At 69.2% G+C, this 57671-nt stretch carries 42 protein-coding genes and 6 pseudogenes; 29 read left to right on the top strand and 19 right to left on the bottom strand.

What is annotated here, in order from left to right; genetic code table 11:
- Positions 1–265 precede the first annotated feature (265 nt).
- Positions 266–7561, top strand: coding sequence for a polymorphic toxin-type HINT domain-containing protein (locus O3X23_RS07610; RefSeq protein WP_269270422.1), 7296 nt, complete (start codon positions 266–268; stop codon positions 7559–7561).
- 455 nt (positions 7562–8016) lie between these two features.
- Here the strand turns inward: O3X23_RS07610 and O3X23_RS07605 are convergent.
- The 3 pseudogenes from O3X23_RS07605 to O3X23_RS07595 form a co-directional block, all read right to left on the bottom strand.
- Positions 8017–9294 (bottom strand): annotated as a pseudogene (locus tag O3X23_RS07605) (tyrosine-type recombinase/integrase).
- Positions 9294–9517, bottom strand: a pseudogene (locus O3X23_RS07600) (helix-turn-helix domain-containing protein). The pseudogenes O3X23_RS07605 and O3X23_RS07600 overlap by 1 nt, the downstream one beginning before the upstream one ends.
- Positions 9457–10328: pseudogene (locus O3X23_RS07595) on the bottom strand (replication initiator). Before O3X23_RS07595 ends, O3X23_RS07600 begins: the two co-directional pseudogenes overlap by 61 nt.
- A gap of 1597 nt (positions 10329–11925) precedes the next feature.
- Between O3X23_RS07595 and O3X23_RS07585 the strand changes: the two are divergent.
- Positions 11926–12117 (top strand): transposase, encoded by a 192-nt coding sequence (locus tag O3X23_RS07585; protein ID WP_269270419.1) that lies wholly within the window; start codon positions 11926–11928, stop codon positions 12115–12117.
- 3 nt (positions 12118–12120) lie between these two features.
- The gene (locus O3X23_RS07580; protein WP_331283890.1) at positions 12121–12339 is read left to right on the top strand and encodes a transposase; all 219 of its coding nucleotides are present in this window, start codon (positions 12121–12123) and stop codon (positions 12337–12339) included.
- Positions 12340–12395: 56 nt separating this feature from the next.
- On the opposite strand, the gene O3X23_RS07575 is transcribed toward O3X23_RS07580, so the two are convergent.
- Positions 12396–12959, bottom strand: coding sequence for a nitroreductase family deazaflavin-dependent oxidoreductase (locus O3X23_RS07575; protein ID WP_269270418.1), 564 nt, complete (start codon positions 12957–12959; stop codon positions 12396–12398).
- A gap of 513 nt (positions 12960–13472) precedes the next feature.
- On the opposite strand from O3X23_RS07575, the gene O3X23_RS07570 reads away from it, so the two are divergent.
- The gene (locus tag O3X23_RS07570; protein ID WP_269270417.1) at positions 13473–14867 is read left to right on the top strand and encodes an amino acid permease; all 1395 of its coding nucleotides are present in this window, start codon (positions 13473–13475) and stop codon (positions 14865–14867) included.
- A 199-nt stretch (positions 14868–15066) separates the two neighbouring features.
- Positions 15067–16980, top strand: a complete 1914-nt coding sequence (locus tag O3X23_RS07565; RefSeq protein WP_269270560.1) for an NAD-binding protein — start codon at positions 15067–15069, stop codon at positions 16978–16980.
- Here O3X23_RS07565 and O3X23_RS43930 read toward each other — a convergent pair.
- Complete coding sequence (locus tag O3X23_RS43930) at positions 16960–17397, bottom strand: MauE/DoxX family redox-associated membrane protein (RefSeq protein WP_331283887.1); 438 nt, start codon at positions 17395–17397, stop codon at positions 16960–16962. The genes O3X23_RS07565 and O3X23_RS43930 overlap by 21 nt on opposite strands.
- 188 nt (positions 17398–17585) lie before the next feature.
- Between O3X23_RS43930 and O3X23_RS07560 the strand changes: the two genes are divergently transcribed.
- Positions 17586–17882, top strand: coding sequence for a hypothetical protein (locus tag O3X23_RS07560; protein WP_269270416.1), 297 nt, complete (start codon positions 17586–17588; stop codon positions 17880–17882).
- Positions 17883–18175: 293 nt separating this feature from the next.
- Here O3X23_RS07560 and O3X23_RS07555 read toward each other — a convergent pair whose 3' ends face one another.
- The gene (locus tag O3X23_RS07555; RefSeq protein ID WP_269270415.1) at positions 18176–18613 is read right to left on the bottom strand and encodes a PRC-barrel domain-containing protein; all 438 of its coding nucleotides are present in this window, start codon (positions 18611–18613) and stop codon (positions 18176–18178) included.
- Complete coding sequence (locus tag O3X23_RS07550) at positions 18610–19254, bottom strand: PRC-barrel domain-containing protein (protein ID WP_269270414.1); 645 nt, start codon at positions 19252–19254, stop codon at positions 18610–18612. Before O3X23_RS07550 ends, O3X23_RS07555 begins: the two co-directional genes overlap by 4 nt.
- 294 nt (positions 19255–19548) lie before the next feature.
- Here O3X23_RS07550 and O3X23_RS07545 point away from each other — a divergent pair, with 294 nt between their 5' ends.
- Complete coding sequence (locus O3X23_RS07545) at positions 19549–20439, top strand: YihY/virulence factor BrkB family protein (RefSeq protein ID WP_269270413.1); 891 nt, start codon at positions 19549–19551, stop codon at positions 20437–20439.
- 128 nt (positions 20440–20567) lie between these two features.
- On the opposite strand, the pseudogene O3X23_RS07540 reads toward O3X23_RS07545, so the two are convergent.
- Positions 20568–21664: pseudogene (locus O3X23_RS07540) on the bottom strand (mechanosensitive ion channel family protein).
- A 384-nt stretch (positions 21665–22048) separates the two neighbouring features.
- On the opposite strand from O3X23_RS07540, the gene O3X23_RS07535 reads away from it, so the two are divergent.
- Positions 22049–23476, top strand: coding sequence for a GDSL-type esterase/lipase family protein (locus tag O3X23_RS07535; protein ID WP_269270412.1), 1428 nt, complete (start codon positions 22049–22051; stop codon positions 23474–23476).
- Positions 23477–24522: 1046 nt separating this feature from the next.
- On the opposite strand, the gene O3X23_RS07530 is transcribed toward O3X23_RS07535, so the two are convergent.
- The 4 genes from O3X23_RS07530 to O3X23_RS07515 all read right to left on the bottom strand — a co-directional run bounded on the left by O3X23_RS07530 (position 24523) and on the right by O3X23_RS07515 (position 27455).
- Positions 24523–25563 (bottom strand): SPFH domain-containing protein, encoded by a 1041-nt coding sequence (locus tag O3X23_RS07530; RefSeq protein ID WP_269270411.1) that lies wholly within the window; start codon positions 25561–25563, stop codon positions 24523–24525.
- A gap of 3 nt (positions 25564–25566) precedes the next feature.
- A complete protein-coding gene (locus tag O3X23_RS07525; RefSeq protein WP_269270410.1) occupies positions 25567–25998 on the bottom strand; it encodes an NfeD family protein in 432 nt (143 codons plus the stop codon).
- Positions 25999–26577: 579 nt separating this feature from the next.
- The gene (locus O3X23_RS07520; RefSeq protein ID WP_269270409.1) at positions 26578–26847 is read right to left on the bottom strand and encodes a zf-HC2 domain-containing protein; all 270 of its coding nucleotides are present in this window, start codon (positions 26845–26847) and stop codon (positions 26578–26580) included.
- Between the two features lie 50 nt (positions 26848–26897).
- Positions 26898–27455 (bottom strand): RNA polymerase sigma factor, encoded by a 558-nt coding sequence (locus tag O3X23_RS07515; protein ID WP_269270408.1) that lies wholly within the window; start codon positions 27453–27455, stop codon positions 26898–26900.
- 111 nt (positions 27456–27566) lie between these two features.
- Here O3X23_RS07515 and O3X23_RS07510 point away from each other — a divergent pair, with 111 nt between their 5' ends.
- Entirely contained in the window at positions 27567–27926 is a 360-nt protein-coding gene (locus O3X23_RS07510; protein WP_331283886.1) for an anti-sigma factor family protein, read from the top strand.
- Between the two features lie 59 nt (positions 27927–27985).
- Here the strand turns inward: O3X23_RS07510 and O3X23_RS07505 are convergent, their stop codons facing one another.
- The 3 genes from O3X23_RS07505 to O3X23_RS07495 all read right to left on the bottom strand — a co-directional run bounded on the left by O3X23_RS07505 (position 27986) and on the right by O3X23_RS07495 (position 30887).
- Positions 27986–29065 carry a methyltransferase domain-containing protein gene (locus O3X23_RS07505; RefSeq protein WP_269270406.1) on the bottom strand — a complete coding sequence of 360 codons (1080 nt, stop codon included), beginning with the start codon at positions 29063–29065 and terminating at the stop codon, positions 27986–27988.
- A 251-nt stretch (positions 29066–29316) separates the two neighbouring features.
- Complete coding sequence (locus tag O3X23_RS07500) at positions 29317–30084, bottom strand: TVP38/TMEM64 family protein (protein ID WP_269270405.1); 768 nt, start codon at positions 30082–30084, stop codon at positions 29317–29319.
- Positions 30081–30887 carry a class I SAM-dependent methyltransferase gene (locus O3X23_RS07495; protein WP_269270404.1) on the bottom strand — a complete coding sequence of 269 codons (807 nt, stop codon included), beginning with the start codon at positions 30885–30887 and terminating at the stop codon, positions 30081–30083. Before O3X23_RS07495 ends, O3X23_RS07500 begins: the two co-directional genes overlap by 4 nt.
- A 227-nt stretch (positions 30888–31114) precedes the next feature.
- On the opposite strand from O3X23_RS07495, the gene O3X23_RS07490 reads away from it, so the two are divergent.
- The 8 genes from O3X23_RS07490 (at position 31115) to mgtA (ending at position 41999) form a co-directional block, all read left to right on the top strand.
- Positions 31115–32524, top strand: a complete 1410-nt coding sequence (locus O3X23_RS07490) for a dihydrolipoyl dehydrogenase family protein (RefSeq protein WP_269270403.1) — start codon at positions 31115–31117, stop codon at positions 32522–32524.
- Complete coding sequence (locus O3X23_RS07485; RefSeq protein ID WP_269270402.1) at positions 32521–32985, top strand: MauE/DoxX family redox-associated membrane protein; 465 nt, start codon at positions 32521–32523, stop codon at positions 32983–32985. The genes O3X23_RS07490 and O3X23_RS07485 overlap by 4 nt, the downstream gene beginning before the upstream one ends.
- Entirely contained in the window at positions 32985–34418 is a 1434-nt protein-coding gene (locus O3X23_RS07480; protein WP_269270401.1) for a radical SAM domain-containing protein, read from the top strand. Before O3X23_RS07485 ends, O3X23_RS07480 begins: the two co-directional genes overlap by 1 nt.
- 4 nt (positions 34419–34422) lie before the next feature.
- A complete protein-coding gene (locus tag O3X23_RS07475; protein ID WP_269270400.1) occupies positions 34423–35211 on the top strand; it encodes an MTAP family purine nucleoside phosphorylase in 789 nt (262 codons plus the stop codon).
- The gene (locus tag O3X23_RS07470) at positions 35208–35882 is read left to right on the top strand and encodes a TIGR04282 family arsenosugar biosynthesis glycosyltransferase (protein WP_269270399.1); all 675 of its coding nucleotides are present in this window, start codon (positions 35208–35210) and stop codon (positions 35880–35882) included. Before O3X23_RS07475 ends, O3X23_RS07470 begins: the two co-directional genes overlap by 4 nt.
- Positions 35879–36583 carry a TIGR04283 family arsenosugar biosynthesis glycosyltransferase gene (locus O3X23_RS07465; RefSeq protein WP_269270398.1) on the top strand — a complete coding sequence of 235 codons (705 nt, stop codon included), beginning with the start codon at positions 35879–35881 and terminating at the stop codon, positions 36581–36583. Before O3X23_RS07470 ends, O3X23_RS07465 begins: the two co-directional genes overlap by 4 nt.
- Positions 36584–36659: 76 nt before the next feature.
- Entirely contained in the window at positions 36660–38336 is a 1677-nt protein-coding gene (locus tag O3X23_RS07460) for a radical SAM protein (protein ID WP_269270397.1), read from the top strand.
- 1035 nt (positions 38337–39371) lie between these two features.
- Entirely contained in the window at positions 39372–41999 is a 2628-nt protein-coding gene (gene mgtA, locus O3X23_RS07455; protein WP_269270396.1) for a magnesium-translocating P-type ATPase, read from the top strand.
- A 90-nt stretch (positions 42000–42089) separates the two neighbouring features.
- Here mgtA and O3X23_RS44110 read toward each other — a convergent pair whose 3' ends face one another.
- On the bottom strand, positions 42090–42272 hold the full coding sequence (locus tag O3X23_RS44110) for a hypothetical protein (RefSeq protein ID WP_443047788.1): 183 nt from the start codon (positions 42270–42272) through the stop codon (positions 42090–42092).
- A gap of 434 nt (positions 42273–42706) precedes the next feature.
- Between O3X23_RS44110 and tatA the strand changes: the two genes are divergently transcribed.
- Positions 42707–42991, top strand: coding sequence for a Sec-independent protein translocase subunit TatA (gene tatA / locus O3X23_RS07445; RefSeq protein WP_269270395.1), 285 nt, complete (start codon positions 42707–42709; stop codon positions 42989–42991).
- 14 nt (positions 42992–43005) lie between these two features.
- Here the strand turns inward: tatA and O3X23_RS07440 are convergent, their stop codons facing one another.
- Positions 43006–43248, bottom strand: a complete 243-nt coding sequence (locus tag O3X23_RS07440; protein WP_269270394.1) for a hypothetical protein — start codon at positions 43246–43248, stop codon at positions 43006–43008.
- A gap of 255 nt (positions 43249–43503) precedes the next feature.
- Positions 43504–44022, bottom strand: coding sequence for a MarR family winged helix-turn-helix transcriptional regulator (locus O3X23_RS07435; protein WP_269270393.1), 519 nt, complete (start codon positions 44020–44022; stop codon positions 43504–43506).
- Between the two features lie 87 nt (positions 44023–44109).
- Here O3X23_RS07435 and O3X23_RS07430 point away from each other — a divergent pair.
- The 6 genes and pseudogenes from O3X23_RS07430 to O3X23_RS07405 all read left to right on the top strand — a co-directional run bounded on the left by O3X23_RS07430 (position 44110) and on the right by O3X23_RS07405 (position 50405).
- Positions 44110–45916: pseudogene (locus O3X23_RS07430) on the top strand (chloride channel protein).
- A gap of 193 nt (positions 45917–46109) precedes the next feature.
- Positions 46110–47435 carry a cation:proton antiporter gene (locus tag O3X23_RS07425; RefSeq protein WP_269270392.1) on the top strand — a complete coding sequence of 442 codons (1326 nt, stop codon included), beginning with the start codon at positions 46110–46112 and terminating at the stop codon, positions 47433–47435.
- The gene (locus tag O3X23_RS07420; RefSeq protein ID WP_269270391.1) at positions 47422–47892 is read left to right on the top strand and encodes a CBS domain-containing protein; all 471 of its coding nucleotides are present in this window, start codon (positions 47422–47424) and stop codon (positions 47890–47892) included. Before O3X23_RS07425 ends, O3X23_RS07420 begins: the two co-directional genes overlap by 14 nt.
- Positions 47889–49187: an ArsB/NhaD family transporter gene (locus O3X23_RS07415; protein ID WP_269270390.1), complete on the top strand. Its 1299-nt coding sequence runs from the start codon at positions 47889–47891 to the stop codon at positions 49185–49187. Before O3X23_RS07420 ends, O3X23_RS07415 begins: the two co-directional genes overlap by 4 nt.
- Positions 49188–49618: 431 nt before the next feature.
- Complete coding sequence (locus O3X23_RS07410) at positions 49619–49987, top strand: STAS domain-containing protein (protein WP_269270389.1); 369 nt, start codon at positions 49619–49621, stop codon at positions 49985–49987.
- A gap of 103 nt (positions 49988–50090) precedes the next feature.
- A complete protein-coding gene (locus O3X23_RS07405; RefSeq protein WP_269270388.1) occupies positions 50091–50405 on the top strand; it encodes a hypothetical protein in 315 nt (104 codons plus the stop codon).
- A gap of 592 nt (positions 50406–50997) precedes the next feature.
- Here O3X23_RS07405 and O3X23_RS07400 read toward each other — a convergent pair.
- Positions 50998–51573 carry a TerD family protein gene (locus O3X23_RS07400; protein WP_443047787.1) on the bottom strand — a complete coding sequence of 192 codons (576 nt, stop codon included), beginning with the start codon at positions 51571–51573 and terminating at the stop codon, positions 50998–51000.
- A gap of 364 nt (positions 51574–51937) precedes the next feature.
- Between O3X23_RS07400 and O3X23_RS07395 the strand changes: the two are divergent.
- The 5 genes and pseudogenes from O3X23_RS07395 to O3X23_RS07375 all read left to right on the top strand — a co-directional run.
- A pseudogene (locus O3X23_RS07395) lies at positions 51938–52749 on the top strand (PucR family transcriptional regulator); the annotation flags it as partial.
- Between the two features lie 101 nt (positions 52750–52850).
- Positions 52851–54674 (top strand): NAD-binding protein, encoded by a 1824-nt coding sequence (locus O3X23_RS07390; RefSeq protein WP_269270559.1) that lies wholly within the window; start codon positions 52851–52853, stop codon positions 54672–54674.
- 442 nt (positions 54675–55116) lie between these two features.
- Positions 55117–56403: a molybdopterin-dependent oxidoreductase gene (locus O3X23_RS07385; RefSeq protein ID WP_443047797.1), complete on the top strand. Its 1287-nt coding sequence runs from the start codon at positions 55117–55119 to the stop codon at positions 56401–56403.
- Positions 56400–56981: a hypothetical protein gene (locus O3X23_RS07380; protein ID WP_331283885.1), complete on the top strand. Its 582-nt coding sequence runs from the start codon at positions 56400–56402 to the stop codon at positions 56979–56981. Before O3X23_RS07385 ends, O3X23_RS07380 begins: the two co-directional genes overlap by 4 nt.
- A gap of 365 nt (positions 56982–57346) precedes the next feature.
- A partial coding sequence (locus O3X23_RS07375; RefSeq protein WP_269270384.1) for a glycosyltransferase family 2 protein occupies positions 57347–57671 on the top strand: 325 nt, incomplete at its 3' end.

The raw sequence follows: 57671 nt of genomic DNA, 5'->3' as shown, positions 1-57671 counted from the left end.
CCAGCCTGTCACCAGCTCGCGCGGTACGGCCTCGCCTCCGGCACCCAAAGGCGCCCGGGTGCTGCAGGCTCACAAGCCGCTCGCCGCGGTCTGGCCTGCGGCCAGTACCAGCACCGTGAACCTTGCATCCCCTACGCCCGGCGGCACGGCGGCCAAGGGTGCATCGCCCAAGGGAACCACTGATCCGAGCGTCGTTGCGAAGGCGTTCCCGGTGCGAGCGGGTTCCTCGCCGGTATGGATTGCCCCCGCGACGGCTGCAGCGCCCTTGTCCCGTACAGCCGCCAAGGTAAGCGCCCCCACTTCCGTGCAGGCGCGGGTCGCCGACCATAAGCAGGCGCTGTCCGCGAACGTGGACGGACTCCTTGTCGGTCTTCGGCGGGCGGACGCGCGCGCGGAGGCCGGGCGGGTGACGGTGTCCCTCGACTATGCCGCGATCGCCCAGGCATACGGTGGCGGTTGGGGCTCACGCCTGCACCTGGTCACCATGCCCGGCTGCGTCCTGACCACCCCGCAGGTTGCCGCTTGTCTCGTGCAAGAACCCCTGGAGACCGTCAACGACGCGGCCGGCCAGACGCTCACCGCAGCTGTTGACCTGCCTGCGACCAGCACGGTGACACTGCGCTCGACAGCCGTTTTGGCTGCTCCTGCTGCGAGCCAGTCCACGGTGGCCGTTGCGGCCGTCTCGGGTTCCGGCGGCTCGCAGGGAGATTACACCTCGACCTCGTTGTCGTCGTCCGGTGCATGGGCCCAGACGTCAAGTGGGGGGTTCACTTACGGCTATCCGCTTGTAGTGCCGGCCTCGTTGAGCGGCAGCGCTCCGTCGGTGGCGCTGTCCTACAACTCGCAGGCTATCGACGGTGAGACCTCCGCCCGTAACTCCCAGTCGTCCTGGATCGGTGACGGGTGGTCGTACGAGCCAGGTTTCATCGAGCGGTCCTTCAAGGCGTGCAGCAGTAGCGGGATCAAGGACTCGGGAGACAAGTGCTGGGGTGGTTACAACGCCACGATGTCCCTCGGGTCACGCAGCGGCGAGCTGGTGCGTGACAGCAGCGGCGTCCTCCACCTGCAGTCCGATGACGGTACGAAGATCGAAAGATTGACGGGCGCGGCGAACGGCCTGTGGAGCGGGGAGTTCTACCGGGTTACCACGCCGGACGGCACGGCCTACTACTTCGGTGAGAACCACGCACCCGGTACGACGGCGGATGCGTCGACGGGCAGCGCTTGGGGCGTTCCGGTTTACCACCCCAAGTCCGGTGATCCCTGCTACAGCGCGGCCAAGGGTGCAGCGTCGCAGTGCGACAAGCCGGTCGGCTACCGCTTCAACCTCGACTTCGTCGTGGACCCGCACGGCAATGTGCAGCGCTACGACTACGCCACCGAGTCCAACTACTACAACATGGGCTTCGGCCAGGTGGCGGCGTCCGGTGACGGCGGCACCCTGACCTCCTACACGCGCGGTGGTTTCCTCAAGCGGATCTCCTACGGTTACAAGCTGGCCGACGCGGTGGCCGGGCGGGATCCCGCCGCCCGGGTCAACTTCGACACCTCACAGCGCTGCACGACCTCCGACACGGTCTGCACTCTCGACAACCTGTCGAAGACCACGTCCTCCAACTGGCCTGACTCCCCGTATGACCTGAACTGCCCCTCAAGCTACAAGACCTCCGGTGAAGGCGATGACGTCTGCCACGTCGGATCGCCGACCTTCTGGTCCACCTACCGCCTGAAGACGATCACTACCCAGGTGAAGGTGGGTACCGGCTTCCAGGACGTCGACTCCTACGCCCTCACCCACGTCTTCTCCGACGCGGGCGGGGTCATCGACCCGGTCACCGGTGCGGAGGGGGACACATCCGACGGCGCGGTGCAAGCAGTCATGTGGCTGTCGTCGATCCAGCACACCGGCCGCGACACCACCGCCGGCGGCGCCGACCAGATCACCCTGGACCCGGTGACGTTCACAGGTATCGAGACCGACAACCGGGTCGACGGGCTGACCCCGGCCGCGCCTCCGCTGTATCACCCGCGCATCTCCAGCATCCGGACCGAGACCGGTGAGTCCATCGCCGTCACGTACAGATCCGCAGAGTGCTCCCGCGTCAACCACAGCATGCCATCCTCGCCCGACAGCAACACCAAAGCCTGCTTCCCCGTGTACTGGTACCCGCCAGGTGCGGCCGAACCGATCTCCGATTGGTTCACCAAGACCGTGGTGTCCCAGGTCACCGACAGCGACCTGACCAAAGCCGGCTCCAAGGCGAAGGTCGTCAACTACGCCTATGCCGGTGCGGCGTGGCACCGTGACGACTCCGACCTGACGGACGACCAGTACCGCACCTGGAACGACTTCCGCGGCTACCGGACCGTCACCACCACGGGCGGTGCCAGCCCGGACCCGATCACCAAGTCCGTGGCCACATATCTGCAGGGTATGGACGGTGACTACAAGGCAGACGGGACCACCCGCAGCGTCACCGTGAACGGTGCCACCGACAGCAACTGGCTGGCCGGAGCACCGTCTGCGACGGAGAACGTCGACACCACCGCTGCCGGCGCACCGGTCACCGCTCGATCCATCATCGATCCTCCGGTGGTGGTCGAGACCGCCAACCGATCGCGCACCGCCTGGACCTCAAAAGAGCCTGCCCCGAACACCTTGTCGGATCTACCTGCTCTCACCACTCACCGCTTGAAGTCCGCCAGCAATCGCGGGCAGTCGCTTCTGGCGAGCGGCACGTGGCGCACCGTACAAGCGATCACCACCTATGACGATCTCGGCCGAGTGAAGCAGATCAACGACAAGGGGGACCTCTCCGACCCACGGCAGGAGACGTGCACCACCATCAGCTATGCCCCCGCGCCGGCCACCAACTTGATGATGCTCGTCTACCCGAGCGAGACCATCGCGGTGGCCGGCCCCTGCGGGACGGCCCCGGGAACCACCAAAACGCTGTCGGACCAGCGGGTCTTCTACGACGGTGACGGCAGTGTCACCAACCCTGGAACGTATGGCGTACTCGGCCAGTCCTGGCCGTCCGACGGAGCGACGCCGCAGGTCCACTCGCTCGGCTACATGACCGCCATGCAGTCGATCAAGTCCTATGACGGATCCGGCAACCCGATCTTCCAGACCACCGGTGCCCTCAGCTACGACAGCTATGGACGGATCGTCAAATCACTCGACGGCGCCGGATCGGCCACGACGACCACGTTCACGCCGCCGACAGCTGTCCTGCCCACAGCGACCACTACCACCAACCCGTTGGGTTGGGTCTCCACGGTCACTGCGGTTCCGACCCGCGGACTGGTCACCCACGCCGTGGACGCCAACGGCCGCGTTACCGACAGCACATTTGACGCCCTGGGTCGGCGTACCGCCGTCTGGCTACCGGGTCGTGACAAGACCGCCAATTCCGACAGTCCTGACAAGACGTTCCTGTACGCCATTCACGGTGCGGGTACCAGCCCGGACCCGTCCGCGGTCACGACGCGGACGTTGCGTGAGAACGGCAGTTACAGCACTGCGGTGACGTTGTACGACGGGATGCTGCAGGTGCGCCAGCAGCAGTCCACGACTGCGGATGACTCGGCCGGTCGGTTGATCAAGTCCAGCTCGTATGACAGCCATGGCTGGCCGGTTTCCACCATCGCGACCTATTCGGACCCCAACACCGCGCCGTCGACCACGATGTTCGCGGAGTTCGAGAACACCGTCCCCTCGCAGACCAAAACGGTTTACGACGGGCTGGGTCGCCCGACGGCCAAGCAATTGTGGTCGCGCGCCTCGCTGCAGTGGCAGTCCACCACCAGCTACCCCGGCGCGGACGAGACCGACACCATCCCGCCCAAGGGCGGGCAGGCCACCGCGACGTTCATCGACGCCAAGGGCCAGACCACCGCGAGCCGGGTCAAGGACACCACCCCGGACAGGACCCTGCCCGCGGGCACGGTCATCGCCTCGGGTAGCACGGTGGCGTCCAACAGTGTGCGGCTGACGATGCAGGCCGACGGGAACCTGGTCCTGACCGGCATCACCAGCGGCGCGGTGCTGTGGGCGTCGGGCACCTCCGGTAAACCCGGCGCCAGCGCCACCGTGCGCACCGACGGCAGCCTGGTGGTCACCAGCACCACCGGCACGGTGTTGTGGACCTCCACCGGCGGCACCGCGGGCACCACTGGCGGCTACGCGATGGTCCGCGACGACGCCAGCGTGCAGATGTACAACGCCGCGGGCAACAGCCGGTGGAGCACCGGCACTGCCGGCAAGGCAGCTGCGGCCGACATCACGACCCGCTACACCTACACCCCGGCCGGGCAGACCGCCTCGATCGCCGACACTATCGGCAATACCTGGACCTACCAGTACAACCTGCAGGGCCAGAAGATCTCGCAGACCGACCCCGACTCCGGCACTAGTACCTCTGGCTACGACGCTCTCGGCCGGCTGACCCAGACCACCGACGCCCGCCAGCAGACCCTCTCCTACACCTACGACATCCTCGGCCGCAAAACCGGCGAGTACGCGGGCACCAGTACCACCGATGCGACCAAGCAATTGGCGGGCTGGAGCTACGACACCCTGGCCAAGGGCCTGCCCGTCTCGTCCACCCGCTACGTCGGCGGCTCCACCACCAGCGGTAGCGCGTACGTCAAGAGCATCACCGGCTACACCACCGCGTACCAGCCCACCGGCACCACCGTCGTCATTCCCCCGGCCGAGGGGAAACTCGCCAACACCTACACGATGGCCGCTAAGTACACCCCGCGGGTCGGGCTTCTGGCGTCCACCGACTATGGCCCGGACGGTGGTCTGCCGACGGAGTCGGTCGGCTACGGCTACGACCTGCAAGGGCTGCTGCTGGAAACCGGGTCGGACGACAACCCCTACCTCGACACCGCCTTGTACAGCCCCCTCGGGCAGATCCAGCAGTCCACCTACGGCGTGTACGGCAAGCAACTGCGCACCGCGCAGACCTACGACGACGCCACCGGCCGCCTGGCCACCAACACGGTGAGTTTGCAGCCCAACGAGTTCGGGCCGATCGACGCCACCACCTACGGCTACGACCAGGCCGGCAACCTTAAAGCGGTCTCCGACACCCAGTCCAACGGCACCGCCATCACCGGAACCGACACACAATGCTTCTCCTACGACGGGATCAACCGCCTCTCCGAAGCCTGGACCGACACCAAGGGCACCAGCACCCCCACCACCGGACAGCTGTCCCACTGCACCACCAGTACCCCCACCCCTGGCACCATCGGCGGTCCGGCCTCGTACTGGCAGTCGTTCACATACAACCTGCTCGGCGACCGTACTCAGCAGGTCAAGCACGACATCACCGGCAACGCGCTGAAGAACACCACGCAGAGCAGCAGCTACCCCGGAAACGGCACTACCGCCGCGACGCAGCCCAACACCGCGATCAGCGTGACGACCACTGACGCGACCGGCACCACCACGCTGACCCCGCGCTACGACGCCGCCGGCAACACCAAGAGCCGCGACACCAAGGTCGGCACCGCCGCCGCCACGACGCAGACCTTCACCTACGACGCCGAGGGACGCACCCAAAGCGTCACCCCCAAGGCCGGCTCCGGCACCGTCGCTTCCAGCTACCTGTACGACGCCGACGGCGGCCTGCTGGTACAAAAAGGTCCGGGCAGCAACATCCTTTACCTGTTCGGCGGCGCCGAACAGCTCACCTTGGACACCGCCAAACAGACCGTCTCCGGGCTGCGGTACTACTCCCACCCCGACGGCACCACCATCACCCGCTCCTCCACCGGCACCCTCACCTACCAGCCGGCCAACCCCCAACACACCGCACAACTCCAGGTCAACCGCACCACCTTGGCCGTCACCCGCCGCGCCTACGACCCCTACGGAGCCCCCCGCGGAACCGCCCCCACCGGCTGGGCGGACAACCACGGGTACCTCGGCCAACCCGCCGACACCACCACCGGACTCAACCTCCTGGGCGCCCGCAACTACGACCCCGTCCTGGGCCGCTTCCTCACGGTCGACCCCATCTTCGAAGCCGGCGACCCCAACCAGATGGGCGGCTACACCTACGCCGGCAACGACCCCGTCAACGGCAGCGACCCCACCGGCCTCATGTGGCTCCGGGACGGCGGCGGTGGCGGTGGCGGTGGATCCGGTTCCAGCGGCGGCGATCCCGGCGGCAACGTCACCTTGGAGAGCGTGGGTAGAGGTGCCATCGGGGCGCTGGATTCCTTCGTCGGCCCCTTGTACAGCGCGGCAGCCAACGGGGTCGGGTACTTCAACAACGCCTTCGCCACGGTGGCCAGCCCGATGGCACCGCCGCCTCCCTACGTCGCGAAGGACTACAGCCACCCATTCGGGAGCCTCCTCGGCATCGACAAGAGTCTCGGCTACAAGACCGGCAATGTCTCCGGAACGATAGTGTCGTTGGCCATCGATGGCTTGGGGCTCGCCAAGGTACTCAAATTCGGGTACAAGGCATTCAAGGCTGCGAGGGTGGCCAAGGAAGCCAAAACTGCTGAGAAAACTGCCGAGGACCTCGTCAGCAGTAAGACTCCGTCGGATACCACTCCCAGTGCGGATCCTGCTCCCAAGGCACCAAAAAATGCCGACGAATCGAGCGCACCAGGAACCGGGACACAGGACAAGCCCGCCGCCACCGAAGCCACGCGCTGTAGTTTCTCCCCTGACACCCCGGTCCTGATGGATCAAGGCCAGACCAAACCCATCGGTGACATCACGGTCGGGGACAAGGTCGAAGCCGCCGACCCCGACACCGGCAAGCACGCCGGCCCTCACACCGTCACCGCCACCATCATCAACTACGACACCGACCTCCTCGATGTCACCGTCCGGGGCGAGGACGGCAAGCCGGCCACTCTCCACACCACCTCCAAACACCCCTTCTGGGATGACACCACCCACACTTGGGTCCCCGCCGGGAAACTCCAGCCCGGCCACGCCCTGAACACCGACGAGGACCAGCACGTTACGGTCCTGACCCTCCACATCACCCCCGGTGCCGCCAACCGCTACAACCTCACCGTCGCCGAACTCCACACGTACTATGTACTCGCTGGCCAGACGCCGGTCCTGGTGCATAACACCTGCCAGGATAGCGTCGTATTGGGAGTTGGAGATCATTCAAATGCTCTGGCATCCTCACGGCGGGCGGCTGGAGATTCAAGCGCCCACACATTCAATGACGGAAACTATGGCGATGTTTCAGAGAATGGCCTTCCTGGGTGGATGAACGGGGTTCAAGAAGCGGTGCGTAACTCAAACACTCGGCTAACGGTGTCGCTTGACGGACTCCCCGGGGCGACTCCTGCCGAAGCGTTCGCTAACGCCTATACTCGAGGAGTTCAGGGCGGGATGAAGATGGCGACGGAGTCGAGTTACGGAACATCCTGGGAGATGAGTGTCATCGGCAGAAATGTAGTGTTGGGCAATCGAAGCTGGGACTCGATCAACTGGTACTGGAATGGTATGCCAGCGACGATGCACGTGCCTGACTTTGCTGCTATACGAGCGGCGGCGGGGATCAAATGAAACTACTGTATGAATCCGGCAGGAAGTTCGAAGTGTGGAGCTTCAGTGCGTCGCATCGACAGCTGATCCTGCGCAGCAATCCCGACCGAATTGCTCGAACGGTGACGCGGGTCGAGATCTATTTCGGACATGTTGAATTCATGTCTACGAGGTCAGTTTATCGCGGTGTTAAAATCGCAGAAGCCGACCCGGGGGAGGCTTCGAGCGTATCCGGGAATCTCCCGCCTGGATTGAAACCCGGCGGGACCTATCTACTCGAAGGGGATATGCGGAGTTTCGTCATTTCAGCAAAGCCGGCGTGGCGTGAAGCAGAGTGCGATTTCGATTCACCATCGCTCTTCGAATTCCGCGCTTAGTCGGCTTCCTTGGGCTGGCCATTCGCTCCCTGGAGCCCCACCGGACATAATGTCCGGTGGGGCTCCAGGGGCTTCTGACGGCAGTACCTGTCGGCAACGTCAGCGGACGGGCGCTGCGCAAAGGGGTTGTTCGTCGCCGTCGCCGGGTCGTGTGGTGGGCTCGGCGGGGTCGCGGAGGGCGTTGCCGAGGAAATCAATGGCGTCGCGCTGGAGGCGAAGTCGTACGTGGGCGTACACGGTGGCGGTAACGCCGATGTGGGCATGCCCCAACAGCTCCTTGATCACGACGAGTTCGACACCTTGCTCCAGGAGGAGGGTCGCCGCCGAGTGGGGGAGGTCATGAAACCGGATGCGGCCGTTTCTGGCGTGGTGGAGCAGAGCGTTGAAGTGCCGGGTGAGGGTGGCGCCTTCGATCGGGGCGCCCTTGCGCCGCGTGAACACGTAGCCGCTGTCCTGCCAGTGCTTGCTCGCCGCTTCGCGTTCCTGGAGTTGTCGGCTGCGGTGTTGTTCGAGTGAGTGCAGGCACGGCGTCGGCAGAGCGATGCGCCCTTCGGAGCTCTGGGTCTTGGTGGGGAGGGCCGTCAAGCCGCTGGAGTTGGTGCGCTGGAGGGTGCGTCGGATGCTGGCCGTTCCGCCGACGAGGTCGAGGTCTTCCCAGCGCAGGCCGAGGAGTTCGCCCTTCCGGAGCCCCGTGTGCAGGGCGAGTTCGAACAGCGCCTGCAACCGGTGGCCGCTGGAGGCGGTCATGAACTCGCGCGCTTCCTTGGCGGTGAGGGGTTCGCGGCGGCGAGGTCGGGGTGTGCCGGTGCGGACGTTGCGGGCGACGTTGCGTGGGATTTCCTCTTCGCGTACCGCGTGCTCCAGAGCCGACTTGAGCACGGAGTGCACGTAGGCCAAGGTCAGCGGCGAGAGCCGCTTGGAGCAGCACTTCCCGACCGCGCAGCACAGGGGCTGATCTCGAGCGATGTCGAGGCCGCGCGCGCAGCACTGGCAGGTGGTGCGGAGCTGGTTGAGTCAGGTACAGACATCCTTGGCCGTGAGCTTTGCGAGCTTCTTCTTCCCCGGTCCGGGGATGAGATAGAGCCGGGCGACGGCGGTGTAGCGGGTGTGGGTGTTCTCGCGGAGCTGGTGGACGGCGACGTTCTGAAGCCAATACGTCAGATACGCGGCCAGGCCGCCCTGCGCGGAGGGGGCGGGGAGGCCGCGGTTGCTGGCGGCGATCTTTTCGGTGAGCTTGGCGAGGGCTTCCTTGCGGGTGTTGCCGGGGGCCAGGACGTATCCGGCGGCTTCCCAGCGGCTGTCCTTGTGCTGGTAGATGGTGCCGTCTCCGTTGGCGCGGACGCGGCGGGAGGCGGGGGTGTCGCGGGGTGTGGTCATCAGGCGGCTTCCTGTTCGAGGCGGGTGTGGGCGAAGTCGGCGAGGGCGTGGGTGGGGATGCGGCGGGCGCGGCCGAGGGTGATCGAGGCGAGTTGGCGGGTGCGGAGCAGGTCGTAGACGCGGAGCGGCCGAGCTGGAGGCGGGCCATGGCCTGGGGCACCGTCAGCAGATCCAGAACCGGGGCCGTCTCCGTGCGGAGGACGGTCGGCGGGAGCGAGGCCATCGACTGCCTCCTTCGGCCGCGAACTGCCGTTCCCGGGCCCTGCGGTGCCAGACGTGGGCGGCGAGGAGGCTCGCACCGGGGCTGTAGCCCGAGCCGAGGTAGTCCCAGTGGCCGACGACGAGAGTCGTGTCCGCATCGCGTTCAGGGAGGCCGGCGTGGGTGCGGGCCTGTTCGGTGCGCCAGGCGCGACGCGCGTCGCGCAGCGCGCCGAGCGTGACGGAGTAGCGGCGGGACTTGGTGGAGAAGTGGCCCCGGAAGCCGGGCATGTGCGCCCACTTCCAGAGCTCAAGGTCGGAGAACTCGGGCAGCTTGCCCAGCTCCCAGCAGGTGCGGATCATCTGCCTGACGTGGCGGGCGACGGCGAGGCGGGGGCAGTGGCCGGGCCTGTCCGGTGCCTTTGCAGGCAGTGCACGTAAGCGGGTCCCATGGGGCAGGAGGGTGGCTCCGCGTCCCTGGCCGGGGCGGCAGTACAGGGCGCGGTCGAGGGTGCCGGAGGCGTCGGCGGACTTCGTGGCGTACTTGGCCACGTAGGCGGCCACGGCTTGGTCGGTGAGTTCGCTGTCGGTGCCGAAGGCGGCGATCTCGGTGACGTCGAGTTGCTGGCCCCAGGAGAGTTCGCGTTCCCCGATCGCGTCCAGGTGACCGTGATGCGGGTGCGTGGTGCGGCGGAGCGGATGGCGGCGGTGAGTACGGCGGCGGTGGCGTAGGACGGTGGGGGCTGGGTGTTGCCGTCCTGGCCGTCGAGGCGGATCACAGCGTGGAAGTGGACCAGGCCATGCTTCTGGTACTCGGCAACCTTCGCGAAGGACACCCGGAACGACGCGCAGCGCGTCTGTGGGTGAGCGGCGGGTGCCGCAGCGGCAGGGCCGGGTGTCGGGGCGGTTGTGGTCGGTTCCGCAGTAGGGGGCGGTGAGGGTGGCGAAGACGCGGGGGTGGGTGCGGACGTTGTCGACGGTGGCGCTCTGGCCGCTCAGACGGACGGGCTCGGTGCAGCCGCCGAGGCGTTCGATCTGCTGCTGTGCGCGGTCCGGTCGAAGTCGGGGTCGTTGACGAGGTGGAGCAGGTGAGGGGGTCGCATAGCACACGTACTGTGTGGTCGCCGGAAATACGGCAGTGCTCGTGCACAACAGTTGTCCAACGACGGCTGCTCTTCGGGCGGCACCTCATCCTACGAATGTCACATTCGCTACGTCTGTAAACTTGGCTAGTAAAACGGCAGCGGAAGCCGGAGATATTCAGGCAGCTAGTTGTTTTGCTGCAGACATCCCCCCAGGCTTGTTCTTCGGGCTCTGGAAGCACCCTTGATGGTTCTCCGGCGGACCGGAATCCACCGCTGGCGGGTGGGTCGGCAGCGTCGAATTTCCAGACAGCTTGACAACCTGTCCGCGGCCCAGCCTTAGATCCGCGGGTCTCTGGTGACGTCCCCGCACGAGAGTTGCTTCCATGATTCGGGTGGAGCCTGACCGATGAGTTGGTTGATGCGGGGGCCATGGACCTTCCGGTGCTTGGGGACGGCTCTGACGTAGGACAGGCAGGCCCCTTCCGGCGTGATTGCTCCGCTGGAGGAGAGCACCCCGGTCGGGTCCCGTCTATGGGAGCCGTCCCGTGAGCACGGTTGTCACGCCCAGCGGAAATTCCATGCCTCCGAGGAGTTGGAGGCGGGAGAACCGGTCGTCTCCCTGGCCCAATAACCGGCCCAGTCAGGCCCGGAATTCACGTTGCTTAAGCACTCCTTCCCCCTCCTTCCTCGCGCAGGCGCACGGGGCACTACCACACCGACACGATCTTCGCGAGGCCCCGGCGTCGAACCAGGCCTGCGGCTCGTAGCGCCTGACTCCCGCCCGAAGTCCCAGGGAAGTCCCACAGATGCCGCCGCCCCCCTTGCTGATCTGAATTCGTCCAGTTCAAAAGGGGTGCGGCAATACGGCCCTCAGATGTCGCGGAAGGGACCTGCGAACACGGTGACCTGCCGCGATGAGGGGCTGATGCCAGCTGACCTGCGTGAATGACCTTTCAGCTGTTTCACGTTCGTGCCGGTTGATGGGGTCGGAAGTCCCAGGAAAGTCCCAGAGGATTCCCGGTGCTGACGGGACGCCTTTCGGCTCTATACGCCAATGCGGGCTCGGCGGGTCCCCGTTGTCGACGAGGGTGCTGGAACCTTGATGTCGGGTGACTGGTGCTCGGTGGATCTTTGCGGGATCGTAGGTTTCTGATGATCGACGATGACTCTGCGGTCGCCGGCGGGAGGGAGCTGGCGGTGCCCGCCAAGCCACGGGCGCCCCACAGCGAGCGGCCCGTCGCGCGGGCCCGGCGGGCGAAGGCGCAGGAGTTGGTCGAGCGGCTCGTCACCGAAGGGAGCATCCGGATCACCGCTCCCGATAACGACGAGGTCGCGGTACTGGGGACCCTTGAGGATCAGCGGGCACGACTACCTCCAGGCCCGGTTCGCCGAGGCGGACTGGCGGGTATGCCCCGACCGCACCACGTGCACATCCTCGGCCAGCCGCCCTCGGGCGATCTCCTTCCTGCCCCGCCCGCTCCACGAGATCCAGACCAGAAACCGGCTCGACCAGCAGACCGAGGACTGGCAACGGTGGTAAGCGATCCGGGCCGGCATCGAAGCCACGCTCTCCCAGAACGTCCGAGTCCATGGCCCGCGCCGGTCCCGCTACCGCGGCCTGGCCAAGACCCACGTACAGCATGTCTTCACCGGCATGGCCTGCAACATCACCCGTGTCGCCGACTGGATCAGCGACACACCACGGGCCCGCCGCCGAGCCACCTGCTTCCGGGCCCTCTGCACCGCCCTCGGCATCGCGTAGGGGCACGCGAAGATTACCAACAGAGTCACGGCCTTGAGTCAAGGCCAGCGGCTGGTTCACCCGTCAGAGCGCTCTGCGCGCTCTGTATCCCGTGCTGGTCCCCGCCCAGCGGGCATGGATTCCTCCAAGCGCACGAAGGGGATGTGCCCGCCCGCGGCCCGGTAACTGTCGGCGCTGCCGTTCGTCTCGAAGCCCATGTAGGAGCAGAGTAGGCGGGCGGCCCTGGGGTGCTTGGGGGCGTAGACGGCCATGACCCGGCCGCCTTCTTCCTCGCTCAGGAAGTGGGCGGTCACGGCATGGAAGCAGCGGCCGACCTGGATGGTGGCCTGTGGGGTGTGACGAAGGTTCCGGTACCACTGGGCCTTCGGGCCGAAGCCGGAGGCAACGGTCCAGGTGTGCTGCTGGGCGTCGTACGCCACCACTTCGATGACCACGTTGCGGGCCCGGCCGGAGGTGCGTCCGGTGTGGATGAGCAGCAGCATCCGTTTGCCGAAGAGCGGCCCGAGGCCCAGCCGGTAGAGGTGGACCGGAAGCCGAGCCACTGTGCGTCGCCAGCCGGTCGGCGGGTGGGGGCGGTGCGGTGCGTCGGGTTGGGGAGTCACAGCCTGCCTTTCGGGCATGCGGGGTCTGCTCCGGCGGGGAATTCGGGGACCAGAATGCTTTGCAAGACAACCTTTGCATAGTCCAAAGGTTGATGGAAGTCGGCGGTCGGCGCAGCAACAAAAACGGTCAACCGGCCGTCTTGCGCTTCGTGTAGCGGGAAAGTGCCGACGCCGGAGCGACTGCCCGCCTGTCGTAGGGAAAGGGAGGGGGTTCGCCCGGCATGAAGCGCCCTGTCGGCCACGCGCCCCTACTTTGTCCGGGCTGCCGTTCGCCGCCAGGACCCTCATCGTCGGCGTGGACATCGCGGCCGGGCCGGGCCGGCGACTGGCGCCGCACGGTGATCATCGGTGCTCTTTCGCTTCTCCTTGACCAGTATGGCGCAGTCCGGCGGTGCGGGATTCTTGACGATTTCCTGACGGTCCCTAGCGATTTCCTGACGTAGGCTCTGATCTGGTGTGCCGGGAAGCCTGGTCGGCAATGCGTTGCGCGTTTGTGCGTTCCGCATTTGGTCTGTCATGAAAGGCTCTCGCATGTCTCTCCGTGGGCAGGTTCGCCCTGCCGGCGCGCCCCTCGGCGCTTCCTGTGGCCCGCGCCGCTCGGTCCTCTTCTTCGCGTTCGCCTTCGCGGTCATCGCCGACCCGGTGTCATCCGTCGCGTACGCCATCGAGGCGGCTCTGCGGGCCCTGGACGGCGATCTGGCGCTGCTGTTGCCGACCATGTCGCTGGTGGTGGGCCTGGTCGTGGTGGTGACCGCCAACTACTGGCAGCTGGTACGCCGTTTCCCCAAGGGCGGGGGAGCGGCGGCTGCGGCCGGGCGGGCCTTCGGGCCCCGCTGGACCTTCCTGCCCATCGGCGCGCTGGTGGTGGACTTCGTCCTGACCATCGGCATCTCGATCTCGGCGGCGTCCAGCGCGGTGATCGCCCTGGTCCCCGAACTGGCGGGAGCCCGAGTCCCGTTGGCCCTCGGGCTGCTGGTGCTGGTGGCCGGGCTGACCTGGTTCGGGCACGGCGGCCGGCTGCTGTTCGCGGTGATGACCGTGCTGTTCGTCGTGGTCTCCGTCGTCGTGCTCGTGCTCGGCTTCGTCTCCCCGCACCAGACGGGGCACGCCGCGACCAGCACCGACCCGGGCCGGTCGGCGGTGCTCGCGGTGGTACTCGCCTTCCCCGTCGCGATGGCCCTGGCCACCGGCGTCGAGGCGCCGTCGACCGCGATCGCCCAGCTCGGCCAGCTGGATGACAACCACCGGCGCCGCTTCGGCCGGGGCACTCTCGCCCTGCTCGTGGTGATCGTCGGCGGGCTGACGATCGCGCTGACCGCTCTTGCCGTACGTCTGCACGTCGGTATCCCGGACGCCGACTCCACCCAGATCGCCGACATCGCGCACGCGGCGGCCGGCCCCGGCTGGCTGTATGGGGCGTTCCAGCTGACCAGTTCGCTGTTGCTGCTGGCGGCTGCCAGCTCGTCCTTCCAGGCCGGACCCGGTCTGCTGAAGGCCCTGGCGGGCACGGCGGGCGCGCCGGGCGTGCTGCCGCCGGTCCTGGGACGTACGAACAAGCACCACACCCCGTACTGGTCGGTGGTCGCCTACCTGGCCGCCGCTGCCGTGATCATCGTCGCGGCGGCCGGCCAGGAGCAGAAACTCGTGCTCTTCTATGCGGTCGCGGTCTTCGTCAGCTTCCTGGTCGGCCTGCTCGCCATGACCAGCTTCGCCCGCACCGAGAAGAAGCCGGCACTGGCCTGGGTCAACGCCCTGGCCGCGGCTGCTGTCGCCTTCACTCTCGCCGTGAACCTGTTGCGCGGCTGGCCGCTGCTGTCCCTTGCGGCCACTCTGCTCATCGCCGGCGGGCTGTACGCACGCTGGGTCCGGGCCGGGCGGCCCACCGGGATCGAGGACGTGGAGAGCAAGTCGGAGTCACTGGCCTGACCGGTGGCAGGGCCGTCTGGGTGCATCCAGCGCCCGGCCGGGCCGCGTCGTGGCTGAGACTCTTCCCCCCCGGACCGTCCACGCACCGCAGGCTTTCCCGAGTACCGGACCCCGGGCGAAGCCAGGCGACGGGGTGCGGGAGTCTAGGGGCGTGGTGTCACTTCCTCAGCAGGTCCAACGTCCCGGCCCCGTCGCCCACATGATCGTCTGCGGCGACGACGCACTCGCGCACCGGCTCGCGGCCGAACTGCGTCAGCTCTACGGGGAGCCGGTGACTCTCGTCGTGCCGCAGAGGACCGGGCACGGTGCCCGGCGGCCGGCGTCGCCGGGCCCACGCGGCCGCCGGACCTCCGCACTCCTCGGCCGTATGACACCCGCTGTGGCGCGCACCGCTGTCGTCTCCGACGAACCGGCCGTGGACGTTCCCCTGTTGGAGGCGGACGAGCCTGATGAAGAGGTGTTGCGGGAAGCCGGGGTGGAGCGGGCGGAGGCGCTGGCGCTGGTGTACGACGACGACGAGATCAACATCCGGGCGGCGTTGACGGCCCGGCGTCTCAACCCCCGTCTGCGGCTGGTGATCCGGCTCTACAACCGCAAGTTGGGCCAGCACCTGGAGGCTCTTCTCGACCAGGCGGCGGCAGTCGCCGATCCCGGGATCGATCCGCTGGTCCTCGACGCATCCACCACCGTGCTGTCGGATGCGGACACCGCGGCCCCGGCGCTGGCCGCCTCGGCCATCGCCGGTACCAGCAAGGTCGTACAGGCCGACGGCCTGCTGTTGCGGGCCGTCGAACGCACCCCGCCGGGCCGGGGCCAGGTCGCCGACGAGGGGCTGTGCACCCTGGCCCTGCTGTCCTCCACCGTCAACGACCCAGCGGGCAGCGAGGGTTCGGACGGCAGCGGAACCGTCGGCCCGCAACTGCTGCCCGACGCACGCACAGTGGCAGCGGCCACCGGGCGGGGAACCGTTGTCCTGGAAGCCATCGCCCCAGCATCAACCTCATCACCAGCGCGCCGTTGGCGAGCCCCCGGCGTCCCGCTCGGGTCGCTCTTCTCCCGTCGGCTCCTGTGGTCCGTCACCGGTATCGGAGCAGCCGCGCTCGGCCTTGCCGTGTCGTCCTGGCTCGCCACCGGCGGCAGCCCGCTGCACGCCGGCTATCTCACCCTCCTCGACCTGTTCGCCATCGACGACCCGGCGGTCGCCGAACCGGCCAGCCGCAAGGTGATCCAGCTGTTCACCGGGCTCATCGGTCTGCTGCTCCTGCCGGTCCTGGTCGCCGGGGTCCTGGAGGCACTCGGCGCCTTCCGCAGTGCCTCCGCCCTGCGCCGCCCGCCGCGCGGCCTGTCCGGCCATGTCGTCCTCCTGGGGCTGGGCAAGGTCGGAGCCCGGGTACTGGCGCGACTGCTCGAACTGGGCATCCCCGTCGTCTGCGTGGAGAACGATCCCCAGGCGCGAGGGCTCACGCTGGCCCGCCGTCTGCACGTTCCGGTCGTCCTTGGAGATGTCGCGCAGGAAGGCGTACTGGAGGCCGCCCGGATCCACCGGGCGCACGCCCTGCTCGCCCTGACCAGCTCCGACACCACCAACCTGGAGGCCGCCCTCTACGCCCGTTCGGTCAAGCCCGACGTACGGGTGTCGATGCGGCTGTACGACGACGACTTCGCGACCGCCGTCTACCGCACCCTGCGCGCCGCCCACCCGGACGCCGTCACCCGTAGTCGCAGCGTCTCCCACCTGGCCGCACCAGCCTTCGGCGGCGCCATGATGGGCCGCCAGATTCTGGGTGCCATACCTGTCGAGCGGAAGGTGCTGCTCTTCGCGGCGGTCGAGGTGGGGGGCCACCGGGAACTGGAAGGCCGCACCGTCGCCGAGGCGTTCCGGCCCGGCTCCTGGCGCGTCCTGGCCCTGGACACCTCCGCCCCGGACCATCGCACCCCGGATCTGGCCACCGCGCGATCCACCGGGTATCAGCCGGCCGACCGCCCGGCCGACCTCGTATGGGAGCTGCCCGACGGCTACACCTTGCAAGCCCAGGACCGCGTGGTCCTGGCTGCCACCCGCCGCGGCCTGGCCGAGCTCCTGGGACGGCGCTCACTGTCCCTGAGACCGTGAAATCCGGCCCCGGAGACCACGAACCCCGCAGGCTACGACTGGATCCGGCCGTCGCCGCCGTCCTCGCTGGATGGTCAGCGCGTCCTGGACCAGCACGATCCAGGGCAACGGCTGGGACAGGTGGCCCCCGAAGCAGCCACAGTTCACGACCGCAAGACCGCGGGCGTACGCCTGTACGGCCATTGCGGTCCACGTCACTGAGGCGGCCGTGTAGATGCACACCGGGGTGCGCGCTGTCGATCGCGGGCGGGCCAGGAACCACACGCCGCGCACCAGCTCGCCAGCGATCAGAACCACCGCGAGCGTGGTCGCGCCTGCGCCGTTCGCCGGACCGTACGCGGTCAGAATCCCGGGCATCCGTCCGAAGGAGACGAGCTGACCCAGAGCCATCGCCGTGTACACCACCCACGCGACCATGGGCAACGCGGCATCCCGCCGCCGAGGCGGCTGGCGGGATGCCGCGGAAACCGGGTCACGTGTGTCTGCTTGTTACCGGCGGTCGGTCCCCACCGAAGCTGTTCCGGCGGGTTGGTCCCACCGGGACTGGGAGAGCCCCGTACCGGCTGATCGCGCGTAGAATCGTCCTATATCCGCAGGGAGGCGTCATGCGACGCACCATCCGCATCGGACCGTTCAGATTCGGGACCGGCCGCAGCCGGGAGTGTGCGGTGCCCGGACGGGTGAGCCGTGAGCGTTTTGCCGTTGATGTGGCAGAGGGACTGATGGGTGTCGGCGTCCCGTTCAGGCGCGGGTGCAGCGCCCTGGGGTTCCGGGTGCTCGTCACCGACAAGGAAACCGGCCGACGCCAGTACGTCTCCGAAAGCTACACCCACGACCAGGCGTATGCCGACGGCGAAAAGTACATCACCAAACTGGTCACCGGCAGGAAGCGCGTGAAGTGACAGTCGGAGGTGCCCGGTGCGTGCGCGGCCGAGCCAACCGCTCGGTGGGCCGCGGCGGGGCTCGCCCGAGATAGGGCTGGGCGATCACATCGAAGACCACGTCCCTGGGCGCGCTGATGCGCTCCTGTTTTGGGACGGGCCCAGTGAGCGCGGCCCGGCATCATCGCCAGCGACCACCACGACCAGCCGCAGTCGGCGAACCCCTCACCTGTCCATACGGGTCACCGTACGAGCAGAACCGGCCGCGGGAAGTCCCGGTCGGCAAGAGCGTAACCAGGCCGCGGCCGCGTGGTTCATGGGGTGCGGACGACGGCGGCGTAGGAACCGATGCCGATGAGGCGCGTTCCGGGAATGTTGCCGCCGGAGGTGAGCAGGGCGGACACGCTGCCGGTCCGGGGGTCGAAGTCGATGTCCTGGACGATTCCGTCCTCCTCGCCGTGGTCGGTGAGGAGGCGTTTGCCGAGCAGGCCACTCGAGGCGGTGGCGAGCGGGGCGAGTTCGTCGTCGGCGTCCCGCAGGGCGCCCCCGTCGGGGGCCATGACCGCGTCCGGTCCGACCGCGTGAACGTCCGGCCAGGCCAGGAACTTTCCGGCGCCGCTGGTCTTCGCCAGGTGCAGAGCGATCACGCGGGATGCCGCGGGGTCGATGACGATGCCTGCGACGGTGCCGATGGCGACGGCGTCGGCCTTGCTCATCACGGTGAGCCCGGACAGTTCGCTGAGCAGCATCATGCCTCCGTCAGGCGGGCCCGGAATGCCTGCATCATCTCGGTGAAGCCGGGGAGGTCCTCGGCGACGAATTCGGCCGCGAGTGCCGGGACGACCAGGGCCTCGCCGGAGACCGCGATGGTCTGGGACAGCGGGATGAACACGATCCGTTCGTGGTGGCCGAGGACTTCGCTGGATGCGATGGCGTAGCCCACCGCGGTCGCGGAGGTTTCGTTCACCTCAATGACCACGTCGGTGATCCGGCCAAGGTCGGTGCCGGTATCGGTGAGGACGCGTGAGCCCAGCACGTTGCCGCCCCCGGTCTCGGACCGGTCGGCGACCTGAGCGCGGTCCTCGAATACGTTCTCGTCGCGGATCATCACGGCGTGGCTGCCCAGCCCCGTGACCCCAGCCCAGGGCAGTGCCCGCTTCAGCGGCCCCGAGAACAGTCCGCCACCGCTGAGGGTGAAACCGGCGACCCGTCCGCCGGGGCCATCGAAGACGGTGTCCTTGACCTGCGCGACGGCTTCCCCGGCAAGGGTCACCACCGGTCGTTTGGCGATCTCGGTCGCCAGCATCAGCGCGGTCATTTCGTGCCCGGCTTCCCCCGTCGCCCGCGATGCACCGCGACAGCGCCGCCCCGGCGCCGCCTCGCCTGCGTCCACAGCGCACAGGCGACCAGCACCACCATTGCCGCCATGACGACCATGACCCACACCCACCAGTCCACCGTGCACCTCCGCTCGAACCGTGCACAGCCAGGGGCTGTCTCAGTCAAGTGTCCTGCGGGCCTGGTCCCCTTGTCCATCGCTCCGGCCGGCGCATCCCCCCGAAGGCTCTGCTGACGCCCGTCGCCCGTACGCTGGCCTCCCTCAGCCCGCTTCCCACCGCCGTGCGTGCGCCGGCCCGACCCTGCGCCGGCCACGGGAGGTGAGGCGCGTTCACCGACGGGACACCGTGTGACCATCGACCAACCGGCACCACCCCCGCCTCGCCACCCGGGCCCGGCCGCAGTGCCGAGCCGCCGTGACTGGTGGGCGGCGCTGCGCAGGACACCGGCAGCTCTGTGGAACGAGGACGCGACGGACTGGGCCGCCGCGCTGACCTACTACGCGGTGCTCACCATCTTCCCCACCCTGCTGGTGACGCTCTCTCTGATCGGGATCGCCGACACCCCGGCGAGCGCGCACCTGGTCGATCAGGTGGCCGCGGTCGTCCCCGCTCCGTCGCGCCCCGCCATCCTGCGTGCCCTGAAGAGCATGGCCGACCAGCAGACACCCGCACGGCTGCTGGCTGCCTTTGGCACCGTGGGCGCTCTGTGGTCGGCCTCCAGTTACCTGAGCGTCTTCCGTCGCGCCCTGCACGCGATGATCGGGGTGAAGGACCGGCGTCCGCTGTGGAAGAAGGCCCCCCTCACCGTGATCACCGCGCTCGTCCTGCTGGCCCTGCTCGTCTCCAGTGTGCTCGCCCTGGTCCTGACCGGTGACGCGGCCCGCACCGCCGGCCGGATCATGGGGGTGGACGGCGCCGGGGTCACCGCGTGGAACGTCGGGAAATGGCCGCTGCTGGCGTGCCTGGTCACCGTCCTGGTCCTGGTGCTGTTCCGCTCCGGCCAGGCCACCGCCTACGGCCTGCGCCACCGCGCCGTCGGCGGGCTGCTCGCCGTCGTCCTGTGGCTGCTGGCCTCCGTGGGCTTCACCCTCTACACCACCTACGCGGGTACCTACGACCGCCTGTACGGATCACTCGCGGGCATCGTCGTCTTCCTCGTCTGGCTGTGGCTGTCCAACCTCGCCCTCCTGACCGGAGCACAGTTCAACGCCGAACTCGCCACCCTCCGCCGATCCTGACCAGCCCCTCCTGCGTTCCCGACGGTGTTCAGTCGTTCCCGCCTGGCTGTCGCAGCAGGCCGGGCGGCACGGCTGAACACCCAAGGCACAGAGCGAGGCGATGGGGCGGGGTGTCTGTCTCCGGCCTGCTACCCGGATGTCGGCGTGCCCGCTGCGGCTACCGGCATCTGGGCAGGACCGAAATCCGCCTTTCCGGACCGGCGCACGGGTATCTGGTCCTGGTGCGGTACGACCACGGTCCGCATCGGGAAGGGGACCTCGATGCCCTCAGCCTGGTAGCGCCGGTGCAGGCGTTTGATCAACTCGTGTTTGACCAGGTACTGGAAGCCGAACTCGCGGGCCGGCAGGATCACCGAAAAATCGATGCTGGATTCCCCGAACGTATGGAACCGGACGGTCGGCTCGTAGCCGGGGACTCCGCCGGGAACCTTGCGCCATCACCTCAACGGCCACCGCGGTAGTCACCCGCTCGACATGATCCAGGTCACTGCCATAGCCGACGCCCGCCTGCACCAGCACCGACATCTGCTGCTCCGGCTGATGGTAATTGGTCATGATCGCCCCGGCGAGCTGCGCGTTCGGAACGATCAACAGGTTGTTCGGCAGCTGACGCACCACGGTGTAGCGCCAGTTGATGTCGACGACATAGCCCTCCTCGCCACTGCCGAGCCGGATGTAGTCGCCGGGCTGCACCTTCTTCGACGCCAGGATGTGCACACCCGCGAACAGGTTGGCCAGCGTGTCCTGCAGCGCCACTGCCAGCCCGCCCACGCCCAACGCGGCGAGCAGCGGGGCGACCGAAACGCCCAGCGTCTGCAGCAGGACGAGGCCGATTACGGGTGATGTTGACGAATATGGTGGCCGAGCCGGCCACCCCGGACCGCGACAGCGCCAGCGCCCGGATCAGGCCCGCGGCGGTGCGAGCCGCGGTGAGCGTGGCCGCCAGGATGAGCATCGCGACCAACACCAGGTGGAGGCTGTGGCGAACGGCCGCAGTCGGCGGCAGGCTGCCCGCTCCGGCCGCCGACACCCCGGCTGCCAGGGCCGCCCAGGGCACCAGCGTCCGCAACCCGTCAACGGCGATCTCATCACCGCTCCACCGCGTCCGGCTCGCCCGCTCGCCCAGCCACCGCAGCACCACCCGTGCCACCAGGCCCGTTGCCGCGCCCACCGCCACCGCGATGCCCGCCACCATCACATCGTGCAAGGTCACAGCCCGGGTCACCAGCCATCACCGCCGCACAGGACACTGCCCCTGCCTCGCGCCCCCAGTCCGCAGGCGTCCCCGCCGCCCCCACCCTGGCCGTCAGCATCGGCGCCCACCTTCTCATCATCCTGGCACCTGCCATCTTCGGGATCACGGTCAAGCCGGGCCGCCTCCAGCCGCCCCGGCATGACCTGCCATCCTGCCCTACCCGGCTCCCAGCCCCTCCCAGGTATCCCTGCGCCGCCAGCCGATCACCGGGCCGCCGCCGAAGACCGCTCAACCGTGCAGACCCGGTAGGGTCGCACTCCTGCCGTGACAGCCTGGCACCGGCTGTTCGCAGCCCGCCCGGCGGACAGACAGGTCGAGCCGCCGACAACCGTTCCGGCCGAGCCAAGGACCCGTATGCGCCCGTGGCTCCGCCGGATACCGACCCTCCTCGGGTACGCTGCCGCCGTCCTGGCCGTGGCCGCACTGTCCGTGTGGCTGTCGGTACGCGTCACTCCCCTGCAGACCGTCTCCCCGGCCGGCCAGACCGTACAGGTGGGCGCCGCCACCCCGGACCTGAACATGTCCGGGCCAGGCGAACTCGAACTCTTCGGCCAGACCATCCCCACCCAGCCCCGGTTCGAAGGACCCATCCGCCCGCGCCTGAAGCTCACCCACATCTCCCTCAACGCCCAGGCCGGCGCCCTCACCAAGTCGGGAGGCGCGCAGGCCGCCGGGAAGGACCTGAGCGAGCAGCTCACCTCCGCCTGGACGCGCTACCTGCTGTGGGAAACGCTGATCGCCATAGGGTTCGCCGCGCTGATCGCCGTAGCCGTCGCGGGCATCCGCCGCTCCAGCCGGGCGTCGATGCTGTGGATGCTCGCCATCGCCGTCACGAGTGTGTTCGCGCTCAACGCCCTCGGCGTCTACCTCCTGGCCTCCGCCACCCCCGCCGCGCTACGGCAGGTCCGCGGCATCGAAGACCTGGTCGGACCCAGCACACCCACACCCGTGCAGGCCGTCGGCACACCCGCCCAACCGGGAGTAGAGGCCGTGGTCATCGGAGACTCCACCGCCGCCGCGATCGGCAACGCTCCCCTGGACCACCCCACCACCACGGACACGGCATGCGGACGCAGCAAGGACGCTTACGCGCTCTACCTCGCCGCCGCCAACAACTGGAACATTCTCAACCTGGCCTGCAGCAGCGCCACCATCCGCGACGGACTGCTCGGCCCCCAGCAACGCGGCACCACCCAGGTGCCGCCCCAGCTGTCGGCCGCGATGGGAGCCGGTAAAGCCTCGGTGATCATCGTCAGTATCGGCGCCAACGACATCCACTGGTCCACTATGGCCGCGCTCTGCGCCGCCGCGAACGCCTGCGACGACCGGGCTTCCACCGCCTACTTCCAGCAGCAGATCGCAGCTTTCACCACCGCCTACTACGACCTGCTCAGCAACGTCGCCGCTCTGCCCCAGCACCCCCGGGTACTGATCAACGAGTACTACAACCCCTTCGGCGAGAACATCGACTGCCTCAAGGACCAGAACATCACCACCGACAAAGCCAAGATCCTCAAATCCCGGCTGGACCAACTCAACTCCGTACTGCGCCAGGGCGCCCAGACGTTCGACTTCACCGCCGTACCCCAACACTTCGACGGCCACCGGCTCTGCAGCGACCAGCCCTTCGTCCAGGGACCCGACGCAGACGCACCCCTGCACCCCAACGCAGCCGGCGAACTCGCCATCGCCCTCGCCGACCAACAAGCACTCTCCCGCACCCGAACCCCCACCAGCACGCCCACCCCCAGCACCGGCGCCGCAGCCCAGAACACACCGTAGCTACCGCCGCACACGCCTCACGACCAACCACCGTCCGCCGCGCCCCTGAGTGCAGCCCGAGCCGCGGCGGCGGCGTCAACCCTCTCGCGCCGGTGGACGGACACCCGAACAAGCAGGCCAGAATCCCCAGCCTTGTCGTGGACGGATCAGACACAGTTGACCGAGCTGCGGGAGACCGCGCTGCGCCGCGATGTCGTGCGCCGGCGACGTTCACCGGTATGAACGAGGTGGCCGTGTTCGAGGCGAAGAACTCGAAGTGACCCCAGCCGCAGGTCTGCGAGGCCATCGTGGACCGACCTACTTCGGCGGGAACATCATCGATTCCTACCGCCTCGCGCAGGCCCGGGCCCGGGCTGGATAGGACGCCGCCGGGTGCAGGGAGCCGGATCGTGCGGGGCCCAACCACGGGCGTCCGATCCGTCTGGTTCGAGGTGACAGGGCAAGGGCGGACACTGCCGACTGTGACCGCCCCGGTCGTCTTCGGCGCGATGCCAGGGGGAATGCTGGCATCGCGCGGCGACTGCAGGTGTAGGTGAGGCGCGACGCGGCCTGCGAAGCTGACCGGAATGCTCGGGTCGTCCTGGATGCTCCGGCTGCTGCCGCCCAAGTCTCCGCACCAGCCGTGGATCGGCGGCATGCGCCGCGCTGCACGAGCCTGATGCTGCTTCTCAGAGGGCCGATCGGCCACATGACGGTCGCCCGTCTCTTGGGGAATCCACACTTTCGCAGCCATCTGGAGGCACTACTGGCTTTCGTGGATTCCGACCACATCGCCAGCGCCCCGGTCCACTCGTCCACGTCGTCAACGCGCGCCGGTCCCCATCGACTACGCCCGCCGCCGAGCTCTGTTCGCCGACGACACCGTCGAGTTGGCCCTCGACGAAGATCGCCACCGGCAGATCTGCCGGTGGCGTCAGGGTCCGCCAATTCAAGCCCGTCCACCTGGACAGGCCCGTCGGCGCCTACGGCGGTGATCGGCAGCGTGGGCGCATCTGACGGCTCCGCCTTGCGGGAATCGTGCTTCGCTGCGCTCGGTGTCCGGGTTCTCATCTGTCGTCGGTGAGCGGGTCGAACGGGAGGGTGGTGGTGTCGGCTTTGGCCGCGGCGGCGAGGGCCTCCGCGGCGGCATTTGCGGCCTGCGCCGCGTCGTCCGCGGCTTCCGCCGCTCTGGCGTCGGAGGAGGACGTCTCGCGGGTGGCCGGCGACGGGGGGAGCGCCTCGCTGAAGGCCCGGGATACGCCTTCGAGTGCGGAGGTGACCTCGCTGGGGATGACCCAGAAGGTGTTGCCCGGGCCCTGGGCGAGCTGGGGCAGCATCTGCAGGTACTGGTAGGCGAGCAGCTTGGGGTCGGGGTCGTTGCGGTGCACGGCCTGGAACACCTCGTCGACGGCTCGGGCCTGGCCCTCGGCCTTGAGGATCTCGGCGGTCCGGTTGCCCTCTGCGCGCAGGACGGCGGACTGTTTGTCGCCTTCGGCGGTGAGGATCTGCGACTGGCGTTGCCCTTCGGCCCCGAGAATCGCGGCCCGCTTGTCGCGCTCGGCCCGCATCTGCTTCTCCATCGCGTCCTTGATGGACTGCGGTGGGTCGATGGCTTTGATCTCGACCCGGTTGACTCTCAGTCCCCACTTGCCGGTGGCGTCATCCAGAACGCCGCGGAGCTGATTGTTGATGGTGTCGCGTGAAGTGAGGGTTTTTTCCAGATCCATGGATCCCACGACGTTGCGCAGGGTGGTCACGGTGAGTTGCTCGACACCGTGGAGGAAGTCCGCGATCTCGTAGGCGGCTGCTCGTGGATCGGTGACCTGGAAGTAGAGGACGGTGTCGATCTCGACAACCAGGTTGTCCTCGGTGATGACCGGCTGCGGCTTGAAGGACACGACCTGTTCTCGCAGATCGATCAGCGGATAGACCCGGTCGATGTACGGGATGACGAGGCTGAGGCCGGGCTTCAGCGTGCGGCGGTAGCGGCCGAGGCGTTCGACATTGCGAGCGCGCGCCTGTGGGACGATCCGCACCGCCCGCAGCACCGTGAAGACCGCGAGCAGAGCGACGATTACGCCGGCTATGAGAAGCGCCGAGACTTCCATGGCTCACTCCCGGGGGTAGACGAACGCGGTGGTGCCGCTGATCTCCATGACATCGACGGTCGTGCCAGGGGGGATGACCTGCGTATCGTCGAAGCAGCGGGCCGTCCATTCCTCGCCGCCGATGCGCACCCTGCCGTCCAGGTCCGTCACCTCCGAGAGGGTGCGGGCGGTCTGGCCCACCAGTGCGTCGATGCCGAAGCGCTCGGTCGGGGGTCCCGCCAGGCGGCGCACGGCGAAAGGCCGCACGAACAGCACACTGAGCGTCGCGACGACGGTGAACACGACGAACTGCAGGGGGGCAGAAAGCCCGAGTGCTGCGGCGCCCGCGGTGACCAGCGCAGCAACTCCCAGGATTCCCAGTGCGGCGGTGAGGGTGAAGATCTCCGCGACGCCCAGGACGGCTGCAGTGATCAGCCAGATCAGCCAAGGATCCATCGGGGGCCCTCCTCCTGCCGTGCACCGGCGCGCGACAGCGGCCGACGACCCCCACGGGCTGCCAGTCCACGGATATACGCCGCACAGTCCCTGTAAGGGATCTACCCGTAATTTTCGTCTGAAAACCGAACAATTCCTATGGGGGAAGAGTGGGAACGACCTCAGACGGGAGTGCTGCTTGTGCCCCTGTCGTGGGGCAGGCCGCAGGGTTGTCGGCGAAGCCGCATGAGGGGCCACGACTGCCACCTCCTGGGAGCGATCGACGCGCCCGCGTGGGACAACAGGCGACCGTCCCTGCCGCGCGTCTCGCGTGCTGTGCGCAGGCGGGGACGAGGATGTCGCCTTCTCCGTGAGTGAAGCTCATCGCTCGTGACGGTGCTCCCGCATGACTGGCGCAGGCTCACTTCAGGTTGCACTTGGGGAAGACGCCGTGGGTGCAACGACTGACCCAAGCCCCAAAAGGAACGCCGCTGGCCGGAGCTTCTGCCAAGTCCTCCGCCAGCTAGAGATCCTGCTCGCCGCCTGCCCGCACCTGTCACCACAGTATCCCCAAACCAGCACCAACCTGGCCAAGCACTGCTAGGCACCTGCCGGGCGCGTCGTGCCGTGTTCCGCGTCGTCGTCCCCGGCCGGTGGGTCGCTCAGAAGCGATGCGCCGAACGCCTGCAAGCGCCCCACCGCCCGGCTGTCGGGCTTCGTCCGGCGGGCGAGAGCGTTGTGGATCTCCTGGTAGACGGACGCTTCCAGGCCGCAGCGCCAGCAGTCCTCCAGGTGCGCTGCGACCCGGCGTGCGGTGACCTCGTCGGTTTCGCCGTCGAGGTAGCACTGCAGTACGCGGGCGACCTGCATGCAGTTCATTCGGCGTTCGGCCGCCGCACGCCGCCGCCATGGACGCCTCTTCACATCACACCTCGCTTCGGTGCCAGTCCTGCCGTGGCCAGCCGCGCCCGTATCCGCCTTCGCGCCCGGTGCAGCCGGCTCATCACGGTGCCTTCGGGCACGTCCAGCAGGTGGGCGGCCTCGGCATAGGTGAGGCCGTCGATGTCCACCAGCTGCACCACCTGGCGGTGCTTGTCCGGCAGCGCGCCCAGGGCCTCGTCCACCACCTCGTCGAACGCCTCACCCACCACGATCTCTTCCGCTGACCCGCTGGGGCCCGTGGTGCTGAGCCGGTCCAGATCGGTGTCCGGGTCGTCCAGGAGGTGGGGACGGCGGCGGCGGTGGCGGTTGATCTCGGCTCGCCGCATGATCGTCAGCAGCCACGCGCGTGGGTGCTTCCCGTCGAAGCGGTCCACGGCCCGGTAGGCGCGCAGAAGGGTGTCCTGCACGAGGTCCTCGGCATCCGCCGGCTGCGCGGTCAGCGTCATCGCCACCCGCAGCAGTACCTCCACCTCCGGCAGCACATAGGCGCCGAACGCCTGACCCCGAAGGTCCGCGGGGTCAGGCGGCGCTGACACTTCGTCTTCCACAGAGTGGAAACCCCCTCTCCCCGGACCCGCATTCCATCCTCTTCATCCTTCTGCTTTCCGCTCCCTGGCGCCACTGTGGTCAGCGGCGAGGTGAGGAGCATGTGCGGGGGCTGGAATGCTGCGTGCGGCGGGACGGGTTTCCGCGGTATGAGATGGCAGCGCGTTCCCGGGCCGGGGCGAGTGTGGGCGGAGTGCCGGGAGAAGGTACGGCATGTGCGGCTGCGGGGCAAGGTGGAGGCGTACGTCGACGGGCAGCTCACAGGTGCGCACCGCGTGCGGGTGGCCGCCCACATCGCCTGCTGCTGGGCATGCAGCGGCAGTCTGCAACTGCTGCGGCTGATCAAGGCGTCCCTCCGGCACCATCCCCAGCGGACGCCCCCGTCTCTCGCGTCAGCCCGGGTACGACGCTTCGCTCATCACCTCACCACGCCGCCGGGCCGGGACCAGCCCCGGCGTTGAAGGACACCGATCCCGCGCGAACCCTGCCGGCCGGGCGTCCCGGTGGCCCGGCGTCCCGGTCAGCAGCAGCCCGACGGTGCGCCCGTGGCCGACGCGGCTGCCCCGTCCACGGGATCGCAGGGGAACAGGCCGAAGTGGTGGCTCTTGTCTCCGGTGACGGTGAAGTGGGCCGCGTAGCGGGTGGCGGCGAGCATGTCGGCGGTGTTGCGGCAGATGAGCATCGGCTTGCCGGTGCGGAGGTGGTGGTGGTCGTCGAGGTCGAAGGCGTGCGGGTGTTCGGCGATGGTGCCGCGGTAGACGGCGACCTGGCCGTAGTCCTCGCAGCGGTCCTCCAGGGGGAGCTTGAAGGTGCGGACGGTGCGGGAGGTGAAGGCGGCGAAGCCGATCTTCTGCTCGATGTCCGGGTCGCTGATCTCCACCGGGGAGGTGGTGACGGTGCGGGCGTCCGGGCAGCCGGCGCGTTGAAGGATGCGGCGGAAGTCCTCGGTGTACAGGGCGCCGGCGAGGCATTCGCCGACGAGGACGGGGTCGTCGAGGAGGGGGGTGGGCAGGCGGCGGTCGGCGAAGATGTCGGAGAAGTACAGCTCGCCGCCGGGCCCCAGGACGCGGAAGATCTCGGCGAAGACGCGCGGCTTGTCCGGCGACAGGTTCAGGACGCAGTTGGAGACCACCACGTCCACGGAGGCGTCCGGGATGCCGGCCGTGGCCAGGTCTTCGATGTAGCCGTGGCGGAAGTCGGTGTTGGCGTAGCCGAACCGTTCGGCGTGCCAGTCCTGATGGCGGCGCGCCACGGCCAGCTGTTCCTCGGTCATATCGACGCCGATCACCCGGCCGGTGGGGCCGACCAGTTGGGACAGCACGTAGACGTCCCGCCCGCTGCCGCAGCCCAGGTCGAGCACAGTGGCCCCGTCAAGTGCGGGCGGGATGGGCGAACCGCAGCCGTAGAAACGCTCCATGACCTCGTCGTGCACCTGCGCGAGAGCCGCGGCGATGTGGGGCGGCGGCGCCGTGTCCGTGCAGCAGGCCGAGGTCTTCAGGTCCGCAGAGGAGGCGAGCACCTTTCCGTAGTAGTCCCTGACCGATTCCGCCACGGACGAGGGGGGCGTCTGCTGCCCCGGGGATACGTCAATCGTCGCCATGTCTCTCCCTGATGAGTGATCTCTCGTGCTCCGGCCGGTGGTTCGCCGGGCCGCGACGGGAACCCGCTGTGCGGCGGTTGTCATTCCCCCTGCGCTGTGCCGTGATCCGGACGGTCTCAGGTCAGCGGCGATCAACCACCGGTGTGCAGGGCTGATGCCGTCGGACGCGCTCCGAGGCGCGGTGGGCTTCCTCCACATCAGCACGGACTTGCTCCCTCACGGGACGTTCGTCGGCGGCGTCCCCCGGGTCGTCACCGCCTACCGGCAGTCGCGCCGGCCTCGACGCTGCGGGAGCGGATCAGCCGTGCCGCCCACCAGCCTCCCGCACTCAGCACGAGCAGAGAACTCACGGCGATCCGCAGCCCGGGGGAGCCGGGGTCGCCCAGGGAACCGCCGAGCCCGGTGTAGACGACGGTGCCCGGGATGATGCCCAGGGCCGTGGCTGTGACGTAGGAGGAGAAGCGGACACCGGCCACCCCCGCCCCGTAGTTGATCACCGAGAAGGGGAACAGCGGCACCAACCGCACAAGCAGCACGGCCGCGAACCCGCGGCGTGTCAGATAGGCGTCCAGCCGGGCCAGCCGCCCCGACCCGGCATAGCGGGCTACGACCGGACGCCCCAGCCAGCGGGCGAGGCCGAACGACAGGGCCGCACCCGCCGTCGCTCCCACGAGCACGGCCGCCACCCCCAGCGGCCACCCGAACAGCGCCCCCGCGGAGGCGGTCAGTACAGAGCCGGGCAGCAGCGCCGTCACGGCCAAGGCGTAGCAGACAGAGAAGACGACCGGCCCCCACATGCCGAGCGAGTCGACCCACTGGCGCACCTCGCGCAACAGGTCCCCGCCTCCCATTGCCACCCAGGCCCCGAGCGCCACCAGCAGGACCACGAGGACGGCCAGCCGTATCCACGCCGCGCGCGCCGGCCTTCGCGCCACCCCGACCGGGCTCGCATCGGAGCACGGGCCGGTGGCGGGCAGCGTGGGCTCGGTAGCGGAGGAGGGGGTTGACTGGTGGTTCATAGCGGCTCCTGTGACGGTGGTTCGGCGGGAAGGTCGGCCACCACGCGGCGCAGCGGCAGCTCCAGGCGTCGCCCCGGGGCCGCCCACCGTGCCAGGGAACGCTTGGCAGCCTGGGAGCGGTCGGGTGTCAGACCGGGCAGATACAGGGCATCGGCCAGCAGGGCCGCCGCGTCGGCCGAGTCGATGGCCAGGGTGAAGACACGCCGCTCGTCGCAGCGGACGCGGAAACCCGCCGTGCGCAGCACATCGGCCAGCCCGTCACGGGCCTGCGGGTTGGGCCACGGCTGGCGTACGGCGCGCAGGGCTGCCATCACCCGGAGCCAGCCGAGCATGCCGGACGGGGAGAGCCCGGACTGGGAGGGCACCAGCGCCGCGAGCACCCCGCCGGGCCGCAGCACACGCCGGATCTCCCCGAGGACCTGCGGCAGGGGGGTGACGACCGGCAGGCACATGGCCGCGCAGACCGCCCCCGCGCTCGCGAAGGCGGCCGGGAGCGCGTCCGCGCCGGCCCGGACCAGTGGTCCGCGGCCACGGCGTGCCGCTTCGGCGAGTTCTGCCGCCGACAGGTCGATCCCGACCCAGTCGGCGTCAGGGAGTTCGTCACGGGTGGGCGCCGAGCCACAGGCCAGATCGAGGACCGTGCCCTCGATACCGCGCAGCGGTTCGGCCAGCCAGGCGTAGGGGGAAGTATCGGCCAGGGAGAGCAGTTGCTCGGTGATACCGGGGTGCGCCTGGTGGTAGGCGCCGATGAAGCGCCGCCAGTCCGGTTCGTCCATCGAGCCCTCGCCCCTCGTCCGAGTCATGGGGACGGCTCGTCCCCGTGTGCTTTCCGTCGGGAACCCTGCCGGGCCGGCTCCGCATTCCGTTTCGGACACGCCGGACGCGGACGGATGACGCCTGGTCGCGCTGCTGACCGTGATCGTGGGTCTGAGAAAGGGGAAGGCCCAGACGGTGTCACCGGGTTTCCCTCACGTCCCGCGACCACGCACCGGCCGTCCCGACGGCGCACCGACCTAGGAGAGCCCGAACCATGAACAGGTACGACCTGGTGGTCATCGGCGGCGGCAGCGCCGGGCTGACCGCGGCCCGCACCGCCGGGCGCTTCGGCGCCCGCACGCTGCTCGTCGAGCGGGACCGGCTGGGCGGGGACTGCCTGTGGACGGGGTGCGTGCCGAGCAAGGCGCTGCTGCACGTGGCCGCCGACGTCCAGGCGGCCCGCCGCGCGGCTGCCTACGGGCTCCCGCCGGTGTCCGGCCGGGCCGACCTCGCGGCGGCCATGGCGGAGGTGAAGCGGGCGATCGGTGCGATCGAACCGCACGACTCGGCCGAGGCGCTCGCCCCGTACGGAGTCGACGTCACCTACGGCGCGGCGTCCTTCACCGGCCCGGGAACCCTGACCGCGGGCGAGAGCGAGGTCTCCTTCCGGTACGCGCTGATCGCCACGGGCTCCTCGCCGGCCCTGGTGCCGGTCCCCGGCCTGGCCGAGGCCGACCCGCTGACCAGCGACACCGTCTGGGGACTGTCCGAACTCCCACGCCGCCTGGTGGTGCTGGGCGGCGGGCCCATCGGCTGCGAGCTGGGCCAGGCGTTCGCCCGGCTCGGCTCACAGGTCACCCTCGTAGAAGCGATGGGCCGCCTGGTGCCCCGCGAGGAACCCCGGGCGGCACAGGTGTTGCGGGAGCGGCTGGAGGCCGAGGGTGTCACCGTGCTGACGGGCTACCGTGCCGAGAGTGTCGATGCCGATGCCGTCCACGGGCCCGGTGGCCTTCTCCTGTACGACGCGCTGCTGGCCGTCACGGGCCGCCGCGCCAACGTCCAGGGGCTCGGCCTGGAGGCGGCCGGTGTGGAGCTGACCGGCACCGGTCACGTCCGCACTGACGACCGGCTGCGCACCACCAACCACCGAATCTACGCCGCCGGTGACGTCACCAGCCGTTCGGCCTTCACCCACCTGGGCGGCACGCAGGGCGGAGCGGTCGCCGCCGACGCTCTCCTCGGCGTACGCCGGCCCATCGACTACCGGGCGGTGCCCTGGGTGACGTACACCGACCCCGAGATCGCCCGCGTCGGCCTCACCACCGACGAGGCACGCGAAGAGTACGGCGAGAGCGCACGCGTCCACACCCTGGAGAACGACCGGGTCGACCGGGCCGTCGCCGACGGCCGCACCGAAGGCTTCACCACCCTCGTGCTGGGCCCGCGCGGAAAGATCGTCGGAGCCACGGTGGTGTCTGCGAGGGCCGGGGAGACCATCGCCCATCTGGCGGCGGCGGTGCGCCTGGGCTGGACGCCCTCGGACTACGCGCGCACCGTGCACCCCTACCCCACGTACACCGACGGGCCCTGGCATACGGCGCTGGCCGATGTCTACGCCCGTCTGGCCCGGGGAAGCGGCGCCATCGGGGCGCTGCTGAAGCTCCGCAGAGCGGTGGTCCGATGATCCTCCGCATCGTCCTGGGCGCCGTCCTCTTGGCGATGGCGCTGGGCCAGCTCGCCTCGTTCGACGCGATGCCCGCCATCGTCACCACTTACGGCCTGACGTCCGGCGCGGCCTCAACCGCTCTGGCCGTGGCGTTGATCAACGCTGAGGCGGTGACGGCCGGCTGGTTCCTGGCCCGGCCCCGCTCCCGCGCTATCACGCCCGTGTGGCTGTACACGGGCGTCGCGGTGATGTGGTCGGCCCTCGCCGCCCAGGCGTTCGCCCGCGGGCTCGTCCTCGACAACTGCGGCTGCTTCGGGGCCAACCTCGCCCAGCCGCTGCGTTGGTACGTCCTCGTCGAGGACGCCCTGATGCTGCTGTACGCCTGGCTGCTGTGGCGCGGACTACGGCGAGCCCGGACCACCTCCCTCACCGCCGGGGCAGCCCTCGTGGCAGCCCGGAGACAGCAGGAGAACCACTGATGCGGATCATCACGGCACTGCGCGCCCTCGAAAATGCCACTCGCCCCTACGACACCGAGTTCGCCGAGGCCATGGAACGCCGCTGGGCGGAACTCCCCGAAGCCGCCAGAACTCCCGGCCAGATCCTGGGCCGGCACGGCGTCGGCTGCGAGGGCACCCACGGCGTCTTCCCCAAGTGCAACCTCAAGTGCACCCCCTGCTATCACTCCCGGGACGCCAACCAAGTACGCATCGACGGCCCCCACACCCACGACCAGATCGCCGCGCAGATGGCGCTGCTGCGTGAGCTGCGGGGCCCCCGCGCCCACACCCAGCTCATCGGCGGCGAGGTCAGCCTGCTCACCCCCGACGACCACGCCGCCGCGCTGACGATCATGCGGGAGCACGGCAGGGAACCGATGAGCTTCACCCACGGCGACTTCGACGACGACTACCTCACCCGCCTCGCACTCGGCCCGGATGGCACACGGCGTATCGGGCGGCTGTCCTTCGCCGCGCACTTCGACAAGTTCATGTATGGCAGGCGCGGCATCGAACGCCCGCCGGACGAGAAGTCGCTGAACCCGTACCGGGCACGGTTCGCCGCCATGTTCACCCGTCTGCGGCACGAGCACAGGGTTCGGTTCTTCCTCGCCCACAACATGACCGTCACTCCGGGCAACCTCGACGAGATCGCGGGCGTGATCCGCGACTGCCACGCCATGGGCTACGGCATGTTCTCCTTCCAGCCCGCCGCGTTCCTCGGCGACGAGCGGCGCTGGAAGGAGAAGTTCCGCGAGGCGACCCCGGACGCGGTGTGGGCGGAGATCGAGCGCGGCGCGGGGACCCGGCTGGACTACCGTGTCTTCGAGAACGGCGATGTACGCTGCAACCGGACCGCCTACGGCTTCTACGTGGGCAGCCGCTGGTATCCGTTCCTCGACGGCGACGACCCGCGCGACCTCGCCGTACGCGACGCGTTCTTCCGATACTTCGGAAAGGTCACCTTTACCGGAACCCCACCCGCCCTCCTCGCCGCCAGGGTCCTGCGGGTGGTGGCCCGCCACCCGTCCACGGCGGTGATGGCGCTTCGCTGGCTGGCCCGCACCGCCCGCCGCGTCGGGCTGCTGCGGCTGGCCCGCCACCGGATGCGGGTGCGCCCGGTCACGTTCGTCATGCATCAGTTCATGGACGCCGATGTCGTCGCCCCGGCCTGGGAGATGATGCAGCGCGGCGAGCAGGCCATGGAGCCCCGGCTGCGCGAGACCCAGGAGCGGCTGGCCGCCTGCCACTACGCCATGGCCCACCCCGAGAACGGCACCCTCGTCCCCGCCTGCGTGCAACACGCCGTACTCGACCCGGCCGAGAACGCGGCACTTCGCACCCTGTTGCCGATCGTCGAGGTCCGCACCACCGCCGGCCGCTCGTCCGGCATGTCACCGAAGGAGAAGTAGTTTCATGCGCATCGGTGTGATCACCGGCTCGGGCAGCTACGATTGGCCCCATCTGGAACGGGCCGCGGAGCGGATCGTCGTCACCGACCACGGCGAGGTCACCGTCACCGAGGGACGCCTGGGGGACGCGGAGATCGTTCAGCTGTCCCGGCACGGCGCCGGTCACCATCGGCTCTCCAGCCAGGTCGACCACAAGGCCAACCTGGCGGCCCTGCTGGCCTGCGAGACGGACGCCGTGGTGTCTTTCACCGTCTGCGGTTCCCTTGACCCGGATCTGCGGCCGGGCTCGCTGGTGGTCTTCGATGACCTGTACTTTCCCTCCAACCGGCTGCCCGATGGCACCCCCTGCACCTGGTACGACACCCCTGGCGAGGCGGGCCGCGGCCACTGGATCTTCGAGAAGCCCTTCAGCGAACCGCTGCGCCAAGCGCTGATCACCGCCGCCGGGCAGAGTGGGGTGCCCGTCGCGACGCAGGGTGTGTACGGGCACGTCGACGGGCCCCGGTTCAACTCGCGCCCGGAGGTGGCCGCCCTGGCCGCGGCCGGGGTCAGTGCCGTCAGCCAGACCGCGGGACCGGAGGTCGTCCTGGCCGGGGAAGCCGAACTGCCCATGGCACTGGTCGGTTTCGTCACCGACTACGCCAACGGCGTCGCCGCCGAACCGGAACCGGTACAGGCACTGCTGGACCGCATGGCGGCGAGCAAGGAGGTCTTCGCGACACTGGCAGAGCACGCGCTGCCCTCCCTGGACGCCGTGAGCGGGGCCGGATTCGTCTACCGGTTCAACGCGTGAACGCCGCCGGCCACCGGGGCACCCCCGCGATCCTGGTCATGGCCAAACCGCCCCTGCCGGGCACGGTCAAGACCCGGCTGCATCCCTTGCTGAGCCCGCTGCGCTGCGCGGAACTTCAGGCAGAACTCATGCGCCACACCGTGGAACTGGCCACCGCCCATGCCTCGCGGACCTACCTCGCCTACGCCCCGGACCACGGCAGGGACGCCATCAGCACGTCGGTGCCCGCCGATGTCCGGTTGCTGAGCCAGCGCGGTGAAGACCTCGGACAACGCCTGACCGCGGCCGTCACGGATGCCTTCGCCGACGGCGCGGGCCCGCTGTTGGTCATCGGCACCGATGCACCGACCCTCACCGGCGACCTTCTGACCGCCGCGTTCACCGCTCTTGAACACCATGACGTGGCACTGGGCCCGGCGTTCGACGGTGGCTACTACCTGATCGGTCTTCGAGCGCCCCACACCATGCTCTTCGCCCTCGCCCCGGATGTCTGGAGCACGGACCGGGTACTCGCAGCGACCCACACCCTCGCCGACGCCGAAGGACTGAGCATGGGAATGCAGCCTCCGCTGCGGGACCTGGACACCCCCGAGGACGCAGCCGCGCTCCTGACGGATCCGGCGCTGCCCCCGCCGATCGCCGCCCTGCTCCAGCCCAAGGAGAGGCCATGACGCCGGTGTCGATCATCGTCCCAGTGCTGAACGAAGAGGCCACGATCCACGATGCGGTGAGCCGCCTGTGCCGGGACTTCCCCGACTGCGAGCTGATCGTCGTGGACGGCGGCTCCACCGACGCCACCGCCGAACTCGCCGCTCGCCACGCCACCGTGATCGGCAGTGAGCGCGGCCGGGCCAAGCAGATGAACGAGGGCGCCCGGCACGCGTCCGGCGACATCCTATGGTTCATCCACGCCGACACCGCCATCGAGCCCGAAGCCCTGGGCCAGATCAGGGCCGCTCTCGCCGACCCGGCCGTGGTCGCAGGCGGCCTCACCCTCCGCTTCGACCGCCGGACACCCGCCCTGAACTACCTCGCGTGGACATCCAACGCCCGCGCGCGGCGCCTCCACCACATCTTCGGCGACCAGGCCATGTTCATCCGCCGCACCGCCTTCGACGCCCTCGGCGGCTTCCCCGACCTGGCCATCATGGAGGACCTGGAGATGTCGCGGCGCCTGCACCGCCGCGGCCAACTGCGCCTGCTGCACGCCACCTCGACAGCCTCCTCACGCCGGCTGATCGCTCACGGGACCTGGCGCATGATCGCCTTCATGCAGTACCTCAAGCTGCTCTACTTCGTCGGCGTCGACCCCCAGGCTATCCACGCCCGCTACACCGCAGGCCCCCGCCTCCTGCCGAACAGAAGCCCCTGAGCGGCACGAACCGGACGCACCTAAAGGCTCCCTTTCCCCTTTCCCCTTTCGCCTCGATACTTTTGGAGACCGCCTCATGCGCATCGCAGTCTGCGGAGGGCCCTACGGGAACCCGTACGCCCTCCAGGCGTTCGTCGACGATGCCCGCGCCCGGGGCGCCGAGCGGCTGTTGTGCCTGGGCGACCTCGGCGGATTCGGCGCCGACGTGAACGCGTTGTGGCCGATCCTGACCGACAACACCGTCGAGTGCGTCGCCGGGAACTACGACGTGGCCATCGCCCGGGGCGACACCGACTGCGGCTGCGGCTACCGCGACGCCAAGGACAACGAGTACGCCCAACTCATCTACGACCACACCCTCGCCACCACCGGCCGCGACTTCGCCGCCTGGATGGGCACCCTGCCCACCGAACACCGGGAGACCATCGACGGCGTCGACGTCCACATGGTCCACGGCTCGACCCTGGCCTTGAACGACTTCTGGTGGGAGTCGCTCCCCGAGGAGCAGCACCGCCTGCGAACCGAGGCGTCCGGGGCCGACGTCGTGCTGTGCACCCACAGCGGCCTGCCCTGGCAGCGGCGCATCGGCGACACCCTCACCGTCAACGTCGGCGTGCTCGGCAAACCCGCCAACGACGGCCGCCGCGAGGTCTGGTACGCGATTCTCGACCTCTCCGACGGGCACGTCAGCGCCGAACTGATCCCGCTCACGTACGACTGGCGGGCGCAAGCCGCCTCGATGCGCGCCGCAGGACTCCCCGAGATCTTTACCGAGACCATCGAGACCGGCTGGTGGACCACCTGCCTGGAGATCCTGCCGCCGCGTGAGCGTTCTCAGGGCCGCTACCACCTCTACCGCTCCACCCTGCCCTCCGGCTTCCGCTCGGCGGACGACGGCTGGGGAGAGACCGGCCCCCAGGCCCTTCAGGGCGACCGGCCAGTGGTCCCGCTTTTCGGGACCCCCTACTTCCCGTCACGGCTGTGGATCTACACCAACTTCCACTGCAACCTGGCCTGCGACTACTGCGCAGTCGCCTCCTCCCCCAAGGCGGCTCCCCGCACCCTGCCCACCGACACCTTCCGCACCCTCGTCGACGAGGCCGTACAGGCCGGGTTCGCCGAGCTGTACCTCACCGGTGGCGAGCCCTTCCTCCACCCGGACATCGTCGGCCTCCTCGACTACGCCTCCGCCGAACTGCCCACCGTCGTGATGACCAACGCCATGCTGCTGCGAGGCCCGCGTGCCGCCGGCCTCGCGGATCTGGCCGGCCGCAAACTCACCGTCCAGACGTCCCTGGACGGCGCCACCGCCCACACCCACGACCTCCACCGCGGTTCCGGCTCCTGGCAGCGCACCCTCGACGGCATCCGCCACCTGATCGGCATGGGACTGCCTCCGCGCGTCGCCCTCACCGAAACCCCGGAAAACACAGACGAGGTCCCCGCGGTCGCCGAACTGCTGGCCGGACTCGGCCTGCCCGGCGGCCGCTTCGCCGTACGCCCGCTACTGCGCCGCGGATTCGCCGAGACCGGAGTGGAGATCGGCGAGGACTCCAGCATCCCCGAACTGACCGTCACCGCCGACGGACTGCACTGGCACCCCGCCGGCGCCGACCTCGTCACCAGCCCCGACCTGTACCTCTTGCCCGCCGGAGCCTCGCTCGCGGCGGGCAAACAGCTGGTCACCGAGCGGTTCTTCGCCGCCCGCCTCACCGACGGCACCCTGCCCCGCCCCGTCCACTGCGCCATCTGACCCGTACCCGTACGGAAAGGAAGTCGACCATGCAGCGACACGTCGCGATCCTCGGCGCCGGACCCGTCGGCCTCGACGCCGCTCTCGCCTGCACCGACGCCGGATGGACGTTCACCGTCTACGAAGCCGGGGAGACCGTCGCCGCCCACGTGCGGGCCTGGGGCCATGCCCGCCTCTTCACCCCGTGGGACCTGAACGTCTCGGGCCGGATGCGGACCCACCTGCCGGACGCCCCGACCGGCGACGACTGCCCCAGAGGGGCCGAACTGGCCACCCGCCTGCTCGACCCCCTCGCCGCACTGCCCGCCGTCCAAGGCCGGATCAGGCTACGCACCCGCGTAGCCGGCATCGCCCGCACCGGCCTGCTCAAACACGAGCACATCGGCACCGACACCCGCACCGCCGCACCCTTCACCCTCCTCCTGGACACTCCCGACGGCGAGGACACCGCCCAGGCGGATCTCGTCCTGGACTGCACGGGTACCTACTCCCACCCCAACACCCTGGGCCCCGGCGGCATCCCCGCCCCCGGCGAACGCGCCCTCGCCGACCGCATCACCCGTACCCTCCCGGACACCGGCGACGCCGGCCGCTGGGCGGGCACCGTCCTGCTCGTCGGCGCCGGAAAATCCGCCCAGACCGCGGCCCGCGACCTCGCCGCCCTGCCCAGCACCCGTGTCCAGTGGGCGGTGCGCGGTACGGCGCCCGACTGGGGCGCGGTACCGGACGACACACTGCCCGGCCGCCAGCACCTCGTGGACACCTCCCGGGCCCTCGCCGACGGCGCCAACGACCGGCTCACCGTCCACACCGGCGCCCACGTCCAGGCCCTCAGCCCCGACGGTGACCGGGTCCGCGCCCATCTCGCCACCGAGGGCGGCCCGCGCGAGGTCGTCTGCGACCACGTCGTGGCGCTGACCGGCTACACCGGCGACGCCTCCCTCTACCGGCAGTTGCAGGTCCACGAGTGCTACGCCACCGGCGCCCCCATGAACCTCTCCGCCGCCCTCCTCGGCTCCGCGGGCGGCGACTGTCTTGCCCAGCCGTCCGTCGGGATCGAGGCGCTGCGCAACCCCGAGCCGCACTTCTTCATCCTGGGCGCCAAGTCCTACGGCCGCCTCAACACCTTCCTGCTGCGCACCGGATACCAGCAGATCGACCAGCTCGCCGCGGCCTAGGCTTGCCGCGCAGCGCCCCGCCTCCTGGCCGCTGCGTTTCGTAGGCAGCCTGAGGGATCCGTTCACCGCGGTGCTGCTCTGCCTGGGCCTGGTGTCGGCCGCCGTCACCTCCTGGGCAACGGCCTGCGTGATCGCGGTGCTGGTCGCGGTCAGCTGTGCGCTGCGCTCCAGCGGGGAGTACCAGGCGGACCGGTCCACAACCGCGCTGCGTGAGCTCGTCGCCACCACCGCGACCGTCCAGCGGCGTTCCGACACGGCCGGAGCGTCACTGGCCCGGGAGATTCCCGTCGATCAACTGGTTCCAGGTGATGTGATCAGGATCGGGCCGGGTGACCTGGTGCCTGCGGATGTGCGGCTGTTGCGCGCCTGCGGCCTGACCGTGCGGCAGGCGCCGCTCACGGGAGAGTCCGCGCCGGTCGCCAAATACCCCGTCGATACTCCCGCTGATCCTGACACGGCCCTGTTCGATCAGCCGCACCTGTGCTTTCTAGGCAGCAGCGTGGCTTCCGGCAGCGGCACCGCGGTCGTCGTCGCGACCGGCGAGGCCACCCAGCTGGCGAGTACCTACCGAGAGCCCGCGCGGCGGCGGCGCGAGACCACATTCGACCGCTCCGTGAACAGGATCTCCTGGACTCTCATCCGATTCATGCTGGTGACCCCGCCGCTTGTCCTGATGGCTGATGCGGCCGTGCGCGGGCGTGGGCTGGAAACCCTGCCGTTCGGGGTGGCAGTGGCGGTGGGTCTGACCCCCGAGATGCTGCCCGTCCTCGTCACCACGGCACTGGCCCGGGGTGCGGCTGTCCTCGCACGGGACAGCGAGGTGATCGTCAAGCGGCTGCCGGCGCTGCACGACCTGGGCGCGATCGATGTCCTGTGTACGGACAAGACCGGCACCCTGACCCAGGACCGGCCAATCCTGGACTGCCATGTGGACCCGGAGGGCCGCAGCGATCCCGAGGTGCACTGGGCCGCCGTCAACAGCCTGTGGACACTGCAACTCGCTGATCTGCCGGCCCCGGACGCCCTGGACGAAGCGATCCTGGAAGCAACCGAAGATTGCGGCGACGAACTGCTGGCCTACGACGGCGTTGCCGCCCGGCCCTTCGACGCGATCCGCCGCAGTTCGTGCGCGGTGGTGCGCCGGCCGGGCCGAAAGGGCCTGCCGGGCGGGCACACTCTGGTCGTCAAGGGCGCGGTCGGGGACGTGCTGGAGCGGTGTACCCGGCTGCGGGCCGGTGGTCACGAGGTGGATTTGGACGCCACCGCCCTGGAGCGTGTGCGTCGTCTCGCCGCGATCCAGGCCGAGGGCGGCCTGCGGCTGCTGGCCATCGCCCTTGCCGATCGTCCGGCGCTACTGGGCCCGTACACACCTGCTGACGAGCGTGGTCTGACCTTCATCGGCTTTGTCGGACTGCGCGATGCCCTGACGCCCACTGCCGCCGACGCGCTGTCGGTCCTGGCCCGCCGGGGTATCGCCGTGAAGGTCCTCTCCGGCGACCATCCGGGCACCACTGCCCGCGTCTGCCAGGACCTGGGCCTGGATCCCGGCGAGGTCGTCACCGCGGAGCGGGTCGATGGCCTGACGGGCGCAGCCCTGGCAGAGCTGGCCGGCCGCAGCACGGCCTTCGCGCGTTGCACGCCCGAGCACAAGGCCCGCATCGTCGGCGCATTGCGAGACGGCGGCCACACCACAGGCTTCCTGGGCGACGGCGTCAACGACCTGCCCGCGCTGCAGGCCGCCGATGTGGGGATCTGCCCGCGTGACGCAGTTGATGTCGTGCGTGAGAGCGCCGATGTAGTGCTCGCCGCAAAGGACCTCACCGCCATCGACGACGCGATTCTCGCCGGACGCCGCAGCAGCGGAAATATTGCGACCTATCTGCGCACCACCCTGTCCTCCAACCTCGGCAACGTCATCTCGATACTGGTCGCCGGGCTGCTGCTGCCGTTCCTCCCGATGCTTCCGGCGCAGGTACTGGCGCAGAACCTGTGCTTCGACGCCGCACAGCTAGCCTTCGCCTTCGACCGCCCTGGTCCTGCCGCGCTGCGGCGGCCTGCCGTCTTGTGGCCGCGTGACTTCCTGCGCTTCATCACCGGTTTCGGCCTCCTCAACGCCACAGCCGACCTGGTGACCTTCGGAGTGCTGGTGCTCGCGGTGCACGGAGCGGGCCGTCCCGGCGGTCAAGCGTCCTTCCACGCCGGGTGGTTCACCGAGAACCTCCTCACCCAGGCGCTGGTGATGCTCGTCCTGCGTACCGGACGCCGGGCCGCCGAGGGCCGCGCCCCTACGTCGGTCCGTTTCGCAACCACCCTGCTGGCCGCCATCGGAGTGCTGCTGCCGCTCTCACCCCTCGGTCCCGCGCTGGGTATGGCCGTTCTGCCATCCCTCTACTACCTGCTGGTCGCCGCCGTTCTCGCGTTGTACGGGGCGGGGCTGATCGCTGCCAAGGCGTTCTACGAGCGGCGCGTCGCCAACCCGCTGTAGGACGGCAGGGCCCAAGCCGCTGCGGCGGGCCGGCTCATCCGTACGACAGGTTGGAGCAGGAGTCGTCGTCGGCGGATTGTGCCATGTCGGTCACGCCAGGGGGCAGGCCGGGTTGCCCTGAGCGGTGTTGCCGACCGAGAAGGCCGATTTGAACTTGACGTTGCTCTGGAGCTTGGTCCAGTTGCCGTCGGGCAGCTTGCTGGCGGGGACGTCGACAAGGGTGTCGCGCGGGAAACGGCGTGCTTGCTGTCGGCGTAGATGTGCAGCAAGCACGCGGTGCCCGAGCGGCCGACGTCTCCCTTGCCACCGCCAGGACCGCTGTTGTCGCCCGATCGCGAGTCGGAACCGATGACCAGGACTTTCTGCCCGGCGGTGGAGGCTTTGGTCCGGCTCTCGTGGGAGACGCCGTCCGCATCGAAGGTGTTGATGTTTCCGTTGAGGTGGACGTAGGCCCATCCCGCGCCCGCGACGAGCATTACCAGGATCGCAACCACTATCGCGGCGGCGATTCGCCGGGGGCTGCAAGGTCGTTCTCGTCCCGGCCCGCCTTGGCTGCCTGCCCTGTCTGCCCCTCATGCGTGCGGCTTCCGGACAGGAGACGGCCCAGCCCGACCGTTGGTTGTACAGTTGCGCAATGTAGCAAGTTAATCTGTGGACGCGGCCTCCCGGGTCTGCGATCCCGATGACGAGGAAACTGTGGGGCGTCGATGCTGCGCAACGGTCTGGAACCCTGGCACCTGCTGGTCGTGGCGCTCGTGGTGCTTGTGCTGTTCGGCTCGAAGAAACTGCCGGACACCGCCCGCGCGCTGGGCAAGTCGATGCGGATCCTCAAGAGCGAGGCCAAGGCCATGAAGGACGATGGGGCACCGGCGGCCGCCTCCTCTGCGCCCGCACCGGGCGAGTCGGTAACACCGCTCACCATCCAGACTGCCCCCGGCGACACCACCTCCGCTCGCCCGGTGCACGAGGACAGGCCCGCCACTCCCCGTTGAAATGCGACCGCGGGTCAGGGACTGGCCGCGTCGAAGCGGTAGCGCACCGGCTCCGTTGTCGAGCGCGAGTCGCGGCGGTAGACGTAAATGGCCTGTATGTGAGCCTGCGTCTGGCCGTTGGATGAGGGAGTTTCCAGCTCGCAGGGGAAAGTCACCTGCAGCACCCACGGCCGGTCGATTACCCGTATCCGGAGCCCATTTCCGGGACCGCCGTCGAGCACGGCCGTCTCCCGCCCCACAGCGTCGTATGGCTTCATGGCCAACACTTTAGAGCTTGCGCAACTCTCAGAGCGTTGCGGGTGTCGTGGACCTTCACGGCGACGGATCAGGTCGCGTCCGGATCGAAGGGCGGACGCTCGTCCTGGACGGCGGCTCTCGTCGCAACCGGTTCCGGTGTGGCGTCGGCCAGTACCTGGTTCACGTAGCAAGCGTTGCGGAGCTCATCCAGCCGCAGGTCCTCTTCGCCCAGCAAGTGCTTGCGGACAAACGCTTTGCCGCGGGTCCCACGCGGATCAGGAGGTGGCGGGTTCTGGCCAGCCCAGCGGGTACAGGTCCGTTCCCGTGGGGGCGGCGGGCTCGCCTCCCGCCTCGGCGAAGGCGGTCAGGGCGTCGACGAGCGCCTGTCGCTGGTCGGGGGTGACGCGGGCGACGATCGCGGCGATCTCGTCGCGGCGCCGGGCGGTGGCCTCGTCGACGATGCGGCGGCCGGCCGCAGTGAGCTCCAGGAAGTTCTCCCGCCGGTTTCCGGGATTGACCTGGCGGGAGGCGAGTCCCGCGGCGATCAGGCGGTCGATCATGCGCATCGCGGTCGATGGGTTGACGCCCAACTGCTCGGCGAGGACCACGAGTTTGGTGGCGCCCTGCGTGGAGAGCACCACCAGGAGTCGGAACTGCGGCAAGGTGACCGCGTCCTCCATGGCGGCCAGTGAGCGCGCGGAGACGGCCACCAGTACACGTGAGGCGGTCAGCACCGCGCGGGTCACCGCATCGACGTCATCCGTGCCCGGCAGGGGCTGCGCGTTCTGGCTCATGCCCCCCTTTCTACCCCCCACGTGCCGGGGTGCCATCCCCTCGACTATCTTTGCATAATGCAAACGTAGTGTTGAGGAGGCAGAACCATGAGCAGTTCCCGCATTCGGGACCCCGCCCCATCGGCGATCGGCACGGTGCCCCTGCGGCCGGGGCGCCCGTCGGTGGTGACTGGGCTGCGTGAGGCTCCGTGGGGTCTGACGGTCCTGGCGCTGCTGATCGGCGCGGGGGCCGGGCTCGGTTCGATCGCCTTCCGCTGGCTGATCCAGACCTTCACCCGGCTGTTCTCCGGACACGCCGACTACGCCGGCGCCGGCCATGCCGCCAACCCGCACGTCCCGTGGCTGGGCGTGTACTTCGTGCTGCTGGCCCCGATCGTGGGCGGCTTGCTCTACGGGCCGCTGGTCGACCGCTTCGCCAAGGAAGCGCGCGGCCACGGCGTGCCCGAGGTGATGCTGGCCGTCGCCCAGCGCGGCGGCCGCATCAACCCCAACGTCTCCGTCGTGAAAGCCCTCGCCTCGGCGCTGTGTATCGGCTCCGGCGGCTCGGTGGGCCGCGAGGGCCCGATCGTACAGATCGGCTCCGCCCTCGGCTCCACCCTGGGCCGCTTCGTCAAGGTCGGCGAAGGCCGGATGCGGCTGCTGGTCGCATGCGGCGCGGCCGGCGGCATCGCCGCCACCTTCAACGCCCCACTGGCCGGGGTGTTCTTCGCCATGGAGCTGATCCTGGGCGACTTCGCCGTCGAATCCTTCGGCGCCGTCGTCATCGCCAGTGTCGCCGCCAGCGTCATCGGGCGTGCCGCGTTCGGCGACACAGCGTTCCTGACGCTGCCCGCCTTCCACATCGACCACGTGGCCCAGTACCCGCTGTTCGCGCTGCTCGGCATCGCCGCCGGCGCGGTCGGCGTCGGCTTCACCCGCATCCTCTACCTCATCGAGGACGCCTGCGACTGGGCCTGGCGCGGCCCCGAATGGCTGCGCCCCGCCGCCGGAGGCATCCTGCTGGGCGTCCTGCTCCTGGTCCTGCCCGGAGATGTACGGGGTCGGCTACCCCGTCCTGCAGAACGCGGCCCAGGGACAGTACGCCGCCGGTTTCCTGCTGCTCCTGCTCGCGGGCAAGATCCTCGCGACCAGCCTGACCATCGGCATCGGCGGCTCGGGCGGCGTCTTCGCCCCCAGCCTGTTCATTGGCGCGATGCTCGGCGCCGCCTACGGCAGCGCCGCCCACGGCCTGCTGCCCGGCACCGCCGGCGCGGCCGGCGCCTACGCCCTGGTCGGCATGGGCGCGGTCTTCGCCGGGGCCTCCCGCGCACCGATCACCGCGGTGGTCATCCTGTTCGAACTGACCGGCCAGTACACGATCATCCTGCCCCTGATGCTCGCCATCGTCGCCGCCACCCTCACCAGCCGTCTGCTGTCCCGCGACACCATCTACACCCTCAAACTCCGCCGCCGGGGCATCGACCTCACCGCGCCCGCCGCCGGCGCCCGCCTGGGCAGCCAGACGGTCGCCACCGTCCTGGAGGAGCTACCCGCCCCGCTTCCGGCCATCACCGCACTCACCGACGCCGCCCGCCTGCTGAGCCTGTCCGACCACGGCGTATTGCCCGTCCTGGACTCCGACGGCAACTACCTAGGCACGCTCACTGCTCGCACCGTCGCTGAAGCCCTGGCCGAAGGAACGGGCGGTGAATACGAAGGCCCGTCCACCGCGGGTGAACTGGCCGAACTCCCCGGCCCCGTCACGGTCGACATGTCCCTGGCCACTGCCCTGCACGTCCTGGTGGCAACTCCGGGCACCGGCCTGCCGGTCCTGGACCCGCACCACACCCAGTTGGTGGGGTGGCTCACCCACCAAAGTGCCCTGCGCGCCCTGGGTTCGCCCTCCCCAGTGTGACAGCGCCGCGAGCCCGACCCCCTTTCAGGCCCACGGGCCCGTGTATTCCGCGGCCCCTCGGCGCGGACAGGCGTGAACACCATCAGGGATGCGCCAAGGGACCGTAGGGGTCGTGTAAGTTCGGTGACGGTGTGCCGGGAAGTCTGGTCGGCGATCGCTTTGGCGATCCTTCTGCCGATCCAGGGAGCTTCCTGTGGTACTTGTCGCGGTGTTCGGTGTCGCCCTGCTCGTAGCGGTGTTGGTGTCCGGTCTGGCCGCCCGCTCCATTCTCTCCACGTCCTTGCTGTTCCTGCTTGCCGGCGCCGCCGTGGGTGACGGTGCTCTGGGTCTGGTGCACATCGCCCCGGACAGTCCCCTGGTGACCGCGACTGCGGACCTCGCGCTGTTCACGGTGTTGTTCACCGACGGCATGCACGTCTCCTTTCCCAGTCTGCGTGCCGCGTGGCGCAACCCCGCTCGCGCTTTGGGCATCGGGATGCCGTTGGCGTTCGCGGGTGTGGCGGTGCTGACGCACTATCTGGTGGGGTTGGACTGGACCACGTCGTTGCTGGTGGGTGCGGTGCTGTCGCCGACGGATCCGGTGTTCGCCTCGGCGATCGTGGGCCGCAAGGAGGTACCGGCCCGGCTGCGGCAGTTGCTGAACGTCGAGTCGGGGCTCAATGACGGTCTGGCGCTGCCGGTGGTCCTGGTCCTGATCACGGCCGCGGGCCCGCTGCACGCCGAGGGGAACGGCTCGCTGGGGGTGGTGGGCCTGGAGCTGGCCGGCGGACTGGCGCTGGGCGTGGTGGTGCCGCTGCTGGTGACCGCCGTGGTGCGGCTGCCGGGGCTGGGCGCGGAACCGCGCCTGCAGCCGTTGGGGCCGCTCGCGGTCGGCATCGTCCTGTACGCGGCCTGTCATCTGACGGGCGCCAATCCCTACCTGGCGGCGTTCGCCGCCGGTGCGGTGCTGGCCTCCTCCGCCCCGCAGACCGCCCACGCCTTCGAACCGTTGGGTGAGGCACTGGCGGAACTGAGCAAGTTCGCCGCCCTGCTGGTCTTCGGCGCACTGCTGACCCCGGCCCTGTTCGGGGGCCTGTCGGTCAGCGGCTACGTGGTGGTGGTGCTGGCGATCGTGCTCATCCGCCCGGCGTCTTTGCTGATCTCCCTGCTCGGCACACGGATCGACCGCCGGGAGCGGTGGGTGGCGGCCTGGTTCGGACCCAAGGGCTTCGCCTCGGTGGTGTACGGGCTGCTGGTGCTGCAGGCGGGCATCCCACAGGGCGAACAGGCGTACACGCTGATCGCGGTATGCATCGCGGTCTCCATCGCCGTGCACTCCAGCAGCGACGTCCCCATCGCCCGCCTCTTCCACGTCGACGACCTGATCGGTATCCCCGACGACGAGGACGACGACACCGCTGAGGCTGTGGAAGGCCGCGACCCGCAACCACCAGTCCCCGAACCGGCCGCAGACCCGGAAACCGGCCCGCAGGACGACACCGACCTCCAGAGCAAGGAGCCCCGACGTGCGCGCACGTGATCTGGCTGAGCCGTACCCGAGCGTCGGAGTCGGCGACGACGCGCTGACCGCTGCCCGACTACTGGCCGAGGAGCGCCTGCCAGCCGTCCTGGTGCTGGACGGGCACGGCATGCCCGGCGCGATCCTGCCCGCCTCCCAACTGGTACGCCTGCTGGTGCCGAACTACGTATTGGAGGACCCGGCGCTGGCCGCGGTGATCGACGAGGCCCACGCCGACCGGCTGTGCCAGGCACTGACCGGCCGCACGGTGGGGGAGGTGCTGCCGAAACAAGCCGCAGCCCCTCCCGTCGCGGACGCCGATGACACAGCGGTGGAGGTCGCGGCGCTGATGGCCACCTCCCGCAGCCCGCTGATCGCCGTGGTCGAACACGCCGCCGACCGCCGACACGGCACCGACCATCTACTGGGCGTCATCACCGCCTCCCGGCTCCTGGAACGCCTGCTGGCCACCGCATGAGCAACTGGCACGCCTGGGCGGCACTGGCGGTCTTCGCCGGCGCCTACGTCCTGATCATCACCGAATGGGTCCACCGGGTGGCCGCCGCCCTGGGCGGCGCCGCCCTCATGCTCGCGCTGCGCGCCACCGACGCGGACGCCGCCTTCTTCTCCACCGATTCCGGCATCGACTGGAACGTCATCTTCCTGCTGCTGGGCATGATGATGATCGTGGGCGTGCTGCGCCGCACGGGACTGTTCGAGTTCCTGGCGATCTGGGCGGTCAAGCGCGCCCGCGCCAAGCCGTTCCGGGTGATGGTGATGCTGGTGGCGATCACGGCGGTGGCGTCCGCGCTGCTGGACAACGTCACCACTGTGCTGCTGGTTGCCCCCGTCACGTTGCTGGTGTGCGAACGCCTGAACCTGCCGGTCGCGCCGTTCTTGATCGCCGAGGTACTAGCCTCCAACATCGGTGGCATCGCCACCCTGGTCGGCGACCCGCCGAACATCATCATCGCCAGCCGCGCCGGCCTGAACTTCAACGACTTCCTCGTCAACCTCGCCCCGCTGGCCGTGATCCTGACCGCTGTTCTGGTGGTCATGTGCCGGTTCATGTTCCGTCGTGCGTTCGTCTACGACGAGAAGCTCGCGGCCGAGGTGATGGCGTTGAGCGAACGTGAGGCGATTCGCGACCGCAGGCTGCTCGTTCAGGGGCTGGCGGTGCTCGGCCTGGTCGTGGCCGCTTTCGTTCTGCATCCGGTTCTGCACTACGAACCCAGCGTCGTGGCGCTGCTCGGCGCCGGCTTGCTGGTCGCCATCAGCCCCGTCAAGACCAACGACGTCCTGGCCGATGTGGAGTGGCCCACCCTGGCTTTCTTCGCCGGTCTGTTCATCATGGTCGGGGCCCTGATCGAGACCGGCGTCATCAAGGAAGTCTCGTCCGCGCTGGCCGACGCCACCGGCGGCAAGGCCCTGGGCGCGACCATGCTGCTGCTCGGCGCGTCTGCCGTGCTGTCGGGCATCGTGGACAACATCCCGTATGTCGCGACGATGGCCCCCATCACCGCTGACCTTGTCCACACCGTGGGCGACGCCCACGGGCATGTCCTGTGGTGGGCCCTGGCCGTAGGTGCCGACCTGGGCGGCAATGCCACCGCGATCGGTGCCTCCGCCAACGTCGTCGTCCTGGGCATCGCGGAACGCAACCGCACCCCGATCAGCTTCTGGACCTTCACCCGCTACGGCGCCCCCGTCGCCGCCGTCACCATCGCCGTCTCCGGCCTCTACATATGGCTCCGCTACTTCGCCCTCGCCTGAAAGATCAGCCAAGCGCCGGCAACCGAGGTACCCCAGCCCGCAGCCCCTCCGCACCATCCACCCCAGGCAGGCCCTATTGAACGCCACTGTCCTCTGGACGATCCTGGCGATCTGCAGCGCCGTTCTGCTGCCGGTCGGCGTCCTGCTGACCACCGGCACCCCGCTGCCCAGGCTGGCACCGTGCTGCACTCGGCGCCGGATGCTCGGCGTGTGCGCGCTGCTGTATTACGGGGCCGCGGCGGTCACCACCGTGGCGCGCCTCGTCCACGCCCACACGGACACCCTCCTGCTCTGCACCGGCATCGGCATAGCCATGACGCACGCGGCACTGACCCTCACCACCATCGCCTGCACCGTAGAACCCGGTCCGCTCGCGCCCTGCCGTGACCCGACAGGGCCACCCGGACCGGCGCAGCCACAAGGAGATCAGCATGCCGGAACGAGGATGGAAAGCGTGGCGCGCAGCCCGCGCCCTGCGCCGTATCGTCCACATCCACCGAAATGACCGCGAACGCCTCGTCGTGAGCCTGCACGGAGAGATCAACCATGCCAACGCCGCACCGATCGGACAACTGCTGGCGGCGCTCCTGCAGGCTTCACCCACCGAGGCACACCTCGACTTCGCGCAGGTCCCCCGCTTGGGCACGGCGTCAGCCTCGGTGTTCTTCCCCCTGGTGGCCGCCGCCCGCGCCCACCGCACTACCCTCATCGTCCACCGCGCCGATCCGTCCCTGCGCGCCGCGCTCCACGAACTCGGCCTGGACCGAACAGGACTGTCCTACAGCGGCGATCCCATCTGACGCCCTTCGCCGATCGGCGCGTGGGCAGCGTCTGGAGGCGCGTGACAGCCGTGTCATGATCTCGCTGGCGTCCGGCGTGGGTCCGGCGCGCGGGAGAGAGATCATGAACCCCTACCTTGCTCTGCCCCTTCTCCTCATAGCGTCGATCATCGCCGCCGTCGGCCTCGCGGCGGTCACCCGTGGCTGGGTGCTGCCCAGGAATCGGCGTCACGTCCGCAACCCTCGTCTCTACGGCTGGGGCCAGCTGATAGTGGCCTTCGCCCTGTGCTGGCAGCTTGTCTTCGGCATGCTGAGCCGCGATCCCGAAACCCGGGCGTGGGGCACCCTCACCGGTGCGGTGATGCTTGTGGCCGGCTTCATCGTCGCGTTCATGGGCCAGCTCACGAGTAGTAGACACAAGGGCAGCAGCACGCGGTAGAGGAGCGCGGTGTCAGGGGGATCGCCAAGGCAGCGTCTGTTTGTGATCTGCTGAGCTGAGCGGCCTTGATTCGACTTTGTAGGGGTCTGTGGAAAGTTGGGCTCGTGGAGGGCCAGGTTCCGGTGGGGGGCACTGCGGCTGCTGAACGAGCAGAACCTGGCTGTCCGGGTGCCGGAAAGGGGCGCCTCAGACGACGCGCGATCACGCTGAGCAGACAGTATGGAGAGCGAGGAGAACCCCGTCGTGCGGGCACGTGGGGCGCGCCGGTATCGCAGGCCGGACAGTGTTCGGCCCGTGCGCACAGCCGGTGCGGCCAGGAACAGGATGCACGAGAACACGGTGATGCCGATCCGCCGCCAAGTCATAGGCGATGAAGCCCCTGTAGCGTGTCGAGGCATCCGAAACGGCTGACGTCCCTGAAGACCGGGCGCAGCACCGACGCAGCCTGGTGGCAGCCCGGCATCCGGTCATCGCCTGGCCCGATGACGGAGAAGCAAGGTGAGGGGCCGCTTGGCAACTCGGCGGGATCCCGGTGCTGCCTGCCGCGCCGGGTCAGCCAGGCGATGTCGGCGCTCGGGGGTCACGCGTACGGTCAGGCAGCCCCCGCCGAACTCGTCCCCGGAGCGCCATCCGGCCCGGACTGCTCGACATCGCCCATCTCCTGGGTGAAGGCCAACGGGTCGCTGTTGAATCCGCGGATCATCTCGTGGAACTCCCACTCGCCGGAACTCAACCTGCTGAACTCCGCGACCGTGGTGGCGGTGGAGCTCGCAACCAGCGTGAAGTCGGCCGCCAGCAGTTCCGTGTACCCCTCAACGACCACTACGGCGGCGTTCTCGATGGTACCGAAGGTGCGACGCCCGCGGTCCTGATGGATGACCACCCCCACCACGACACGCCCGTAGGAGGACGCCAGCCGGTCGAGTTCCAGCACCATGACCTCGACGAAGCCGAAACCCTGTCCGGTCTGGCTGTGCCGGGTCATGTTGATGGTGCCGTCCGGTGATCTGCTGTCGTAGTGAACGACGTATACCGGCCGCCCGTGAAGGTCGTCCATGGAGTAGGTCGCAGCGACGATGTCGAGATGCCGGGGCGGTTCCCCTAGGGGACTGGGGTCCCACTTGAGTCTTACATCGATCTTTCGAAGCCCCTTGTTCACACTGCTCACCGGATGCTGCCTCCCCGCTCCCGACCACCCCGGGACCCACCTGGCCCCACCCTTCAATTATGGTCTGTGACGAGCCACTTGATACTTCGTTAACGCCTCTGCGCCATGGCTGCCCAAGCATCGGACCCGGTCGGCATTCCGTCGCTCACCGCGACTCCGTTCGATTGCGGCGGGGTTGGGGTGCCAGTAGTTCTCGCGGAAAGGACAACGCTAAACCGTGCGGGCAGCCCATTGATATGAGCTGATGTCCGTGCTCACCGTCGGGCAGTAGACCATGGTCGAGCCCCGAGGAGCAGCTGGACGAACTACTGCCGGCCTCGGGGCTCGGCACGGTGCGGAGCTCAAAGCGGATCAAGGCCGACCGCATGAGCGGGCCCGGCGGCTCGCGGTGCGGCAGGAGGAGGCGGCCCGCCGCGAGTTCGTCGACGACCTGCTCTACGGACGCAGTGACCTGGGCCGGCTCGCCGATCGGGCCAAACACTTCGGGCTGCTGCTCTCTCAGGCACACGCCGTCGCGGTTGCCGAGGGTCCCGCCGCGTACGACGACACGCACCCCATCACCCGCCGGGTGGAGGGCGCCCTGATCAGACGATTCGGCGACCACCCCGGATTCTGCTTACCACCAAGGAGGGCCGGCTGGTCTGCGTCGCCCCGGGCGACCAAGCCGATGTCCTGACCCATTTCGCCCAACAGGCGTATACGGCGGTCGGCAGGGGCAGAGCGGCGATCGGCCGCGCCCACTCGGGTGCGGGTGGGGTGGTCCGCTCGTATGAGGAAGCCCTCGGCGCTCTCGATCTCGCGGAGCGCATGAATCTCGACGAGGCTCTCCTTCTCGCGGCGGACCTGCTGGTCTTCCCGGTCCTGACCCGTGACCGGCAGGCAATGGCCGATCTCGTACAGAGCCCCCCGGGGCCGCTCCTGCAAGCACGTGGCGGAGCCGAGCCACTCCTGGAGACACTGACCGCGTACTTCGATGCGGGCTGTGTCTCGGCCGAGGCCGCGCGCCGCCTCAGTTTGAGCGTCCGTGCCCTGACCTACCGACTCGACCGTATCCGCCAACTCACCGGCTGCGACCCCGCAGAGCCGATGCATCGCTACGCCTTGCAGACCGCCGTGATCGGCGCCCGGTTGTTGGACTGGCCGGCTGAGGAGATCCAGTCGGACCCCTGCGCATGATCCGTCCCGGACGGGGGTGGCCGCAGGACACCACCTTGCGGCACTGTACGGGGGTGCCGAACCTCCCCAACCAGCTCCCTCCTGCCTCCCCCTCCGGCCACATGGTGGTGTGCGGCGACGACGCGCTCGCGTACCGGCTCGTCCACGAGCTCAGCGGCGTCTACGGAACGCACGTCACCGTCCTCGTGCCGTCCCTGGAGCGTAACCACGGTCCGCGGATCGCCGAACTCGGTCTGCTTCCCGGGGTGTCGGTGACCGTCCTGGAGGCACTCAACCCGGACGAGGCCACGCTGCGCGCCGCAGGTGTGGACCGGGCGGTGGCAGTGGCGCTGACGTACGGGGACGATCAGACCAATATTCAGGCCGCTTTGCGGGCCCGGCGCCTCAACCCGGACGTGCGCCTGGTGATCCGCATGTTCAACCGCAAGCTCGGCCGGCACCTCGGCGAGATGCTGGAGCGGGCCTCCGCGGCCCGGTTCCCTCAGCCGAGACGGTCCGACGTCGACGCGTCCATCACCGTGCTGTCCGACGCCGACACCGCCGCACCGGCCCTGGTCGCCGCGGCGGTCGTCGGCAGCAGCAAAGTCGTTCAGGCCGACGGCCTGCTGCTGCGCGCCGCCGAGCGCCGAGTAGGCAGCGGGGAAAGTCGCCCGCACTTGTGCACCCTGGCCCTGCTGCCGGACCCGGTCACCGACATCGACCGTGACGACCCGGGCACTGATCCGCAACTGTTGCCTGACGACGCGGCGGTGAGTGCCACGGACGGCGGGCGCAGCCGGGTGGTACTGGAGGCGATCACGCGCCGGCCCGGACCCGCTGCGCCCCGCAGACGGCTGCCGCGCGGGCTGCCGATGCGGGAGCTGTTCTCACAGCGGCTGCGGTGGACCGTCGCTGGGCTGGCGGCTCTCCAGGGGCTCTTCGCAGTCCTGACGTGGCAGGTGAGCGGCGAGGCACCTTTGCGGGCGGCGTACTTGTCGATGCTCGACCTGCTGAGCCTGGGCGATCCGGCGCTCGGTGAGCCGACCGGGCGGCAGGTGTTGCAACTGCTGTCCGGTCTGTCGGGGATGGCACTGCTGCCGGTGCTGTTCGCGATCGTCGTAGAGGCGTTGGGCGCGTTCCGTACCGCGACCGCGCTGCGGCTGCCGCCGCGCGGACTGTCAGGGCACATCGTGCTGCTGGGTCTCGGCAAGGTCGGCAGCCGGGTGCTGGACCGGCTGCACGCCCTGGACATCGATGTGGTGTGCGTCGAGCAGGACCCGCAAGCTCGTGGTGTCGTGCTCGCCCGCTCCCTTCGAGTGCCGGTGATCATCGGGGACGCGACGCAGGAGGGCGTACTGGAGGCGGCGAAGATCGGCCGCAGCCGTGCCCTGCTGGCCTTGACCAGCAGCGACAGCACCAACCTGGAAGCGGCCCTCTACGCGCGTGAGAGCAAGGCCGAACTGCGGGTGGTGATGCGACTGTTCGACGACGAGTTCGCCACCGTCGTCTCCCGGACCCTGCGGGCTTCCTACCCCCAGGCCACCACCCGCAGCCGCAGCGTCTCCACCCTGGCCGCCCCGGCTTTCGCCGGAGCGATGATGGGCCGCCAAATCCTGGGCGCCATCCCGATCGAGCGGCACGTCCTGCTCTTCGCCGCTGTCGACGTGCGAGGACTGCTCGAACTGGAGGGCCGTACCATCGCCGAAGCGTTCCAGCCCGGCGCCTGGCGCGTCCTGGCCCTCGACCTGGCAGAACCGGCGGAACGCCGCCCCGACCTGTCCGTCACACCGGAAAACGACCCTACGCCGCGAGAGCCGGAACTCGCCTGGGAAGTGCCGCCGGGCTACGTCCTGCGCCCCGAGGACCGCGTCGTCCTGGCAGCCACCCGCCACGGCCTCGCGCGCCTCCTTCGCCACGCCGGCCAAAGCGCGCACACCACAATCTGAAGCCCGCACCACGGCGGTCGATACCCATCTCCCGGGGTTCACCCCGGCCCGCCTGTGACCGGTCGAGGGAGCCAGCCGCCACGGACGAGGCGATCGAAGCCATCAGCCGGCCTTGCGCCCTCGTGACAGGTCGACGGGGTGATGTCGGAATGTCGTAAGGAGTCGCTGACGCCCTCGGACGGCAGTTACGACATACGGTCATCTCGATACTGTGAGTGATTGGGAAGGGTTTGAGATGGACGATGAGCAGGACATGAACCTTCCTCCGGATCCGCAGCGTTCCGGGAGCGGCTCCAGTAGTTCCGGAGACGGTGCTCCTGATCGTCCGTCTGCTGAACCCACCTCATCCGAACCTGTCAGTCGGCAGGATGGCGAAGCCCCCGCCCCTACTGTTGCGGACGCCCCGGAGCCGAAGCCTGAGCAGCGTAGCCGGTTGCGTGCGTTGTTGGCGGCGGGTCCGCCGCCGGGTCCTGCCCGGCCGGGGTTCTGGCGCAGCCCGTTGCGCGGTCCGTGGCTCACCTCGGTGTTCGGGCTGATTCTGCTCGTGGGTATCACGGTGATGTTCGTGACCGGGCTGCTGTCCTACGCCGCGTACAACCCGGATCTGTCGCCGGTCAACGACCAGACCCCGGACAAGGGGATTCTGGGCTTCTACCTGTTCTCCTGGCCGACCCATCCCTACTGGCTCTACCGCCTCCTGCAAGGCGTGCACGTCACGCTGGGGGTGGTACTCATCCCGATCCTGCTGGCGAAGCTGTGGTCGGTGGTCCCGAAGCTGTTCTCCTGGCCGCCGGTGCGCTCGGTCAGCCATGCGCTGGAGCGCCTGTCGGTATTGCTCCTGGTCGGCGGCGTGCTGTTCGAGTTCGTCACGGGCATTCTCAACATCCAGCTGCACTACATCTTCCCCGGCTCCTTCTACACCCTGCACTTCTACGGGGCGTGGGTCTTCATCGGCGCGTTCGTCGTCCACATCGCCTTCCGCATTCCGACCATGGTCCGCGCCCTGCGCAGCCGCCGGATGCGCACCGAGCTGCGCACCGAGCTGGAGCGGACCGAACCCGAACCCGCGGACGACACAGGTCTGGTCTCACCGCGGCCGGCCCCGCCGACGATGTCGCGACGCGGCGCGCTGGGCATGGTGGGCCTGGGATCCGCGACCCTGCTCGTCGTCACGGCCGGGCAGAGCATCGGCGGGCCCCTGCGCCGCGTCGCACTGCTCGCCCCGCATGGCGGGCCGAACCCTGGCTCGGGTCCAGGCGGCTTCCAGATCAACAAGACGGCGGCCGACGTCGGCATCCAGGCCCGTGACATCGGGCCGGACTGGCGACTGACCGTACGCGCCGGCAACCGTCAGATCGTCCTCACCCGAGCCCAGGTCCTGGCGTTGCCGCAGCACGGAGCCTCACTGCCGATCGCATGCGTGGAGGGATGGTCCACCGACAACCAGGACTGGTCCGGCGTGCGGCTTGCCGACCTGGCCGCACTCGTCGGCCTGCACACCAGCCCGCCGGGCGTCGCGGTGGAATCCGTACAGCGCGGCGGCGCCTTCCGGTCAACGGTGCTACGGGACAACCAGGTCCGCGACTCCCGCTCGCTGCTGGCCCTGCGCGTCAACGGCGCAGACCTCACCCCGGACCACGGCTACCCCGCCCGCATCATCGTCCCCGCCAACCCCGGCGTCCACAACACCAAATGGGTCACCCGCCTCACCTTCGAGAGCACCCTGTGAAAAGCGTCCGCGCCCGCTACGGCGCCTCACCCCTGCACCTGCTGCTCGTCCTGTGCTCCTTCGCCCTTACCGCATACGCCGGGATGCGGCTCCTCAAAGGCGACACGCTCCGCATCGTGATCTGGTTCGTGGGCGCCGCACTCATCCACGACCTGGTGCTGCTCCCGCTCTACAGCCTCACCGACCGCGCAACCCAAGCCCTTCTCGGCTCCCGCCCCGGTTCTGGGAAACACCATCGCACCCCCAAGCAGTGGATCAACTACCTGCGCGTGCCAACCTTCGTCGCCCTGCTCCTGCTGATCACCTGGTACCCCCTGATCCTCAACAAGGTTCCCGGCTACCACGCGGCCACGAGCCTGCCCTCCGACGTGTTCCTCGGCCGCTGGCTGCTCATCACCGCCGCACTCTTCGCCGCCTCAGCCCTCTGCTTGATCACCTCCATGTGGCGCCAACGCACCCCGCACCCCCAGCCGCGCGCGCGAAAAAAAGGGGCAGGGGACTCGTCGGATCCTTCTCCGTCCGCGAAACGTGGACGCTCGAGCCCATCTGAGCATGAGGCACCAGAGAATGACGCCTGAGACATGATGGGGCGCCGGCTGTCCCGCACAGACATCTGACCGGGCGAGGGTCAGGTGCTGTTCTGGGCTGCGGTGCCGCAGCCGTTGGCCCCAGTCGTTCCTGGGAGAGGTCAGCGTTCTCCTCATGTTCTTTCAGCCGTATCCACGTTCGGCGATCCGGGCATTCGCCGCCCTGTCAGCTAGCTCGGTCGCCTCCAGGATGTCCTGCTTCTTCTCGCCCGAGTCCAGGAAGCGGATGGCAATGGCAGATCGCGCGGCCAGGTCTTAACGGAGGTGCTCCTCAGGGGTGAGGGCTGCGCCCAAGTGGTGGCCGTCCGTGTTTCGTAAGGATCTAAAGTCCGGAATGCCGGGTTCTGCTTCGTAGGGTGAGGGGCGTGACCAATCCACCTACACCGCCCGTCGACGTCGTACTGCCGTGCCTGGACGAGGCCGGGGCCCTGCCCTGGGTGCTGGAGCGCATTCCGCCCGGCTGGCGGGCGATCGTCGTCGACAACGGTTCGGCCGACGGCTCCGCCGACCTCGCCGCCTCCCTCGGAGCGACGGTGGTCCGCGAGCCGCTGCGCGGCTTCGGCGCCGCCTGCCACGCCGGACTGCTCGCCGCGACCGCCGACATCGTCTGCTTCTGCGACTGCGACGCCTCCCTGGATCCCGCCCTGCTGCCGTCCGTCGCGGACCCGGTGCTGCGCGGCG

This window comes from Streptomyces sp. H39-S7 (assembly GCF_027158205.1).
Lineage (GTDB): Bacteria > Actinomycetota > Actinomycetes > Streptomycetales > Streptomycetaceae > Actinacidiphila.
Note: the sequence above shows the minus strand (reverse complement) of the source record. Positions and strands in the feature narration are given on the sequence as shown.

Coding starts and splice junctions, on each gene's coding strand:
- O3X23_RS07575 (WP_269270418.1), bottom strand. CDS start 12,959: ATGCCCGAAAGGCAGGCTGTGACTCCCCAACCCGACGCACCGCACCGC.
- O3X23_RS07570 (WP_269270417.1), top strand. CDS start 13,473: ATGTCTCTCCGTGGGCAGGTTCGCCCTGCCGGCGCGCCCCTCGGCGCT.
- O3X23_RS07565 (WP_269270560.1), top strand. CDS start 15,067: ATGATCGTCTGCGGCGACGACGCACTCGCGCACCGGCTCGCGGCCGAA.
- O3X23_RS43930 (WP_331283887.1), bottom strand. CDS start 17,397: ATGGTCGCGTGGGTGGTGTACACGGCGATGGCTCTGGGTCAGCTCGTC.
- O3X23_RS07560 (WP_269270416.1), top strand. CDS start 17,586: ATGCGACGCACCATCCGCATCGGACCGTTCAGATTCGGGACCGGCCGC.
- O3X23_RS07555 (WP_269270415.1), bottom strand. CDS start 18,613: ATGATGCTGCTCAGCGAACTGTCCGGGCTCACCGTGATGAGCAAGGCC.
- O3X23_RS07535 (WP_269270412.1), top strand. CDS start 22,049: ATGCGCCCGTGGCTCCGCCGGATACCGACCCTCCTCGGGTACGCTGCC.
- O3X23_RS07530 (WP_269270411.1), bottom strand. CDS start 25,563: ATGGAAGTCTCGGCGCTTCTCATAGCCGGCGTAATCGTCGCTCTGCTC.
- O3X23_RS07525 (WP_269270410.1), bottom strand. CDS start 25,998: ATGGATCCTTGGCTGATCTGGCTGATCACTGCAGCCGTCCTGGGCGTC.
- O3X23_RS07520 (WP_269270409.1), bottom strand. CDS start 26,847: ATGCAGGTCGCCCGCGTACTGCAGTGCTACCTCGACGGCGAAACCGAC.
- O3X23_RS07510 (WP_331283886.1), top strand. CDS start 27,567: ATGTGCGGGGGCTGGAATGCTGCGTGCGGCGGGACGGGTTTCCGCGGT.
- O3X23_RS07505 (WP_269270406.1), bottom strand. CDS start 29,065: ATGGCGACGATTGACGTATCCCCGGGGCAGCAGACGCCCCCCTCGTCC.
- O3X23_RS07500 (WP_269270405.1), bottom strand. CDS start 30,084: ATGAACCACCAGTCAACCCCCTCCTCCGCTACCGAGCCCACGCTGCCC.
- O3X23_RS07495 (WP_269270404.1), bottom strand. CDS start 30,887: ATGACTCGGACGAGGGGCGAGGGCTCGATGGACGAACCGGACTGGCGG.
- O3X23_RS07490 (WP_269270403.1), top strand. CDS start 31,115: ATGAACAGGTACGACCTGGTGGTCATCGGCGGCGGCAGCGCCGGGCTG.
- O3X23_RS07485 (WP_269270402.1), top strand. CDS start 32,521: ATGATCCTCCGCATCGTCCTGGGCGCCGTCCTCTTGGCGATGGCGCTG.
- O3X23_RS07480 (WP_269270401.1), top strand. CDS start 32,985: ATGCGGATCATCACGGCACTGCGCGCCCTCGAAAATGCCACTCGCCCC.
- O3X23_RS07475 (WP_269270400.1), top strand. CDS start 34,423: ATGCGCATCGGTGTGATCACCGGCTCGGGCAGCTACGATTGGCCCCAT.
- O3X23_RS07465 (WP_269270398.1), top strand. CDS start 35,879: ATGACGCCGGTGTCGATCATCGTCCCAGTGCTGAACGAAGAGGCCACG.
- O3X23_RS07460 (WP_269270397.1), top strand. CDS start 36,660: ATGCGCATCGCAGTCTGCGGAGGGCCCTACGGGAACCCGTACGCCCTC.
- tatA (WP_269270395.1), top strand. CDS start 42,707: ATGCTGCGCAACGGTCTGGAACCCTGGCACCTGCTGGTCGTGGCGCTC.
- O3X23_RS07440 (WP_269270394.1), bottom strand. CDS start 43,248: ATGAAGCCATACGACGCTGTGGGGCGGGAGACGGCCGTGCTCGACGGC.
- O3X23_RS07435 (WP_269270393.1), bottom strand. CDS start 44,022: ATGAGCCAGAACGCGCAGCCCCTGCCGGGCACGGATGACGTCGATGCG.
- O3X23_RS07415 (WP_269270390.1), top strand. CDS start 47,889: ATGAGCAACTGGCACGCCTGGGCGGCACTGGCGGTCTTCGCCGGCGCC.
- O3X23_RS07410 (WP_269270389.1), top strand. CDS start 49,619: ATGCCGGAACGAGGATGGAAAGCGTGGCGCGCAGCCCGCGCCCTGCGC.
- O3X23_RS07405 (WP_269270388.1), top strand. CDS start 50,091: ATGAACCCCTACCTTGCTCTGCCCCTTCTCCTCATAGCGTCGATCATC.
- O3X23_RS07390 (WP_269270559.1), top strand. CDS start 52,851: ATGGTGGTGTGCGGCGACGACGCGCTCGCGTACCGGCTCGTCCACGAG.